This is a genomic window from Paraburkholderia sp. BR10882 (assembly GCF_040948855.1).
Lineage (GTDB): Bacteria > Pseudomonadota > Gammaproteobacteria > Burkholderiales > Burkholderiaceae > Paraburkholderia > Paraburkholderia nodosa_A.
On the sequence record NZ_JBFPKP010000019.1, the window covers coordinates 57672 to 114815 of the forward strand.

The following is a 57144-nucleotide window of genomic DNA, read 5'->3' on the forward strand; positions in this document are numbered from 1 at the left end:
CCCGGCGCCAGGGCGCGCTCTCGATCGTGACGGAACTGGGCGGCGGGGGCGCCGTGCAGCCGCGCTTGCTGCGCGAGGCGCGTCAGGGTTTGCTGCATCTGCTCGGCGCGATCGGCGTGCTTGGCGGCCCACTTGTGCCGGAGGAGGCGCCTGGTCCGACACGCTTCTATCGGGTGTCAGGCGCGCATCACTACGTCTATGCCTACGAACGCGGCGTCTATGAACCGCTCGTCGTACTGGGCGACCAGGTACGGGCCGGGCAAGCCGCGGCACGCATTCACTTTCCCGATACGCCGCTGCGCGAGCCAGTGACGGTGTCATTCGAGGCGGATGGCGAGGTCGTCTGCCAACGTTCGGTCGCGGCGGTTCAGCGTGGCGACTGCCTGTTCCATCTGGCCGAACCCGTCGAATCGTGAATCGGGCAGTCGATTGTGGCAATCAAATTGCGAAAATGACGCATTAAAAGACGGATAGGCAAACACAATAAAGTTATTCGAATTGCTTGGTTTTTAGCGCGGAGGCGAACGGCTAATCTTGCAGACAATTCGATAAGTATTTACCTCGGATTCAACGCCGCAATATCGGAAGCCGCGAGACTCAAGGAACCGATAAGGCGGCTGGCTTTGACGTCCACCTCCAACGCAACGAACATGAGCTACCGCATTATCGATACTTCACCACTCGAAGCCGTCGCGAAGCCGCTGGTTGACGCGCTGCAACTCGAGTACGCGACGCGCTACCGTGAATTTCGCCGTGATAGCGCTTCTTCCGCTGCGGAGGAACTGGCGCGTTACCCGGCGGAGCTGTTTGCGCCGCCGGAGGGCGCCTTCATCGTGGTGGAGCGTGATGGCGAGACGATTGGCGGCGGCGCGTTCAAGCGCTATGACGCCCACACCGCGGAACTCAAGCGCATCTGGACCCACGCGGACCACCGCCGCCAGGGTCTCGCGCGCCGCGTCGTGGAAGAACTGGAGGCGCGCGCGTTGCGGCAGGGCTATCGTCGCGTTTATCTCACGACCGGCTTCAAACAGCCGGAAGCGTGGGGCCTCTATCTCGACTCCGGGTACGCCCCGCTGTTTGATCGCTCGATCGCACCCGAAGTCCACGTGCATCTGCCATTTGCCAAAGACCTGTTGAACCCGCAGTCGATCAAAACGCTCGATGATCTGCGCCCGCGCGAGCCGCTCGGTGCTCATCGGTGATTGCGCTGTACGGCCCTTTTCCACTTCATTCGTAGAGACCACATGACTTTCAAACGTTCTCTTGTCGTGCTTGCGGGCGCGCTCGCATTGACCGCTGCCGGCCTCGCATCCGCGGCCCAGACGTTCGACCTCAGCCCGCAACAGCCGGGCCGCATCCGCGCGACGCCCGATGCCGCAGCCGTCAAGGCTGTCCCGCCGAACTTCGCGTTCGCGGAAAAGGACACTATCACCGTCGGCATCGTGCCGGCGCTGCCGCCCATCAGCAGTTACGCAACAGACGCGAAAACCGTCGTGGGCTTCGATCCGGACCTGTCGCAGCTTGTAGCGGATGGTCTTGGCCGCAAGCTCAAGCTCGTCACCCTGGCCTGGCCGGATTGGCCACTTGCACTGCAATCGGGCAAGGTGGATGCCGTGGTCTCGAACGTGACGGTCACCGAAGAGCGCAAGGAGAAGTTCGACTTCTCGACATACCGCCGCGACGAGCTTGGCTTCTACGTGAAATCGAACAGCGCTATCAAGTCCATTCGTGAGCCGAAGGACATTGCTGGCCTGCGCGTCATCACGGACGCGGGCACCAATCAGGAAAAGGTGCTGCTCGAATGGGACAAGGAAAACGTGGCGCATGGCCTGAAGCCGGTCACGGTGCAGTACTACGACGATGAAGCCGTTCGCATCGTTGCCCTGCAATCGGGCCGCGCCGACGCGGTCTTCAGCGTCAATGCGGTCCTCGCCTATCAGGCCGCGGTGCAGGGCAAGACGCGGCTGGTGGGCACCGTGAGCGGAGGCTGGCCGCGTACGGCGGAAGTGGCGATCACCACCCGCAAGGGCAGCGGGCTTGCTGCACCGCTCACGCAACTGCTCAACGACCTCATTCACGACGGCAAGTATCGGCAAGTGCTGGATCGCTGGAATCTCGACTCGGAAGCGATTGATCGCGCGGCGACCAACCCGCCCGGTTTGCCAAAGACCTGACAGGCAGACGCGGCTCGTCTGGCCGCGTCCAGGCGCAATTGCGGCGACGTTACCGTTATTGTCATTTGCATGACTAAGTAAAAATCAGCTTTGGTGTGGGCGCGATCGAATACATGCGTCACGCCGCAACCTGACGTGTCGTGAAGGAGCATTTCATGTCGGACGGAGTTCTGGAAGCGGCGAAGTGGGCGGCGCGTCCGCGACAGTACGGTGCACGCGCGGGCAGCCCCGTGCGGCGCTATGCGGGCATTGGCTTTGTGCTGCTGCTGCACATCATATTCATCTGGGCACTGATGAACGGGCTCGCCACCAGGGTCGTGCAGATTATCCAGAAGCCTGTGGAGGTGCGAATCATCGAGCAGGTCAAGCCGGTAGTGCCGCCACCCGTGCCTGTCGTCAAGCTCGCGCCGCCCAAGCCGGTGCCACCGCGCCCCCGTCCCTTCGTCCCGCGGCCCGAGGTCGTCGTGACGCCGCCGCCCGCGCCAGTCATTTCGCATCAGGCGGCGCCCATACCCACGCCGGTCGCGCCACCGCCTGCGCCACTCGCGCCCGTGGAAGCGCCGGCGCCCGCGAAGCCGGTCAGCCATGAGGCGGGCGTCGTGTGCCCGAACTCGGACGCAGTGCGCCGTTCGATGGTCTACCCGCAGGAAGCGCAGGACAACAACATTACGGGCGACGTGGTGATTTCGTTCGTGGTGGACACCCAGGGTCACGTGACGGACGAGAAGGTCGAGCAGGCCGCCGATCCCGTCCTCAACCGGGCTGCGTTCAACACCGTGAAGAAGTTCAACTGCGTGTCGCAAGGCGAGGCCGTGCGTGTGCGCGTTCCATTTTCGTTCAACCTCAACTGAGCGCTGCGCGCCCGGTTTGAGGCTGGCCTGATCTTCCTTCCCAGGCGCGGGCGTGGGGAGTCTTATCTGGAGCATCCATGAAGAAGTCTACTTTTGCAGCAATGGCAGCACGTGTGCTGATCCCGGCCGCTACCATCGGGGTTCTTCTTGCGCCGCAAGGCGCATGGGCCGACGCTGGCAATGCGGCCGCGGGAGCAGAGGCCGTCAATCCCTACGGGCTGGGTGCGCTGTGGGCCAACGGCGATTTCGTCGCCCGATTCGTCCTGCTCGTACTCGTGGCGATGTCCATGGGCAGCTGGTACATCATGATCACCAAGTTCGTCGAGCAGGCGCGCGCGAGCCGGCGCGCGAAATCGGCGGACGAGCAGCTCTGGAGTGCGCCGTCGCTCGCCGTCGGCGTTGCCGGGCTCGACGGCAATTCGCCGTTCCGCTTCATTGCCGAAACGGGGATCGAGGCAGCGGATCATCATGACGAGGTGCTGCTTGAACAGGTTGACCGCAATACGTGGATTCAGGTTTCGATCGACCGCTCCACGGCGAATGTATCGAACCGCCTGCAGGACGGGCTCGCATTCCTCGCGACCGTGGGATCGACCGCGCCATTCGTCGGGCTCTTTGGCACCGTCTGGGGCATCTACCACGCGCTGACTGCCATCGGCATTGCAGGTCAGGCATCGATCGACAAGGTGGCGGGGCCGGTAGGCGAAGCGCTCATCATGACGGCGATCGGGCTCGCCGTGGCGGTCCCCGCGGTGCTCGGCTACAACTTTCTCGTGCGTCGCAACAAGTCCCTGATGGAGCGCGTGCGCGCTTTCGGGGCCCAGTTGCACACGGTGCTGCTCTCGGGCCGCAAGCGCCCGGTGCGTGCTGTCGTCAACGCCAACTAAAACCAACTTAGCCAACTAAACGCGGCACGCGCCTGGAGTGAAACCATGGCCATGAATGCAGGGCAGGACGGCCCGGAGGATGAGGTCATCGCGGCGATCAACACCACGCCGCTCGTGGACGTGATGCTGGTGCTGCTGATCATCTTTCTGATCACGATCCCGGTCGTTACACATACGGTGCCGGTCCAGTTGCCGAAAGAAACGGTGAGTCCGCTACAGACGAAACCCGACAGCATTGAAATCGCGGTGGACAAGGAAGGTCGCCTTTTCTGGAACGAGCAGGGCATAGACCGGACAACGCTGCTCGACCGGTTGAAGGTCGTTTCGCAGAAAAATCCCCAGCCCGAAGTTCACGTGCGCGGAGACCAGACGACGCGCTACGAATTCATCGGCCGAGTCGTGACCACGTGCGAGCGTGCGGGCATCGCGAAAATTTCGTTCATCACACAGCCGCCCGCCCGTGGCGGGTAAGAGGAGCCGGTAATGGGCATGAATGTGAGTTCCACGGAGTCAGCGAACGAGCCGGACGTGCTGGTCGATATCAATACGACTCCGCTGATCGACGTGATGCTGGTCTTGCTGATCATGCTGATCATCACGATTCCCATCCAGATGCATGCGGTGAAAATGAATCTGCCCGTGGGCGACCCGCCGCCAACCGCGCCGCCTCCGGTGGTGCAGGTCAATGTGGGCCCCGATGGAGCATTGACCTGGAACGGCGCGCCGATTGCGGGCCGGGACGATCTCGAGCGACATATGGTGCAGGTGGCAGGGCAGGCTGATCAACCGGAGATTCATCTGCTCCCCGACAGGCTCGCGCCGTACAGCGCCGTTGCCGGTGTGCTTGCGGCGGCACAGCGCGAGGGCGCGACCAGGATCGGGCTTATCGGCAACGAGCAGTATGTGCAATGAAGATGGAATGGCTACACGACGCCAGGGGAAAGTCTCGCGGCCATTCTGCAAACGCGTCGAGTTTTCCGGTTATCCAGGCACTGGCCGATCAGGTGGCGTCATTAAAAGTGCAATGACTTCGCTTGCCATATAAATCGCGATTATCGGGAATATCGATGCGTGAAATGATTAGTTAATTATGGTAAGCCAACGCTGTTATTGTTCCAGTCACGCGCAGACAATGCGAAGCGCATAGAAATTCAGCCTTGGCGACATGGGAAGCTGGAAAGCCCGGATCGGGATTGCCCCTCCAGCGATAATCGATGTGCTGTGGTGCGGCTGAAATAGAAATCGAAATATTAGTTAGCAATACAAATGAAAGAAATTATAAATTGCCATATTTGCGTCTTCGATTCACACCCTGTTCTCGTGTCCAGCCTGTTCGCCACGCCGACTGCGGCGGCAATGACCACCTCCTTCGATGGCGCTGCACTGTCGCCGCCGCGACCACGCGCGGCAGGGCGATAGGCAACCGGGCCGGCGGCTGACACCGCCACACATCAGGCCGTATTTCCACCCGTACTACTCGATGGCCAAACGTCAGCCAGGGGATGTCGCACGCCTCGACCGGCGTGACGGCATTCCTCCAGATAGATCTGCTACCGATTGGAATAATGATGCACGTAACCAGAATCAAAAGGCCCGGTGAGGGCCATCACGGGGTACGCATGAAGGTGCTGTCGTTCGCGGTGCTGGCCGTCGCGTGCAACGGTGCAGCTCTCGCGCAGGACGCCGCAGCGACGGCGGGTCCGGCCGCTGCGGCCAGCGCGCCGACGAACGCGGCGGCTCCGGGGGCTGAAAGTGCAGCGTCACAGCGTTCCGGCGCGGCACAAACCGTGCAGCAGGACACGGTCGTCGTGACGGGCACGCGCACGGACACGAAAGCGAGCAAGAGCCTGACGCCAGTCGACGTCATCACCGGCGAGCGTTTGCGCTCCACCGGGCAGAGCAATCTGCGCGACGCGCTCGTCCAGCTGTCGCCCTCCATTGTGCGCGAGACCTACGCCGGGGACGCGGCCGTGCTCACGGACGCGCTCTCGCTGCACGGCTTGAGCCCCGATCACGTGCTCGTGCTCGTGAACGGCAAGCGCCGTCATTCGACGGCGAACATTGCGCTCGACGGCGGGCTCAACCAGGGCTCGACGGGCGTTGACGTGTCCATGATCCCGGTCGCGCTTGTCGACCACATCGAGATCCTGCGCGACGGCGCGGCGGCGCAATATGGCTCTGACGCAATCGCCGGTGTCATCAACATCATTCTGCGGCGCGCGTCGAGCGGCGGGGAGATCGAGTCCACGACGGGGCAGACCTACGCAGGCGATGGCCTCCAGAACACCACGTCGGCCAATCTCGGGCTGAATCTTGGTGATAAAGGGTTTCTCAACCTGAGCGCGGAATACGCGCGCCAGAACCACACCGTGCGCACGGGACCCGACGACTACTTCGGCACGTTCCCGCCGGGGCACGGTTACTACAATCCGATCGAAGGCGACCCGTCGAGCACCCGCGAACTGGTTGGCTTCAACTCGGGCTACTACCTCAACGACAACGTCCAGCTCTACGGCTTCGGTACGTACGGACACCGGAACGCCAGCGCCTATCAGAACTTTCGCCCGCCTTTCGTGCTGCCGGAGATCTATCCGAACGGGTTCGTGCCGCAGGAGACGATCAACGAGAACGATTTCTCGGTCACGGCCGGCGCCAAGGGCGAAAACCTGTTCGGCTGGTCGTGGGATCTCAGCACGACCTATGGCGGCGACCATAGCAGGCTGGGCATGGTCGATTCGGCCAATACCGGATTGTTCGCGGCGCAGGGTTATACGCCGACGTCGTTCCACCTCGCTACGATCAGCAACACGCAGTTGACGAACAACCTTGACTTCTCGCGCGCATTCGAGCTGCCGCTGCTTCCGGCGCCGGTGCAGTTCTCATTCGGTTTCGAGCAGCGCCGCGAGACTTACACGGTGGGCGCAGGCGACCCGGCCTCTTATGTTTATGGCGGCGCGCAGGCGTTGCCCGGTCTCGCGCCTGTGAGCGCCAGCGACAACTCGCGCAACGTGATCGGTACATACATCGATCTCCTGACGCATATTACGCCGAAGTGGCAGATCGATCTAGCGGGGCGCTACGAACATTACAACGACGTAGGCGACACCACCAACGGCAAGATCTCGACGCGGTACGACTTCACGCCGGCCGTGGCGGTGCGCGGCAGCGTAAGCACGGGTTTCCGTGCACCGTCGCTCGCGGAGGAGTACTACACGAACATTAACGTGTCGCCGGCTTCGGCGAGCGGCCTGCTCGCAGCGAATTCGGGGGCCGCGAAGCTGATTGGCGCGCAGGCGTTGAAGCCCGAAGAATCGACGAACTTTAACGTGGGTTTCGTGCTCACTCCGACGAGCAACATCCACCTCGCGCTCGACGTCTATCAGATCGACATCCGCAACCGCATCGTGCTCGGCGGCACAGCCTCCGGTGCCGAGGCGATCGCGGCGATGGAGGCGGCCGGGCTGTCGGTCCCGAGCTCGATTCCGGCCTCCGCGGTATCGGCAAGCTACTTCACCAACGGGGCCAGCACGCGCACACGCGGCCTCGATCTCACGGGCACCTGGCACATGGGGCTGGGCCATTACGGGCAGGTCGACTGGGATCTCGGTGTGAACCTGAACACGACGTCCGTCACGCATGTCGCAACGGGCGCAAACGGTGCACCGGCACTCAATGCACAGCAGATCGGCTGGCTCACGACTTCGACGCCGAAGAACAAGATCATCATCGGCGGTACGTGGCGGCGCGACAAGTGGACAGTAACCCTGCACGAGACACGCTTTGGCGAAACTTCGAGCCAGGGGACCTACTTTTCCGGGCCCAATGCATTCTCGACCACGCAGTTTATTCACGTCGAGAACGCGGCGCGCTATGTCACGGATGTCGAGGTTCGCTACGACGTCACGAAGAAATTCCAGATCGCTGTAGGCGCAAACAACCTGTTCGATGTCTACCCGACGAAGCTGCCGTACCAGGCGCAGCTCGAAGGCGCGCAGTACGACGCGTTCGCTTCGACGATCGGCGTGAATGGCGGCTTCTATTACCTGCGCGCGCGCTATCAGTTCTGACGTCGATGACTATGCATAGAAGAATTCGCTCGTACGTTTCTTCGTGGTCCGTGGACATAATGACCAGAAGATACTCGAGCGGATTAACTGAAACCGTTTCCTCCATGCGCCGTGTGTGCATGGAAAGGGAGTGACATGAGCTGGTCCCTTTCAATTCTCGACAAAAGCCCAATCGCGGAAGGCGGAAGCGCGCACGAGGCATTGCAGTTCACGGTGCAGCTCGCCCAACGCGCGGAGGCGCTGGGCTACCGGCGCTACTGGATCGCCGAGCACCACGGCGCGCCTGGTCTCGCCAGTTCCGCGCCCGAGATCGTCGTCTCGCATCTGCTCGCGCACACGTCACGCATTCGCGTGGGCTCCGGCGGCGTGATGCTCCAGCACTACAGCCCATTCAAGGTCGCAGAGACGTTCCGCGTACTCGCTTCGCTTGCGCCAGGCCGCGTGGATCTCGGGATAGGCAAGGCGCCCGGCGGGCTGCCGCTCACGACGCGCGCGCTCCAGTGGTTCCACGACAAGGCGAAGAAGCCCGATTTCCCGCATCAGCTCGCGGAACTCGATGCGTTCCTGAAGTGGGGGGTGGCGGAAGACCATCCGCTCGCGGGTGCGGTGGCGTTGCCGGCGCCGCCCGAAGCACCTGAGCGCATCCTGCTCGGCGGAAGTCCGGACAGTGCGCGACTCGCCGCGCAGCACGGCTGGCAGTTCTGCTATGCGGGCCACTTCAACGGTGACGAAGCCAACATCGGCCGTTCGCTCGATGCTTACCGGAGCGCGAGCGGTCGCGCTCCGTTGCTCGCGCTCTTTGCGTTTGCGGCGGCGACGCGCACGGAGGCACGCAAGCACGTTGGCGCACTGCGCATCTTCAAGCTGCAGCTGGCCACGGGCCAGAGCGTCAACCTGCCGAGCCCGGAGGCCGCGGCGGAGTTCGCACGGCAGACCGGCGTCTCGGACTACCGCCTCGATGAGCTGCATCCGCACGTGATCGCCGGCACCGCCGACGAGGTGCGCGCGGAACTGGACGCACTGCACACACGCTTTGGCGTGGAGGAATTCGTCATCGATACACCGGTGGCCGACTACGCATTGCGGCTGGCCTCGGTCGAACGTCTCGCGGGCGCAGCAGTCGCGGCTCGCGCGTGATCTCTCCTTTCAATCCTGCTCGACGGACCCGAACATGACTCAGCGTAACCTCACTTTCGGCATCATGCTGCACGGCCCCGGCGGCCACATGAACGCGTGGAAGCATCCGGGCGGCCCCGCTGATGCAAGCGTCAATCTCGACTTCATCACCGGCATCGCACAGAAGGCCGAGGAAAATGGCGTGGCATTCGCCTTCGTGGCAGACGGTCTCTACATCAACGAGAAGTCGATACCGCACTTCCTGAACCGCTTCGAGCCGATTTCCATTCTGTCCGCGCTCGCTGCGTCCACGTCGAAGATCGGGCTTGCGGGCACGCTGTCCACGTCTTACAGCCATCCGTACACGGTGGCGCGGCAGTTCGCGTCGCTCGATCTCATCAGCGGGGGGCGCGCTGGGTGGAACGTGGTGACGTCGCCGCTCGAAGGCTCCGCGAAGAACTACGGCGGCGAGCATCCGAACCACGCGCTGCGCTATGAGATCGCCGACGAGTATCTCGACGTCGTGCAGGGACTCTGGGACAGCTGGGACGACGACGCATTCGTGCGCGACCGCGCAACGGGCCGCTTCTTCGAGCGCGACAAGCTTCATACGCTCGACCACAAGGGGCGTTTCTTCGAAGTCGCGGGGCCGCTCAACATCCAGCGCTCGCCACAGGGCCAGCCCGTGATCTTCCAGGCTGGCTCGTCGGATGCAGGCATCGATCTGGCCGGAAAGTACGCGGATGCCGTGTTCACGCATTCGCCATCGCTCGAAGAGACGCGCGAGTTTTCGGAGCGCGTGCGCGAGAGTGCGGTCAGGCACGGCCGCGCGCCGACCGATGTGAAGATTTTTCCGGGCATCGGCCCGATCGTGGGCGCCACGCAGGCCGCAGCCGAAGCGAAGTACGAGGCAATCCGAGACCTGCTGGATATCGACGAGGCACTGGCCTATCTCGGCCGGTTCTTCGAGCATCACGACTTCTCGCAGTACCCGCTCGATGAACCGTTCCCGGATCTGGGCGAACTCGGCACCAACAGCTTCCGCTCGACCACTGACCGCATCAAGGCGGAAGCGCGTCGCGATGGCAGTACGTTGCGCGAAGTTGCGCTGGCTGTGGCGACGCCGAAGACGCAGTTTCTCGGCACGGGCGAACAGATCGCCGACGAACTGATCCGCTGGATCGACGCGGGTGCCGCGGACGGCTTCATTCTGGGCTTCCCCGTGCAGGCAGAGGGCCTCGACGACTTTGTCAGGCACGTGATTCCCGTGCTCGAAGCCCGCGGGCGCTATAGCCGCCGTCTGGATGGCAAGACGCTGCGCGATCACCTGGGCCTGCCGCGGCGCGAGAGCCGCTACGCGCTCGCCGACGCGCAATGACCGACTGACCCGCCGCGCAGGAAGCCCAGATCATGAGCGATACCACCCAGATTGCTTCAACCGCGCCGCTGCATGGCGGCCACACGGGTGCGGACGTACCCGACTATGCCCACTACCGCGTCGTGCCGGCGCGTCATCGCGCCCGCACGGCGGGCACGGTGCTGGCGATCGTGCTGATCGGCATCGTCCTCAACTCGGTGCTGGGCAATCCGCGCTGGGGCTGGCATGTGTTCGCGCAGTGGTTCTTCGCGGAGCCGGTGCTGGAGGGGCTCGGACGCACGCTCGTGCTGACCGCGCTTGCCGCCGCTATCGGCTTCGCGCTTGCCGTGCCGCTCGCGCTCGCGCGGCTCTCGCATTCGCCGCTGCTCGCCGCTTGTGCCTGGGCCTTCATCTGGCTCTTCCGCTCGATCCCGCCGATCGTGCTGCTGCTGTTGCTGAACAACCTCGGCTACCTGTACGAGACGGTGTGGATCGGTGTGCCGTTCACGCACATCACGCTGCTGAGCGCGCCGACGACCGACCTGATCGGACCGTTCCTGGCCGCTGTGCTTGGCCTCTCGCTCAATCACGCGGCGTTCGCCGCCGAAGCGATTCGCGGCGGCATCCTCTCGGTCGATCACGGCCAGCGCGAGGCCGCGGCGGCGCTGGGCTTGCCGCGCACGCGCCAGACGTTGCGCATCGTGCTGCCGCAGGCCATGCGCGCCGTGCTGCCCACCGCGTTCAACGACGTGATCGGGCTGGCGAAGGGCACATCGGTCGTCTATATCCTCGCGATGCCGGATCTGTTCTATACGGTGCAGATCATCTACCACCGCAATCTGGAGGTGATTCCGCTGCTGATGGTGGCGACGATCTGGTACCTCGTCATCCTGACCGCGCTTTCAGCGATCCAGGTGCACGTCGAGCGTCACTATGCGCGCGGCGCGACGCGCACGCAGGTCAGGCGCTCGACGCTAGGCGCGTGGCTCGCCCGTTTGCGCGATGCGCGCCGGGCGCATTCCAACGCTGCACCTGAAGCTGACGCGGCCGAATCCCGCGCTGCCGACGCAGGCTGGGCGCAGCGGCGCGTGGGCGGCAGGGTGGGCATTCATAACGTTTCGAAGAGCTTCGGGACGTTGAAGGTGCTCGACAACGTCTCGCTCACGGTTCCCTCGGGCAGTGTGACGGTGATCCTCGGCCAGTCGGGATCGGGCAAGTCGACGCTGCTGCGCTCGATCAATCACCTCGAAAGCGTGGACGACGGCTTCATCGACATCGACAGCGAACTCGTCGGTTACCGGCGCGAGGGCCGCACGCTCTACGAGCTGAAGGAAAAGGACATTCTGCGGCGGCGCGCCGAAGTGGGGATGGTGTTCCAGAGCTTCAACCTTTTCCCGCATCTGACCGTGCTCGAAAACGTGGTCGAAGCCCAACTCGCCGCTGGCGTGCCGCGCGCCGAGGCCGAAGCGCAGGCGCGTGCGCTGCTCACGCGTGTAGGCCTGGCCGGTAAGGCGGACGCGTGGCCGCGCCAGCTTTCCGGCGGGCAGCAGCAGCGCGTGGCGATTGCGCGCGCGCTCGCACTCAAGCCCAAGGTGCTGTTGTTTGACGAGCCGACCTCCGCGCTCGATCCCGAACTCGTGAACGAAGTGCTCGACGTGATCCGGCAACTGGCGCGCTCGGGGACGACGCTCATCATCGTTACGCACGAAATCGGCTTTGCGCGCGAAGTGGCGGACACGATCGTGTTCATGGACGGCGGGCGGGTCGTGGAGTCGGGTCCGCCCGCGCAGGTGCTCGGCAGTCCGGCGCATCCCCGCACGCGCGAATTTCTCTCGAAGGTGCTGTGATGGAGCCGCTCAATGCACGTGCGAATCTCGTGACGCGACGCCGCTTCGTTGCCGCGCTGAGTGCGGTTGCGGCGGCGCCGCTGGTGTGGCGCGCGCGCGGTGCTCGCGCTGCGACGCCATCATTCGATTTCAGTCCGCAGCAGGCGGGACGCGTGCGCGCACCGAAAGATCCGCAGGCCGCGAGCGCGCTCGGCGGCTTGCGGCTCGTCGAGCCCGGTGCGTTCACCGTGGCCATCGCACCGTTCGGCGCGCCCATCGCGAGCTACGCGACCGACGCGCGCACGGTGGTCGGCTCCGATGCCGACTACGCGAGGCTCGTGGCCGACGCGCTCGGCCTCACGCTCCAGCTCGTGCCGATTGCGTGGGCCGACTGGCCGCTCGGGCTCAGCAGCGGCAAGTACGACGCGGTGATCTCGAACGTCGGCGTGACCGAGCAGCGCAAGCGCAAGTTCGACTTCACGACCTACCGGCTCGGCCTGCACGCGTTCTATGTCGCAAACGAAAGCGCGATTCGTTCGATCCGAGAGCCGCATGATATTGCCGGCCTGCGCATCGCCACCGATACGGGGACGATCCAGGAGCGCATCCTGCTCGAGTGGAACCGGCAAAACGAAGCAAAGGGGCTCAAGGGCGCCGAACTTTCGTACTACGACGATTTCGCCTCGATCCGTCTCGCGCTGCTGGCGAAGCGCGTGGATGCCGTCTTTAACCCGGACGCCCCGCTGCTGTACGCGGCGGCCACACAAGGCGGCATCCGCCTTGTCGGGACGATCAACGCGGGCTGGCCGTACAAGGCGGACGTGGGGATCGCCACGCGCAAGGACAGCGGCCTCGCGTCCGTGCTCACCGCGGCGACGAACGGCCTGATACGCGGCGGCCAGTATCGCGCGTCGCTCGCGCGCTGGGGGCTGGAGACCGAAGCGGTGGCTCGGTCCGAAACCAACCCGCCCGGGCTGCGCGACGCCTGAACACGAATAGAACCTGAGACACCTCGGATGGCTGCAGTCAAGATCGATCACATTGCATTTCTGACGCCGGGAAACTACGACGGCGAAGCGCCGCGTGCGAGCTTCGAGCATTCGCTGGAGCTGTTCCGCTTCGGCGAGTCGGCGGGCTACGACAGCGCCTGGGTGAGGCAGCGCCACCTCGAGCACGCGGTTTCGTCGGCGGCGACGTTTCTAGCGGCGGCGAGCCAGCGCACGACGCGCATCGGGCTCGGCGCGGCGGTCATCCAGATGGGCTACGAGAATCCGTTCCGCCTTGCCGAAGACCTCGCGACCGTCGACGTGCTCTCGCACGGGCGGCTGCTCGTGGGGCTCAGCGCGGGTGCGCCGGCGCACGGCCCACTGCTGGGCGAACGGCTCTTCGACGTCGATCCCGGACAGATCGACTTTTCCTATGCGCGGGTCGCCCGCTTGCGCCGCAATCTGGCGGGCGAGTGGCTCGGCGACGAGAGCAGCTTTGTCGAATCGGCAGCCGGCCGCGTGCGCCCGCGCGTGACGCCTTACGCGCCGGGCCTCACTGAGCGGCTCTGGTACGGCGGCGGCTCACGCCGTTCCGTGGAGTGGGCAGCCCGCAACGGTTTCAACCTGCTCATCGGCAACATCACGACGGGCGAGGGCACCGACGATTACCGCGAGGCGCAGTTGCGGCAACTCGAAATATTCCGTTCCCACTGGAGCGAGAGCCGGCCGCCCCGCATCGCACTCGGTCGCGTGATTGTCCCGATAGACGGCGCGGATAGGCAGACGCGCAAGCACTACCGTGCGTTTGCCGAGAGTCGTCACGCGCGCACGCTCGCGCCGCACGGCGAGCGCCGTACGCTGTTCGTGCCGGATCTGGTGGGCACGGCAGACCAGATCCTGACGCAACTCAGTGCCGACCCGGTGCTCGCCCAAGTCAACGAGTTGAGACTTGAATTGCCCTATGACCTCCCTTTCACGTTCTACCGCCAGATTCTCGACGATTTCGCCACACGCATCGCGCCCGAACTCGGCTGGCAACGCGCGGAAAGCCGCAGGGCGGTCGCAGCTTAGCAGCAGCGCAGAAATGGTTGGCGCAATTTGTTCGTAGCCGGTTTCAGGGTAGAGCGCGACAATCGTTTGCTCTACTGAACTACGAGACGGAGTATTCGTTCAACATGACTCGAGATCTGCTGTTGTTGCTGGAACCTGGTTTTACTGACCCTGCTCATCCGGGTGAGCGGTTCGTCTGTCCGCATTGTGCGCTTATCGAAGGGCTGCTGGCGAGCGATCCTGTGCGAGTCGCGCGGCTTGACGTGAAGCGCGTGGCGTTTCCTCGCCCGCGGGCGGAAGTCGTCGCCGTGCTCGACGAAGCGCATCAGGGACTGCCGGTACTCGTACTGGGTGACGAGCATCCGTTGCCTGAGGATGCACAAACGCTCGGCGAGCGGCACTTCGTGAATGACCCGAAGCGCATCCTTGCGCTGCTCGCGCAACGCCACGGCTTTCCCAGGGTGCACTGAGTTCCCCCCGCTTCTGGCGCCGGTGAGGCGCTGTCGTCTGCATCCGTTTTCCGTCTTCACTATCCGCAGGGATCTTTCATGTCCGTTCACGCAGCCGCGCGTATGCACGCGGCGAACGCGCCTTCGCAGGCGACCCTCGATTGGGTCCGCACACTCGTCGCGATCGATACCACCAGCCATGTGCCAAACCTGGGGCTAATCGAGACCGTGAGGGACGCGCTGGCGCGCGAGGGCGTCGAAGCGACGCTGATCCACGACCGGCGGGAAGGATGGGCGAACCTCTTCGCCACCGTGCCCGCACATGACGGCGCGCTCGACGGCGGCATCGTGCTTTCGGGGCACACCGATGTCGTGCCCGTGGCCGGCCAGCAGTGGGAGAGCGACCCGTTTCAGCCAGTCGTGCGCGACGATCGTCTGTACGGACGCGGCACCTGCGACATGAAGGGCTTCATCGGCACGGCGCTCGCCCTGTTGCCGCAGATCCGCGCGGCGCGGCTCTCGCAGCCCGTGCACTTCGCGCTCTCGTATGACGAAGAACTCGGCTGCGTGGGCGCGCCGCACATGATCGCCGAGCTTGGGCGCAGAGGGCTGCGTCCCGCCGGCTGCATCGTCGGCGAACCGACGGGAATGCGGCCCGTCATCGCGCACAAGGGCATCCACACCTATCAGTGCTGCGTGCGCGGTCACGCAGCACATTCCTCGCTGACACCGAATGGTCTGAACGCCATCGAGTATGCGGCGCGGCTCATCTGCCACATCCGCGATCTTGCCGACCAGTTTCGCGCGCAGGGCCCCTTCGACGGTCTCTTCGACGTGCCGTACACGACCGCGCAGACGAGTCTCATCGAAGGCGGCAATGCGATCAACACCGTGCCCGCCGAATGCCGCTTCTCGTTCGAATTCCGCAATCTGCCGAGTGTGGCGCCTGAGGCGGTCTTCGATCGCATCGAAAACTGGGCGCGCGAAAACGTGCTGCCAAAGATGCGCGCCGAGCATCCGGACGCGGCCATCGAGTTCAGGCGGATGTCGTCGTCTCCGGGGCTCGACGCGGCCGAAGAGGCGGCCATCACGCAACTCGTGCGGGCGCTGACCGGCGACCCGCAGCGGCGCAAGGTGGCCTATGGCACTGAAGCGGGGCTGTTCGCGCAGGCGGGTATTCCGACGGTGGTCTGCGGGCCCGGTCATATCGAACAGGCGCATCGCGCCAACGAATATGTTTCGCTCGAACAGCTTGCGAGCGGCGAGCGTTTTCTCCAGCGGCTCATTCAGGGACTGGAGTCCCGCACGGGCGAAACCGCATGAAGGCGGTAAGCGCAGTGCCCGATGCCACACGCCTGAGCACGCTTTCTTCCTGACCATCCCATGACACAACTCCTGTTTGCGCAGGCCGCGCCGTGGCTGCGTTCATGCGCGGGACGTTTCCTGCTGCCCCGTCCTGCGCGCGTGGAGGGCTGACACATGGCTGCTGTTTTGCCTTCCACTGGCGTGGCCGAGCGCTTTGTCTACGTGTCGGTGCACGATCCGCGTGCGCGTCCGCTTTTCGACGAACTGACCTACGAATACGGCTCGCGCTATGCCGATGTGATTCCGGCCGAAGCGTTGCGAGCGGAAATGACGCGCTATCCCGACGATGCGTTCGCGTCTCCGCATGGCGCGTTCGTGCTGCTGTTGCGCGACGGCGTGGCCGTGGCGGGTGGGGCGTTCATGCGCCACGCCGATCCCGGCACCGCCGAATTCAAGCGCATCTGGGCGAGCCGGCACTGCCGCCGTCAGGGGCTCGCACGGCGCGTGCTCGTCGAACTGGAGGCACAGGCGGCGCGTCAGGGCTATACGCGCGTGTACCTCGGCACAGGACCACGGCAGCCGGAAGCCATCGCGCTTTATCGCGCGAGCGGCTACACCTTGCTTTCGGCGCATGACTTTGGCGAAGACGCGCCGCCGGGCTTTCTGTTCGAGAAGCTTTTGCCGAGCACGGAGCGAGCGGATGGGGTTTGAAGCGCGTGGGGCCGGCCGGATGCTGACAAGCGGCCCGCCGGGCAGGAATGTTGCGCACTCGCGCGAGCGGACCTGACATGCCGGATTCGTCGAGGACTACGCCGGGCCGGCTGCTGCCTCTGCGCAAGCGCCGCTCCACGGTCGCGCCGCGCCGCGAGACCGGCCGTGTCGTGAACGATCCACCGAATACGCAGGCGCGTCTCGTTCTTGGCATCTGCGTGGCCGTGGGCTTCACGACGCTGCTGGACCAGAGCATTTTCACCATGGCCGTTCCGCGGCTGCGCGACACGCTGCACGCGTCGGCCGCGCAGCTGCAGCTCATCGTTTCGGTGTACTCGATGGCGTTCGGCATAGCGCTCGTGCCTGCGGGCCGGCTCGGCGACATCATAGGGCGGCGGTTGCTCTTTCTTGTAGGCCTGGCGATCTTCACGAGCTGCAGCGTGCTCGGAGGCCTCGCGAACTACGCATCGACCGTGATTGCCGCGCGACTGCTTCAGGGCATCGGAGCGGGCATGCTCAATACGCAGGTGCTCGGTCTGATCCAGGATCAGTTTCATGGGTTGACCCGCGCTCGGGCGCTCGGCCGCTATGCGTCGGCGGGTGGTCTCGCGGCGGCGGCCGGGCCGGTGCTCGGCGGCTTGTTGCTTGCGTGGGCGCCGCATTCGAGCGGCTGGCGTCTGCTCTTCCTCGCAAACGTACCGTTCGGTGTGGCCGCCTTCGTGCTTGCCTGGCGGCATTTGCCGCGCAGTCGCCCAGCCGGTCGGCGCTTTTCGCTCGATGTGCCCGGGCTTTTCCTGCTGAGCGGCGCTACGTTTGCGCTGATGGGCGCAACGCTCGTCACGCCGCGCGCGGCTTCCGGTTCGTCACAGGCCTGGCTTTGTGCGGCGGTGGCCGCACCGTTGCTCTTTTCGGGCTGGGAATGGTTTTACGGACGCCACGGCGGCACGCCGATCCTCTCGCGAGGGCTAGTGCGTTCTCCCGGCTACGTGCTCGGCACACTGGTCGCGATGGGGCAGTTCGCGTCGGGTCTCACGATTGGCGTGATTACAACTTTGTATTTCCTCGACAACCTTCGCATCGGCCCCACGGTGTTTGCCGCGCTAACGGTGCCGGGCGCACTCGGCATGATGACGGCCTCGAGGTACAGCTGGCGATTTATGGAGCGTTGCGGGAGAGCGGGCGTGACGTGCGCGATCGGATTTTATGCCGTGTTCACCGCGCTGCAAGGTGCGGCGATGCTGTGGTTGCCGCGCGAAGCGATTTTCATCGCATATCCGTTGCTCGGCCTGTTGCAAGGCGCAGCAAGCGGGCTGGTTCACGCGCCAAACCAGGCGATGAGCCTCGCTGTGACGGGCGAAGGCGAAGGCCGCGGCGTGGCCGCCGGGTTCTACCAGTTGTCGCAACGCCTTGCCAGTGCAGTCGCGATGTCGTGGGGGAGCGGAATTCTGATCGGTGCGGCGGCCCGCACGGGCACGACGTCGTCCCGGATGGGCCTTGCAGGGGCGTTGGGGCTCGCGCTTGCGTTTTCGGCTGGTGCGGGACTCGCTTCCGTTGCCGATCTGCTTCGCCGACGGCGCGAGGAGTCCCGCGTGTGCTGAACATGGTAACGTGGCGCGAGCGAGAATGGGCTCACGTGATCCACAGATTTAAGATAGGGGAGCAAATATTCGCTTCATGCTGCCCATAGCGTCCGACAAACTCAAGGGAAAGGAGGATCGCGGGTCGAATCTCCATTTCGACGCAGCTGTTGCAGTTGTTGTCCTTGCCGGTAAGCATGTCCCGGACCGCAAGCCGTTTCGAAGGATTATTGAAATAGCGTCATCGATGGTGCGGGCTAGGCAATGACGGTGTCCGTGCCTTACGCTTTTGGGACTGCTGCCGAAGTTCGGAGGCCAACGTGAAGCACTCCAGCCAGGGTGACCCATCCCGACCCGGCGCCGTCGTAGCATTTCCTGATAATGCGTCGCTCGCTGCGTTGCGGGCGTGGTACGAGGGATAACCGCGCGCGGCGGTAACCCGCTACTTGCCTCACGCCCGAGCCTACGCTCAGTCTTCCCGCGGAATCTTCGGCCACATCAAACAACGTCTGATACGGATCGCTGAGGCATACGGACGCGATGACATTGCTTCGGTGTTCATAATTCACGGCATGGATCGCACCCGCCACGCGATGGCGGTACACCGGGCGATTGAAGCATTGCGGAGGCTGGTTGCCCGCGAACCGCAGATCAACGGCGACATTGGTCTCTGGTTGCCGACACGCGCAATCCGGTCCTTTAACAGGTTGCTGAAGTACCGGTGAAACATGTCATCGCGCAGAGTTCGTGAAGCGTTGATAGATGAACAATCACTTACCCACTGGAGATCACGCGCGGCGCCGACACTTTCACCGAGAGTTTGTTTTCCGTGCGCAAGCTGGACGACTTCGTCCCCAAGTCGCATCCGTTGCGTTCGATCCGCGTAATGGCGAACGAAGCGCTGGCGAAGATGGATCGACTGTTCGCCGAGATGTACGAAGCGGACATAAAAGGTGGACGGCCGAGCATCGCGCCGGAGAAGTTGCTGCGAGCCATGCTAATCCAGGTGCTCTACAGCATTCGCTCGGAGCGCCAACTGATGGAGCAGGTGCAATACAACCTCTTGTTTCGCTGGTTCATCGGCCTGGCAATGGATGACGAGGTGTGGGTGCCCACGGTCTTTACGAAGAACCGCGAGCGTCTGATCAGACACGATGCGGTGATCGCATTTTTCAACGAGGTGGTGGCCATCGCCCAGAAGAAGTGCCTGCTCTCGGGTGAGCATTTCAGCGTGGACGGAACGTTGATCCAGGCGTGGGCCGGGCACAAGAGTTTTGTACACAAGAACGGCGACGATCGGGACGGCGACGGTGGCGGCGCGGGCGGCTTCAAGGGCGACAAACGCAGCAACGAGACACATCAGTCCAGGACCGATCCCGATGCAAGGCTCTATCGCAAAGGCAAAACGGCCAGTGAATTGCGGTACATGGGCCATACGCTGACCGATAACCGGCACGGCCTGGTGGTCAATGCGCGCGTGACACACGCCGACGGGCATGCCGAGCGTGAAGCAGCCAAGATCATGATCCACGACGCACGGCAAGCGGCAGAGGATCCGGACGTAGAAATTACGTTGGGTGCGGACAAGGGTTACGACGCACTGGAATTCATTGAGGCGTGCCAACAGATGAAGGTCACACCGCACGTTGCGCAAAACACCTCGGGGCGACGTTCAGCAGTGCCCGACACGATTGCATCGAGCGCGGGCTACGCCGTTTCTCAGCAAAAGCGCAAGTTGATCGAACAAGGCTTCGGCTGGGCCAAGACCGTGGGGCGCATGCGCCAGGTGATGGTGCGTGGCTTGAAGAAGGTGGACCAGATGTTCGTGTTGAACCTGGCGGCATACAACCTCGTGCGCATGCGATCCCTGGCACAAATCCGCTCATAAATGGCGGAAAGCGTGGCAAGGAGGCCAGAAGTCGGCCTCAAGCCGCCGAAAGAACGTTGAATTCGCGTTGAGATTGCACAATGCGAAAGTTTGCGACTGGCGGGCGCGTACATCGAGGCGCGCCGCTTCCGCCGGGGGTGTATTTCCGCAACCTGTTAAGGCTCAGGGGATTGCCACCATCGCGCGACTGACGTTACAGGTTCCCCGGCGCCGCCTCAGGTGGGCAAACATTCCTGGCATCGGGCCGGCGTCGGCACGCGATATCGAGGCATTCTTCTCGCACCATCCAGCACTCACAGAATCCACACGCCAGTTCGTGGAACGCTTTGAATCGCACGACCACGTCGCTTGGCGGCAGCTTTTGTGTGTGCGCAGCCTCGACGGTTCTCGCGGAAGGTACTGTGCGCCTAAGGCCAGATGCTTGCTAGACGCCGTTTCTGACCGGGAAGCAATCGAGGACTGGCTTGCCTTGCGCGAGACGGATGCTACGTCGAGGGGCATACCGCAAGGAGGTGGAGCGTCTGCTCCTTTGGGCCAATCTGGAACGCAAGCGAGCGCTCTCGTCGCTGGACACCGAAGATGCGATCGCCTTTAGGACATTCCTGCGTCGTCCGGAACCGAGTGATCGATGGGTGGGGCCACGCGGAGTCGTCAATCGGAAGGCTGAACCCTTCTTCAGCCGGTTGCGCCCGTCGTCTGCGGCGTATGACTCAGCGCTTACGCGCTGCGCGATAGCAAGCGTGGACCCGCGAAATATTTTTGACATACTTGCAGGTTGAGAATTAAAAGTCTATTGTGGACGCATAAGTCCAAAAGGAGACTACCTATGGTGCTCACATGAAAGGAGCGCGCGACGCGAATTCGGCTACGACCGGTGACTCGCGCGCCCGTCTTCATGCGCGGGGTGCGCGCAAACCAGCTAGCCGGTCCGTTCTATAACTCGATAACTACGGGAGCAGTGACGAAATGAAGCGTTTTATCCAAGCTTTGGCGTTGGCCGTGACGGTGATGTGCAATGGTGCACATGCCGATACCGCCCAAGTCGTCAAATTCGGTACCGAACCGAACTATTTCCCATTTGAGTACAAGACGCCAGAGGGCAAGCTGGCTGGCTTCGACTACGATATTGGAACTGCGTTGTGTACCGCTGCCAAAGTCCAGTGCTCGTGGGTGGAGGTACCATTTGATGGACTCATTCCCGCGCTGGAGGCGCGAAAATTTGACATCATCAACTCAGACTTCAGCGCGACCGAGGCTCGCGCACGTGTGATCGGCTTTTCTGACATGCTGTATGACGTCACGCGACGTCTGGTGGCCAGGAAAGGATCCAATTTGCAGCCGACGGTGGCGTCGCTCGCGGGTAAAACGATCGGAGTCGTGCAAGGCACGATCGAGGAAGTCTATGTCAGGAAGAATTGGGTTCCTGGTGGCGTCAACATCGCGACCTATCAAACCGCTGACCTGGCGTACGCAGATCTGGCCGCTGGCCGGGTCGACGCGACTTTCCAGAACGTGATGGCCGCAAAGAAGGGGTTCCTGAGCAAGCCGCAAGGTGCCGGGTTCGATTATTCGGGGTCCCCGATCATCGACAAGGAGACTCTCGGCGTGGGTGTCGCATTGGGTTTTCGCAAAAATGATAACGAATTGCGCGAGCGCTTCAACGCCGCACTGGCGAAGATCAAGGCGGACGGCACGCTCGATAGCCTGGTCGAAAAATACTTCCCGCCGGGCTTCATCTCGTTGAAGTAACGTCGAGTACGGTCGGTCCGGTACGCCGGCCGGATAAACTATTTAGTTCCGTTCCACTCCCTGAGCGAGCTCATGGATTCCAAATCCTTTCAAGATATCGTTGCGCTCAGCGAACGGCTTGCCGACGTCGCGCGTGCGACCTCGATGAAGTATTTTAGAACGCCTTTGTCAATCGAGTCGAAGGACGATCATTCTCCGGTTACGCTTGCCGATCGAGAGGTCGAACAGCAGATGCGGGCGTTGATCACATCGACCTTTCCGACTCATGCAATATGCGGCGAGGAATTCGGCTCGAGTCAATCGGCTGAATTGACTTGGCTGCTCGATCCGATAGATGGAACCAAGCCGTTTGTGCTCGGCTTTCCGATATTCGGCTCGCTGATCTGCCTGTTGGAGCGGGATCGGCCCGTGATCGGAATTATCGAAATCCCGGCGACGAAAGAACGCTGGACCGGAACTGCCGACGGCGCGGCACTGAACGGCCGAAAAGTGCGTACGGGGTCGTGCACGAAGTTGTCAGAGGCCAAGTTGGCGGGGACATCACCCTACGATTTCAGCGAGGATGACCGCCCGCAATTGCACCGGCTCATATGGCAGGCCGCGATGCACCGGTTTGGCGGCGGCTGCTATTCGTTCGGACTTTTGGCAAATGGCGGGGTCGATCTGGTGGTCGAGGCGGGGCTTGAACCCTGGGATTACATGGCGCTCGTGCCGGTCGTCGAAGGTGCCGGCGGCATCGTCACGGACTGGAACGGAGATCCGCTGAGCATGTCGTCCGATGGCCGGGTTGTGGCCTCCTGCACGCGGGCCCTTCACGAGGAAGTGTTACGTAGTTTGCGAAGCTGATCGCGCAGGTCGCGAACACAATCGCCACCAGGCCGGAAGGAAATGGGCGGAGGGGAGCTTCCGCGCGCCAAGCCACTTAATCCCATCATGGAGAAAATGGATGATAACAAATGGCGAATTGTTGTTGCGATTGGTACTGGCTGCGATCCTTGGGGCTGCAATCGGTATCGAGCGAGAACGGATGAGTTGGGCTGCGGGCTTACGCACACACATGCTTGTTTGCGTCGGGTCCTCGCTAATCATGCTCGTCTCCGCATACGGATTCGAGGAGGTTGCCGCTCAAACACACATAGCGCTTGATCCGTCGCGAGTTGCGGCGCAGGTGGTTTCCGGTATCGGTTTTCTCGGTGCCGGTGCTATCTTGCTGCGAGGTGAAGTCGTGCGAGGCCTGACGACGGCTGCCAGTGTCTGGTGCGTTGCAGGTGTCGGCCTTGCCGTGGGGGGCGGCATGTACATCGGGTCGATTGGAGGCACGGTGATCATTCTGTTGATTCTCGCCGGAGTGAAGCCACTGGAAAAGCGCTTTTTTGTGCCAAAGCGGCTTCATAATCTTGATTTGCTCGCCGAAAGCGGCACGTTGTCGCTGAACAAACTGCATGACATGCCTGATTTGCGCAGTGTCCGCGTGAAACAGTTCGTGTCCCGGGCGGCAGAGCATGACCCCACGCTAGATCAAGTATCGATCACGTTGTCCAAGATTACGGACGACCAGTGCGAAGCGATCGTTCGGCGGTTGGAATGCTGGCCCGGAGTCCGCCATTGCCTGCGTTCTCACTGACAATCGGATAAAAGCTCTGCGGTATCCGCAGTGCTTCAGCGTCAGCGGAACGCGTTGCTGATTTTGAGAAAACCTGGCGACTTGTGTCGTTGCTCACAGTACGCAAGGTGGTTTGCTGCAAGTGCATCAAGGAGTCTTGACCTTCGCTAGTTATAAATGATTAGAATTACTATCTATTATTTGGAGATCTTTGCATGAAAGTTCGAATTGCGGCGGTGGCCGCAACGGCCCTGCTGAGCGCCCCTGTTTTGGCGCAAAACAGCGTTACCCTTTACGGACTCGTCGACGAAGGCGTCGACTATACGAACAACGTTGGCGGTAAGCGCGTCTACGAGCTTCAGAGCGGCTATGCACAGGGTAGCCGCTGGGGGCTGCGCGGCACTGAAGATCTTGGCGGTGGCCTTTCGGCGGTGTTCACTCTCGAGAGCGGCTTCAATGTGAATAACGGCAAGCTCGGGCAAGGGGGGCTTATGTTCGGGCGTCAGGCCTACGTCGGCGTGGCGAGCGACCGCTACGGCACGCTGACGTTTGGGCGTCAGTATGACTCTGTTGTCGACTACCTTGCGCAGACTACCGCGAACGGCAACTGGGCGGGCTACCTGTTTTCCCATCCCTACGACAACGACAACACGGACAACACATTCCGTGTGAACAACACTATCAAGTACGCAAGTCCGAAGGTTGGTGGCTTCAATGTCGGTGGCACATACAGCTTCAGTAATGACACGAATTTTGCGAATAACCGCCAATACAGCGTCGGTGCACAATACGCGAACGGCGGCCTGCTCGTAGCGGCAGCATACCTCCAGGCAGACAACCCGTCCGCGACGTCCAGCGGCGCAATTAACAATGGGGGTGACGAAAATTTCCTCGCGAAGCGCCTGCGTGTATTCGGCGGCGGGATCAACTACACGTTCGGTTCGGCGACGGCCGGCTTCGCGTACACGAACTCGTACCTGAACCAGCCGCAATCGACGACGTATATCTCTGGCTCGATTCTGCCGGCAGAGGGGACGCTGAACGCGCTGAGGTTCCAGAACTTCGAAGTGAACTTCAAGTACCAGTTCACGCCCGCGCTGTATGCGGGTGTCGCCTACACGTTCACGACTGAGAATTTCGAGGCGTCGTCCGGTGACGCGAAGCCGAAGATTCACTCGGTCGGGCTGATGGCGGATTACAATCTGTCGAAGCGCACGGACCTCTACGTTCAGGGCGCTTACCAGCACGTCGCGGGCGACAAGACGGGTACCGCGCTGGATCTCGCGTACGTGCCGGGTGCAGCTGATGCGTCATCGACCGCGAATCAGTTCGTGATTCGTGCCGCAATTCGGCACAAGTTTTGAGTTGAGAACGTGCCGGGGGGCATCAATGGATTGCCACCCAGTTTCAGAGATGTGAGGCGGTTCTCCACGCTCATGGGCCAATCGGTAAGTAACGGTTGGCTTTTTTGTGCTGTAGTGGCGGCAGGTTGCGGAGTCGCGTCGAGGCCGGCGAAGTAATATCATGTGTGTTTCGCTACGAGAGACCGACGATCGATGCCTTCCCGAAAACAGAAAAAAGCCACCGCCGATCAACTGCTGCTCAGTCGATACCGGAGTATTGCCGACGGCGTCGCTGCACTGTTTTTTCCTTATGCAGAAGTGGTTATCCACGACTTGACGAGCCAGTCAATCGCGTACATTGCCAACAACCTGTCAAAGCGTGCGATTGGCGACGATTCTGCTCTGGAGGAAATCGAAGGAACCGCAGACGACGAGGTGATGGGGCCGTATGAGAAGATGAACTGGGACGGCCGCCGGATGCGATGTGTGAGTATGCTGCTGCCCAGTGAGTCGTCGGAAGCCGTCGGCGTTATGTGCATCAACTTCAATGTCGCGGCGTTCGATGACGTCAAAAAGGTACTCGACTTGTTCATCACGGGCGCCGGACTGGTGCGACCGCCGGAGGAACTGTTCAAGGACGATTGGCAGGAGCGGATCAACTCATTCCTGCATGGTTGGTTGCGCGAGCGGCAGCTCGCACTCAATTCGCTTTCGCGTGACCACAAGCGCGAGCTCGTGGAAGCGTTGTATGCAGAAGGTGCATTCAACGGAAAGAGTGCGGCGAACTATATCGCCAACGTCCTGGATATGGGGCGGGCGACTGTTTACAAGCACCTGAAGCAAATGCGCGAGGATGTGTGACGCACTTTGTGCAAGCGGCACCGCGGGTCGGACCCAAGCGTCACGACACCCCCGCGGTGTGGGAGGTCGATTCGGGCGGCGGTCGGGCCTGCCCGAACGATCCGTTGAATCAAATCAGCTAACTTTGCGGCGCAGGAAGTCGGACACGCGCGCGAGACCTTCCTCCAGGACCGTCCGGTTGTTCGCATACCCGATGCGCACATAGCCTTCCATATCGAGTGCGCTACCCGGCGTAAACATCACACCCGTTGCGTCGAGCAACTCCGTGCAGAATTCGCGCGACGGCATGTCGAACGCGTATTTGAGCAGCGCCGTCGTACCGGACTTCGGCTTGATCCACGAAATCATTGGCTCGCCCTCGACCCACGCTTCCACAAGGGCGAGGTTGGTGCGCACGATGTCGTGATTGCGCTTCAGGATCGCATCGCGATGCTCGAGCGCGAGCGTCGCGAAGTAATCGTCAATCATGCCGACGCTGATTGTGTTGTAATCGCGATGCACGCTAACCGCGTGAATCAGCTCGACCGGGCCGGCGATCCAACCCAGACGCAGTCCGGCGAGCGAATAAGTCTTCGACATGCTTGCGGTGCTGATCCCGCGCTCGTAGAGGTCGGCGATAGACGCACTGTAGCCGCTGCCAACCTGGTCGGTCCCGCGATAGACTTCGTCGCAGAGCACGTATGCGCCGCAGCGCCGCGCGATCTCGACGATCTTTCCGAGGAACGCTTCGTCCATCAGCGATCCGGTCGGATTGTTCGGGTTGTTGATCGCGATCAGGCGCGTCTTGTCGTCGACCAGCGACTCAAGTTCGTTGAGATCCGGCAGGAACGCGTTTTCCTCCCGAAGCTTCAGGATCTTCACGTTTGCGCCGTAGCTTTCCGGAATCGAATAGTGTTGCTGATAGGTCGGCAGAACCGAGATCACGGTATCGCCAGGTTCGACCAGCGTCTCGTAGATGAGAGCGTTACCGCCGATCGCGCCGTGCGTCACGATTATGTTGGTAGCAGATTGTCGGGCGTAAGTGGCGGCAATGGCTTCGCGCAGGCGTTGTGTGCCCTCGATCGCGCCGTAGGTCAGCTTCATCGGACGCAATTCGTCGATCACGGATGTCTGGCGGCCCGTCATGCTGAGAAGTTGATCGACCGTCAGAGATTCGACGCAGGTCTCTGCGAGGTTATACGTACAGTGGTTCTCGTATTGATCCATCCAGCGCTCGACGCCGAATTCCTTGATCTTCATGACTGTTCCCTCTTGAATTTGGGTTGAGCGGCCGGACTGCGGCCGCTGGCAGAGTAAAGCAACGTGTTCTGTGTAGACTTCGCCGTGGATGTTACTTGGTGGTGATATCCCGGTTGAAGTACTTGTTTGACAGGCTGCTCAGCGTCCCATCTGCTTTGAGTTGAGCCAAGGCGTTGGAAACACGGCTGCGCAGCGCTGCGTCCTGCTTTCTGAATGCCCAACCAACGCCCTTCCCGAGAGTCACGGGGTCTTCCAGTGGCGCGCCGACAATCGCATAGTCATGCCCCTCTGGCTTGTCGAGAAAGCCCTCCCGTGCGGTCTGATACTCCTGAACCGAGCCGTCGAGACGGCCCGCCGCCAGGTCAGCGTAAACCTGATTCTGGTCCGAATACTCCGCGATCTCTACGCCGTGTGGTTTCCAGTTGCGCTGGACAAAATCATCCTGAACTGCTCCCTGCAGCACGCCGATGCGCTTACCCTTCAGCGAGTCAGCCTGAGGAAGGAGCCCGGAGTTCTTTCGCGCGATGAGGACCATCGGGACGACATAAATCGCCGGCGTGAAGTCGACGATCTGCTCCCGTTTTGCCGTGATGTTCATTGCCGAATTGACGAGATCGAACTTGCGTGCCTGCAGGGCTGGCAACAGACCGTCAAAGGCATTTTCTACCCAGATGCACTTGACCTGCATCTTTGCGCAAACCGCGTTGCCGACGTCGATATCAAAACCCTGTAGCTGACCGGCCGCTGTTTTGCTTTCAAATGGGGGGTAGGCGGCTTCGATGCCGATTCTGAGTGCTGCGTTACCTTCTGCAAACGCGAATCCTGCCGTCCCCAACGCCAGGGCGACGGCGCAAACAAGATGCTTCATATTCATACCAACTCCGGTGATGATCGAGTACGGGGCCGTAACCTGATATTGGTCCGCGGACCTCGGCGGACTACCTCGCGTTACGAGAAGAGGTAGACGAATTGTCCATGAGAGACAACTCCGACAAGTATCCGCTTCCAAAAACACAATGTCCATAGTAGACTAAAAAATCTATTTTATTGGATGGAGCGGGTGCGACCCGGAATCACTAGATGAGCGCTCAACTGAACAATTTGCCCTGCGTGTTGGATGAGGCGCGGGTTCGTGCTGCATTGCCGGAACTGGATACTCGCGGCGCCTTGGCTCGGATGTTTCATTCCCTGGCGAACGGTCGTGCGGTGCAGCCACCGCAGACGCTAACGCTTTTTCCCGAAAACGCCGGCGATTTCATTACCTATCTGGGCACCCTGGCGGATGAGCGGGTGTTCGGCGCGAAACTGTCCCCCTATGTGCCGACTAGCACTGGTCCCATCGTCACGGCATGGACTGCGCTGATGTCGATGGAAACCGGGCGTCCGCTCATGTGGTGCGACTCCGGCCTGCTGACGGCTGAACGGACCGCGGGCGCGACTGCACTGGCGGTTGAGCATCTTGCTCCTCGCGATGCACGCCGCCTTGCACTGATCGGGACCGGGGCATTAGGACTGGCTCATCTGCGCCATCTCAAGGGGACGCGCGCATGGCAAACCATTCAGGTGTATTCGCCGGAACTCGCCACGGCCGGGGGTAAGCGCGATCTGGTGAAATCGATCGACTCGCGAGTCGTCGTTATTGACAGTCTCGACGCATGCGTGCGCGATGCGGACGTCGTTTCGCTCTGCACATCTTCCGGCAAGCCCGTGTTGACGGACGGCATGCTGACACGCCCGGCACTCGTAACTTCGATCAGCACAAACGTTGCGAACGCCCACGAAATTCCGCCCGCATGGTTGCCGGGCATGGATGTCTATTGCGACTATCGCGCAACAACGCCTGCAAGTGCTGGTGAAATGAAGATTGCAGCGGCCGAATTCGACTGGAGCGCAAACGCCATCGTCGCAGACCTGCCTGAGCTGGTTGCCGGCCGCGCCCATTTGCCATCGTATGAGCGGAACGTTTTCTTCCGCTCGATCGGGCTCGGACTGGAGGACATCGCCATCGCAGCGGAGCTCTATCGGATCGTCGCCGGTACAGCTGGACATTAATTCACAAGTCGGGCAACCGGTGGCGCGGACGTTCGTCGTCGGGATTCGTTTGAGGAGACAACACGTGACCTATCAATGCATCGAGATTCCTCTGCCATCACCAGCACCGGGCGTCGCACTCCATCTGACGGCGCATCGGTTCGGCGGAGCCGATAGCGGGCGCAGCCTGTATCTGCATGCGGGCATGCATGCCGACGAGCATCCCGGTCTGCTGGTCCTGCAACACCTGCTCGATTTGCTGCACGTACTCGATAGCGCCGGCCGGATCCATGGCCGTATCACTGTCGTGCCGTATGCCAACCCGATCGGTCTGTCACAAAGACTGTTCGGCCCGGTGGTTGGGCGATTCGATTTTGAGAATGGGGAAAATTTCAACCGCAATTTCCCGTTACTGGATCAAGCCGTTGCGAAGCGTTTACGCGAAGCGGATGCGCGCAGCCTCAATCGATCCGGGTGGAAGCACTATTTCCGCGGTTTGCTGGGCGAGCGTGACGATCTGAGCCCCACTGCGGCGATGAAGCTTGAACTGGCAAGGCTGGCAATAGAACACGACATCGTTCTCGATCTGCATTGCGACACCGACGCAATCGCTCATGTGTATGCGTCAGCGCTGCAGCGTGAGCGGGCTGTGAAATTGGCCCGCCAAATCGGAGCACCGGTCGTGCTTCTCGAGCCGTCCCAGAGCGGGGGAGGCGCATTCGATCAGACGCACTCGAGCGCGTGGGGGGCATTGCAGCAGGCCGGCGTGTTCGGTGTGAACGAGAGCGGCTTCTCGGCAACGATCGAGTTGCGTGGCCAGACCGACGTCGACGATGAACTCGCGCTCGACGATGCGCGGCGTCTGCTGCATTTCGCCGAATCAGAAGGCATCTTGTCCTTGCCAGAGACGGATGATGCCCGACGTTTGAAGGCGTCGCCCGACGTATTTCCACTCCAGGGGGCTGCCCACGTACGGTGCCCGTGCGCTGGCGTGATCGTTTATCGACGCGCGCCCGGCGAGCGTGTCGTGGCTGGAGAGACGTTCGCGGAGATCGTTCGTCTCGATGGCGAAGGAATCAATTCGCGCATGCCAGTCGTTAGCCCGATTGATGGAGTGATGGTCGTGCGTCAATTGCAAAAGCTCGTGAGGCCTGGCCAGCGTGCGGCTTTGATCGCTGGAGATATGGCGCTCGAGGGGCGAGATCCCGGCAATTTGCTGCTCGATTTCTAGGCGCTTTCTCACGCAGTTCTAACCGATCGCGGGTAAAGACCGAGTCATGGAAATAGAGGATATACCGCTGCCTGGAACTGCGCCGGGGATGAGCTTGACGCTGCGTGAATATGCATTCGGGCCGAAAGACGCCGGCTGTTCTCTTTACGTTCAAGCCGCATTGCATGCTGGCGAGGTGCCTGGCCTGCTTCTGCTCCAGCATCTGCTCAAACGTCTCGTGACGCTGGAGCGCCTGGGGGCTCTGACTGGTCGTATTGCCGTCATGACCTGGGCGAATCCCATCGGCATGCAGCAGGTCATTGGCGGAACGCTCACCGGGCGCTTTGATTGCGCGGGAAGCGGCAACTTCGATCGGCGCTTTCCGGATATCCGTTTGGAGGTTCTGCGGCGGATTGAGGCTGGCGATCGCCCCCAAACGCTTCACGAAGTAAAGGCGCGGCTGATGGAGATTGCGGCGCCTGACCCCAAAGGTGCAGACCCGGTCGAGTACCTTAAAGCGATGCTTCTATGTCGCGCATTTGCGCACGACATGGCGCTCGACCTGCATTGCGACAAGACGGCGATCATGCATGTGTACAGCAATTGGGCACAGGAAGAACGCGCTACTGCGCTGGCGCGCTGCCTGAAATCTCCGGTGCTGCTGCTTGAGGAACATGCCGGCGGTGGCACTTTCGACCAGGCATTCCACGACACATGGCTCGCATTGCGACGAGGCGGTCTGCCGTGTGAATCGCGGCAGGGGTTTTCGGCCGTTATCGAGTTGCGCGGACAACGCGATGTATCTGATGAACTGGCGATTGGCGATGCCGACGCGTTGCTCGACTTCCTGCGCACCGAGGGCCTGGTCGGTGACCGGGAGCCAGTTGCGCAACGATCTGCACCGGTTATCGCTGCGCTCGAAGCGGTCGATCACGTGAAGGCGACGCAGTCAGGGATCGTTAGTTGGCAGGTCGCCATAGGGGAGTACGTCGAGCGCGATACCGTGATCGCGGAAATTGTTGGGGTAACGCCATGTCACGCTACGCGCCGCCTGGAAGTCCGAGCGCGGACGAACGGCATTCTCGTCGCACGGATGCATGTCCATTTCGTGCTCGCCGGGCAGCGAATCGCCATGATTGCAGGGAGCGAGACGGTTCCCGGTCGCGTTGCAGGTGCACTACTACCCGACTAGTGGTTGGACTGGCTCATTCAACGAGCCGTCCTGTTCTCTCGTCGATGATTGGAGGAATCAGATCGTGGATCTGGGATTGAGGGGAAAGCGCGCACTGGTCCTGGGCGGCAGTACGGGGCTCGGATTTGGTGCAGGGAAAGCCCTGGCAGGCGAAGGTGCAACGGTCGCATTGGTCGCTCGAACGGGGCAGCGACTGGATGCCGCCGCCAAAAGCCTCGGTGCCCACGCGATGGCATGTGACCTGTCCAGTCCGCCAGAGGTCGAAGCGCTCCCCCATGCAGCGGTGTCTGCAATGGGCCACGTTGACGTGGTGGTTTTGAATGGAGGGGGGCCGCCCCCCCTGGACGCATCAGATTTTTCAGCGGCGGTATGGCGCTCGCAGTTCGAGACGATGCTCGTGTCGTCGATCAGCATCGCCGGTGCGTTGATCCCGTCAATGCGTGACCGCAGATTTGGCCGCATCATTCTTATCGCTTCCACCAGTATCGTCGAGCCGATTCCTGGCCTTGTGTTGTCAAACGCGCTGCGAGCGGGCCTTCATGGCTGGGCGAAAACCCTCGCGGGCGAAGTTGCGTGCGACGGCATAACGGTCAATACAGTCATGCCTGGAAGAATTGCGACGGACCGTACACACGGGCTGGACGAGGCCGAAGCGAAGCGGACGGGGCGCAATGTCGAGCGGATCGCTGCTGCGTCTCAGGCAGAGATTCCGGTGAGGCGCTACGGCACGGCGGACGAGTTGGGCGCCGTCGTTGCATTTCTTGCCAGTGAGCGGGCCAGTTACGTCAATGGCGCACGAATCGCTGTCGACGGTGGCTTGTTACGCAACTGAAGCGATGCAACGTCGAGATTTGCAGAGTTCCATGATGTCTGAAAAACTGCTCGCTTGTTCTTCAAGGCCGGTGACATCAACGCCCCCGGTGGTCCCGGTAAGAGATACGTCGGGCAGCGCAATGTTGCTTACGTTGTTGTCGATGTCGTGCATACAGTTCGGTGCTGCCCTTTCCGGGCAAGCAATAGATGCCTACGGCTCGCTCAGCGTCACCGCGTGGCGCCTTGTGTGGGCTGCCCTGGTCATGACTTTGGTCGTCCGCCCGGCATTTAGCCGATTTTCACGCGCGCATTGGCTTGCCGCCGGCGGGCTTGGACTTGCGATGGCTGGCATGACATTGTGCTTCTTCGGAGCGATCGAGCGAATTCCGCTCGGCCTTGACGTTGCCATCGAGTTTCTCGGTCCGCTTACCGTGGCGACTTTCGGTGCGCGACGTGGGCGCGCGCTCGTTTGGCCGTTCGTCGCGGCAGCGGGTGTGCTGATGTTATCGCGCAATGGTGCCGGCTGGATCGGCGAGCCGCTCGGAATGGCACTCGCGTTCGGCGCGGGAATAGGCTGGGGTAGTTACATTCTGCTGATGAAAAAAGTCGGTGCGATGTTTGCGGGGCTCGAAGGATTGTCTGTTTCGCTGATTTTTGCGGCCGCTGTCGCCGTACCATTCGGATTCGCGCAAAGCGGTATGCATGTAGCACCGCAGGAACTGGTCTTGACTGCCGGTCTTGCGCTGCTCGTTCCGTTGCTGCCGTATGCATTGGAAATGACTACGCTGCGCCGTCTGCCTGCGTCGTCTTTCGGCCTCTTGATGAGTGTCGAGCCGGCAATCGGTGCACTGGCCGGGTTCATTGTGTTAGGCCAGCCATTGGGTGTCCTCCAGTTGGGTGGAATGTTCCTGGTCGTCTCAGCGAGCATAGGAAATGTTCTGACATCCTAATGAAATGTAACGGCGATGTGGAAGTGCAGTCATACGTGCGAACAGTGAGGGCTGCGGAGGCTTCACGTGTATATCCGGTCCGCCAGAAATTATGGATCCGGAGCGCGCGAAGCTGTGCGACACGCAGCGCAGGAAGTGGGGGCAATCAACAACCGGCTCGCAGAGCTCGGGGGCGGAAATTTTGTTCTGATGGGAGACTCGATCGAGTTGCGGCAGGTGTGGCAATGCCGCGATCGCGGGCGAGTCTATTGTTCCGATAGAGCGTCCTGTCACTAGGGGCCGAGTTTCGTCCTGAACAAAGCGGAGCTCCCCGGCAACTCGCGGCACCAACATCCATTTGCAGCGGATTTTGACGTTCATTTATCAGGCACTTTCACATCAGTTTCGACGACGGCGCCTTTGATGCAACGTACAAACCGCGATCTCAACGGACGTTCTGCATGTGCTGGGGCGGTCCCACGATGTGGGCTGTTGTTGGCGTTTGGATGAAGAGTGAACCAGGAATGATCTTCAAGGATTTTATCTGTGTCAACGGCTTTATCGGAGCCATCGACGGCTTGTTTCGGGCCGCCAAGCGCAAGACTCGTGGCTACACGCGCATCGCAATCATGGGCACGGTGTTGTTTCTTATCGCTGGCAAACTCGACTTCTCTGCATTGAACTCATATGCCCGCCGAGAGCCATTTACCCACTTCATTTTGAAAAGAGCCTTCAAAGTAGCAGAACCGCGCCACGCGGTGACTGTGATGCCGACCGCATCGCCTTTAGCCGAGGCATAAACACCCCGAACGTTAGGCGCTGTTTTCCTTCGACCAGTTTGAGTACCACTTACGGAACGTGTGGTACTGCTCGTCAGCATAGCGTCGTTGGGAATCGCTCAAGGCGTCAGATTCATTGAAGTGCAGCGTGTATTCCTTATCGCCATTCAGCACCATCAGATGCTTATAGTAGAGCACGAGGTCAGCACCTTCATCAAATGACGATAGCACACCCAGCGCTGCCTCCAATTCCTTCGCTTGGCGCCGTGCGGTGACATCGCCACCGCGAGCTTTATTGCACAACGCGACCAATTGCAAAACCTCCCGGGGCAGTGCATTGCCGATGCCGGTAATCGCACCTGTCGCGCCGCAGTTTACGAAACCGTGAAATACCTGCGTGTCCACGCCTGCCATCAGCGTAACATTCTCGTCTTGTGACGTGATGTGTTCGGCTGCGTAGCGCATATCGCCGGCGCCCCCAAACTCCTTAAAACCTATCAGGTTCGGATATCGACGGCGCAGTTCAAAAAACAGGTCCGCGCGCGTAGCGAATCCATAGTACGGGCTGTTGTAAATAACGGACGGGAGCTTCGGCGCGGCTTCAAGAACGGCGGAAAAGTGGGCTTTCTGCGCATCGGGCGATGATCCACGGGAAAGAACGCGCGGAATCACCATCAAGCCTTGAGCGCCTACCTTGGCGGCATGCGCTGCATGCGAAACGGCTTCCTTCGAGTTGACCGCACCAGTGCCCACGATTGTCGGGATTCCCACACCGACCAAACGAGCCACTCCATCTTGACGTTGGGCTTCGGTCAGGAGGGGCCAGTCACCCATTGAGCCGCAGTAAACGACAGCACTCATTCCAATTTCGATCAACTCCTGACCCTTAGCCACAAGAGCGTCGAAGTCTGGCGTCCGGTCGGCTTTGCAGGGGGTCATAAGTGCGGGAATGGTGCCCGTAAAAATGTTTTCGCTCATTGCGCTTCCTTCGAGTGTTCGTTGAATATCAGAAGAACTGCGAGATCGGACGAAGCAACTGTCTTGTGCTGGCGTCGAAGAACCGCGAATAGAAGTCGCGCTTCATTAAATTTCAGTCAGTTTGCACGTCAATACTTGAAAGTCTTTGGATTCGAATTGCCCCACCCAATGTACAGTTCAGAAAGTGCATCGCCATAATTGATCGCCTCCGATTCCGCCTGAGTAATTTCCTCGTCGCCCTGCCTTCCGAATAAGACAACTTCGTCACCTGGATTGACGTGCGGGCAATCCGTTACATCAACCGTAAGGCTGTTCATGGAAACCTTTCCGATTACAGGTACTCGCTGTCCAGACACGAGTACGAAACCTTTGTTCGAAAAAACCCTTCTGTAACCATTAAAATAACCCACGGCAACGTAAGCCAACTTCGAGTCGCGCCTTAACGTAATCGTCTTGTCATACCCGACGGTGTTCCCTGCAGGGAAACTGTTGACCGATACCACGCGCGACTTGAATTGCATCACGCGCAAATATTCCGTATGCGCACCCATTGAATCTCCGAATAGAACTGCGCCGGGTCTCACCATATCCATTCTGGACTCGGGCACGTTGAGGGCCGGAAAGGAGCTCGCGCTGTGCAAGATCACCGCATTTTGCTCCACCTTACTATTCTTGAAGAACCAATCCAAATCCGTTTTGAATACCTCCAACGCACGCCTGATCTCCTCTTCTTCTTCAACGGCGAAATGTGTCATTACTCCGACGATCGTCAGATAAGCGTCCTTGCTAAGTGCGAGCGAATCCGATCTGCCCTGCTGAGTCGACATTTCAATGCCATTCCCACTCATCCCACCTGAATTGAACGCAAGATGAACTCTTAGCGTGCGCCCATAGCTCTGAGCCAATCTTCCCGCAGCGTGAGCGATTTCTGCGTTGCCCACGAGCTCCTCAACTCCGAGGTTTTCATCGAGCGCAGCGTCGATCTCTTGCAACGTTGCTGCACGTACCCGGATAAGCGCGCCGCCAAACCCGGAGGCGCGCGCAACACGGGCCTCGCGATTGTCCGCGATACCAATATAAGCCAAGCCAGTTTTGATAATAGTAGGCATCAAATGACGGATGCCATGTCCGAAAGCATCGGCCTTCAAGACTGCGCAAATCTTGGATTGTCCTCCGATTGCACGTTGAAACGTCCGAATGTTGCGCTCAAACGCCGCGAGGTCGATTTCCACCCATGAATTGCATTCTGCCATGTTAAACCCTGGCTCCGGCGAACAGGGAAGCGCTTTATCTGAGATGGCGTGCTCGTGCGAATTCATATAAGTTGCAGCGAACCCTTTCACGACATTATCGGTCAATTTATAAAGCTCCTTGTTTCGCAGCGCGCTTCCGCGCGACGTCGATTTTCGAATCGCTCAAAACGGATTCCCTGCTCCCCACTGTGCACTGCAAGTCATAGAGGATTGAATCTGTTCAGCTGCCAGCGTCGAAATATGGGATGTTAAGATTGCTGCGATGTCGTCGGACAACAACAATGAGTTAACGTTGATCTCAGAGCTTCTTCAAGAAAACCTCTGAACACTGAACGGCGACGGATTTGTGAACGTTTTCGAATCTGTCATCTGTTCAGCCAACAGCCGTCCGCTAACAGGCCCAAGTGTCAGTCCATGATGAGCATGTCCGAAATTGAACCAGACACCGGGATGATTAGGAGCCGGACCGATAACTGGTCGCATATCAGGCAAGCACGGTCGACGGCCCATCCACGGCGCATCTTCCACATGCCCCCCCAACGAGAAGACCTTTCTCGCAAGCGCTTCAGCACGCCGAATTTGGATCAGGCCAGGAGGAGTGCCGGGCCGAGAGAACTCAATTCCCGTAGTCAATCGAATTCCCGCGGTCATGGGCGCCAAAACAAACCCACCTGCACTATCACAAAGCGGATGATTCGGCATTCCCAGCGACGTCGGGTCAAAATGTAAATGATAGCCACGCTTGGTAGCTAACGGCACCTTGTACCCCAGAGACCGACCAATGACGTCCGAATCAGCGCCGAGCGCAATCACAAAATCCTTCGCGGTAAGCTGTCCTACATCTGACTCAACCGCCCAGTTCGAACCGTCACGGCGAAAACTCCGCGCGTCCCCACGAACGACCTTCCCCCCTCCTTTTTGGAAAAGCTGGGTGTAGGCGTTTAACATTGCACGCGGATCGCGGACCGTCTTCGGATCGTTCCAACGTATCCCACCAACAACCGAATCGCTGATACCTGGCTCTAACTGGAGGAGGTCACCCTTGCTCAAAAAATCACACGAAAGCTTGTAACATTTTAGCTCGTTGGCCTCGCCGCAAGCAGATCTGAGCTTTTCGGAGTCGCGATAAATTTCAATCCATCCCTTTGTAGAAACCAACTTTTCTATTCCAGATCGCTCAATCAGCTTGTCGTGCTCTTCTACACACCGCTCAATCAGAGGCAGCATGGCTTCTGCGGCTCGACGGAGATTGCTCGAACTCGACTGCATCCAATACGCAAACATCCACCCCGCAATTCCGGGCAAAGCATCCAAGTCGTACCTCACATCCGGCTCTCGATTCAAGGCATAACGAAGGAGCCGGCTGAACTGGCGAGGAAACGCATACGGGATCACGCTCGATCGCTCGATTAGGCCCGCGTTTCCGACGCTTGCTCCTGCAGCGGGAAGACGCCTGTCAATCACACAAACGTGCCGCCCTCGATCCTGGAGCTGCAGAGCAGTAGAGATTCCAATTATCCCGGCACCCATCACCACGCAGTCAAATCTCAACTCCCACTCCTTTGTACAAGTATTCTGAATCTTTAGCCCGCGTTAGGACAACGCGCTCGCCGTAACAACTGCTCATCAACCAGAAACCAAGTTTGCGGCCACCAATGTGCAGGGTAGCGGAGGCTGTTTTCGGATCGCGCACCCACATTCGAATTAGCTGTCGGTGTTTGGTGATTCAATCTGTCGTTCAGCCGACTATATTCTCAACGCCCGCCATATAATATAAAGACACCGATTATTTTTCTATCACCCCAAAGGAGGATAAATGTCTAGCCGCTCCACCTAGGCAGCAAGCTCCAGGCGCGCACGCCTCTACAAACGGCCTAAGCGAGCCACTTACAGACCAGTCGTTTTGGTCGGCTGCGCGCAATCACGCAAGCAGCACCTCGTGCAACTGGTCCCATATACCAGCGGCCTGCCAGTCACGCAAACGATGACAGCAACTCATGCCGCTGCGGCGCCCCGTCTCGCGATGCAGTAGGTCCCACCGCAGGTCCGTCTGTAAGACAAAGAGGATTCAGGACGGCAGCTTGTTGAGTGGCTTGCGTCCATAACAAACTCGCCGAAGCGTTGGAGGAGGCAGCAACGGTTTTCTGAGTTCCCAAAGGTCATCGTCGAGTATTGGCTTGGCCATATCCTTTTTCATCGTCTAAAGAATGAAAAGCTAAACATAATTCAGCGAACGTAAGCTGCTCCTTTTAGAGGTTCTTAGCCCGATCAATGAATACGGCGAAAGTTGTTATTTACCATTCAAAGTAATTTTTTCAACTCTGCTCGACTGAAGAGCCCACTTTGTCGCGATTTTCGAATATGTTCCGTTCTCGATCAGTTTATCGAGTGCGCCGTGTACCGCATCGCGCAAGGCTGTATTATTCTTAGCAAAGGCGATCCCCATGGGGCTAATTGCGAACGGCCCGCCAAGCGGCTTAAAAGTGTTGGGTTCGAGCTTCATGTTGTACGGAAGCGTTTCGCTGCCTTGGACGCCGCCGGCTATGCGCTTTTGCTTGAGTTGCAAGCGTGCAGCCGACGTATCCTCCGTACCGATGACATCAATCGGTGCTTTACCGACGCAATTCTTCTCGCTCCAAGCTTTAATGTCGGCAGGAAACGAAGTACTGCGACTCGTACCTACTGATTTTCCGCACAGGTCAGTTGGCTTTTTGAACTCGTTTTCAGTCGAGCTCAGAACATAAAATTGGGCGCCCGAGCTGAAGTAGTCAAGGAAGTCGACGGAGGCGTGGCGGGCGGGCAGATCGCTCACCCCGCTCAACACCATATCGACCCGCCCTGAAGTGAGCGACGGCAAAAGTTGTTCGAACGCCGATTCATGCCAATCCAGCTTAACGTTCAGTTCCTTTGCGATGGCATTTCCCAGGTCGATGTCAAAACCTACCAAATCTCCGCTTTCCGGATCCTTGTATTCCATAGGAGGGTAGATTGCGTTCACCGCCACCTTGATCGTTCTCGACTTCGCGATCGCGTCTGGCAAGGCTTGCGAATGAGCCACTGTTGCCGAGAGCATCGTCAGACATGCAATCAGTGCCTGAGAACCAATGGACAGTCGTTGGGATTTATACATAACACCGACCTCAAGAGATGGTCAATCAAGAATGCACGTTTGGTGTGCGTGAGCTGAAGCTACTTGAACTTTCTTTACTCTGATTTCCGTTGACCTCCACCAAGTAATCCTAATCGACTATTTTTATCTATTTCCGCCCCCCCGAGACTGCATAGTACAGCTATCTTGGTATCGACAACTTTCGTTTCCAGCCAGCTTTGCTGCTCTTTTCCTTGTTGCGTGCGCCTTGGCAGAACTGGTCTTGAAGCGCCGAGGTTCATTGCCAGTCTCGACGACGTGGCAGGGATGCATAGGCCCGGTACACCAGCGCCGTCGTCGTCTTTGCATCCCTGAACACCGCCGCCCACTCGCAGAAGCTGAGATCGACGGTGATCGCGATACTGATATGCACGTAGCCGTGACGTTGCGCGGCGAATGGGACAATCATCGTGGTGCTGCCGCACGCAGCGGACACGCTCGCCGAATATCAGTCGTCGGCGCCCTTGATGTTTATGCCGCGGCGCTGCTCGACATGGTAATGCGTGTCGATCCGGCCGGGCAGCACGTATTTGCCGTCGCATCGATATCGCGCTTGGCCCGCGGGCAGACCGTGTTCCACGGCGACGTCGTGGTCGCCTGCAATGCCCACGCCCGCCTCGAACACCTCTTTGTCCAATGCGACGAGGCCGTTGCGTTTCGTCAGGTCGAATTGATGCACAGTCGTGTTCATCCGCTTGAGATTCAGAAATGCGTTTCGAGGGGCTCGCGTTCGTTGCGTGCATCGAACCACCAGCCGACGCACGCGCGCGCGAGCGCGTCGGTCGGATCGATGGCGGTGGCGTCGAGTGAAACGCCCACGAGCGCCACGGGAATTTCCGTGCAAGCGAGCAGCAGCGCATCCGCGCCCCGTGCGATCAACGCGCCCGCCGCGTGCGTGAGGAGCATGCGGGCGTCGTCGATGCGACCGGCTTTCACCGCGCCGATCGCGGCGGAGACATGCGTGGCCTGCAACGCGTCATCGGGCGTAATGGCATCGATGCCGTTTGCGGCCAGCTGATCATGATAGATGCGCGCCTGCAACGTCGCATTGGTCGCCAGGATGCCGACCTTGCGTGCGCCGAGCGACTGGCGCAGCAACGCATCGATGGCCGCTTCGCCTATATGCAGCACAGGCAGCGCCGTTTCTTTCGCGAGCCGCGCATGCCAGACGTGGGCGGTATTGCACGGAATGGCGATGGCTGCACATCCGGCGGCCTCAAGCGTGCGCAGTCCGTCAAGCAGATGCGGCCACGGCGCGTCCGACCCCGCAAGAAACGCGGCGCTGCGATCCGGCACTTGTGGCACATTATGTACGATCACGGGCATATGCTCCTGATCTGATGCGGCGGGCGTCGCCTGAATTAGCTTGACGAGGAAATCCGCGGTTGCGAGCGGTCCCATGCCGCCTAGCACGCCGAGCCGTGGCAGCGGCATCATCGGCTCGGTCATTTGATACCCCGCTCACGGCAGACAGAAACCGCCAGCGACGCGGCCGTCCAACACGGATCGATTACGGGCACACCGGGAGCGGCTTCGTTATCGGCGCGCAACGGCGTCATGTCCCCGCAGCCCAGCACGACGACATCCGCACCGTCTTCGACGCGCAGCGCACGCCCGGTCGAGGCGAACTCGTCGCGCGCAAGATCACGATCGCCCGATTCGTCCGCGCCGAGATTCACCGCCTGTGCGCCCGCAATGAGATTGCCTGAGCGCACCGCACGGTACGAGTGCAAGTGGCGCGGCATCCCGCGCGAGCTCGCCGCGATCACTCCGATGCGCAATGCGCGGGCGAGCGCCACGCCCATGGCCGCCGCCCCGATAGTGATGACGGGCTTCTTCGTGACTTCGCGCGCATGCAGTCCCGGATCGCTGTAGAACGCAATCACGAAGGCCACTGCGTCGGCCGCATGGCGCGCAACATAGTCTGTGACGGCGACGGCGTGGTATGCAATGCGTTGCGTTTCGATGCCGCCCGGCACTGTATGCAGCGTCTCGAATGCGGCAGGTGCGCCCTGTTCGACGCGCAAAGCGCGCACGGTTTTTTCAGTCTCGCGTGTGACGTCGCCGAGACCGTTCGGTTTCGGAAATACGATGGATTGGGACATGGCTCGACGGAGAAATAAGACCTTGATCGAACGATACGCCCGTACGAATGCGCCGTGAAATAGGCCAAATTTCGTATCTCATAGACGGCATGCATGGGTGTGTTGGACACACTCTTGAATATCCATTCTTGAACTGCACTGTCCGGAATTTCACCAACTGCTCACGCTGCCGACGCATCATGAGTACCACCTGTTGCGTCTCGGTTTTTGCCGCGCCTGCGCATACCGGCGTCATTCCACATCGACAATTTCTTTGACGATCTCTTGCCAAACATCACACGTACGTAGGCGCGGGTGAATGGTTTGAAAGTTTGAAATGTCCCGCTGCTTGTGCGGATTAGCTTCGCACGGCTGACGAGGAAGAACTTTAGAAGGTCTTGGCAGGCATTCCTGCGGCGGTGCGCGAACAGCTGTGAAATCGTCGATCGTGCGTCAGGTCTGGCGTCAGATGTAATACCATCACAGTCTCCGGTGTCGACGATTTCTGCCATGCTTGACGCAAGTGCTGCAACGCAGTTGGATCCGATGTGTGTTGCCGCGGTCATCGACTCGCTCGGTGACGTGCGCTCCTTTCAAGCGACATTTGATGCGGTCGGCAGGCACCTGTCTTTCGAGCTGGTATCGATCATGGTCTATCGGGGTCGAGGCCGACCGGTGCTGGCCTATGACACGTTTGATGGAACCCCATACCATCAGGGGCTGCTGAACTATCTGCAGTTCTCGTATGTCCTCAGTCCTTTTTATCAGGCCTACCTTGACGGCATATCACCTGGTGTCTATCGCATGAGGGACCTCGTCCCGGACGAATACCCTGTCTCGGATGCCTTCAAAAGCGTTCCGGCAGCCTTGTGCCACGCAGAAGAGGTGAACTACCTGACGGACGGTTGGCCGGCGCAACAAGAAGAATTGTTGCTGCTAGTGGGGCTTCCTGATGGAGCGATGGCTGAAGTCAGCTTCCTTCGTCCGCAGAGCGAACTCGGGATAAGCAATCAGGAGATCGAGGTCGCAGCGGACCTGGCGCCGTTTGTATCCGCAGTCGTCAGGGCCAACTGGGATCGCCTGAATCGGGAGCGGCATCAAATGCCCGACGCTGGTATAGATGCCGCCTTTGCGACGTTTGGCCGAGATGCTCTCTCCGCGAGAGAGGCAGAAATCGTCCGACTCATCCTACAAGGACACTCCTCAGTGTCCATAAGTCTCCGTTTGAATATCTCGATCACCACGGTCAAGAGCCATCGGAAGAACGCCTATGCCAAGCTGAACATTTCCACGCAGTCTGAACTCATGGCGCTGTTCCTCAAATCGCTTGCGGCCTGACGCGATCGGCCATGATCCCGAGGAACCGGAGGGTCTCATGCCGAATTGCTCGGCATGAGACTCGCCGCCTTTGCTTCTACTTCTTCACGGAATAGGCCTTGCTGAAATCCTGCGTGGATTGTTCGTCGCGAAGCGCCAGCGAACGGAAGAATCGCGGTGCCGCGGACGGCTCATTCGTCTCAATGCAGGGTTCAGGTGTTCCCCGGGCAATAAATCGACCGCTGCCGCGTTCGGCATGAAGTGTTCCGTCCGAAACGATCACGCGACCACGGCTGATCACCGTTTCAGGCCATCCGGTAACGTTCATGCCTTCGTACGGCGTGTAGCCGGTTCTGTCGTGCAGGTCGTCGGCCGTTAGCGTGACCTGCCTTGTCGGGTCCCAGACGGCGATATCCGCGTCGGAGCCGATGCCCAGATGCCCCTTCTGGGGATACATGCCGTAAGTCCGCGCATGATTCGTGGCCGTAAGCGCGACAAACTGCTCCAGCGTGATTTTTCCGGTGCCGACCCCCTCGGAGAACAACACCGGCAGGCGCGCTTCCAGACCGGGCATGCCGTTGGCCATCTGCTTGAAGGTCGTGGCTGCGCCATATGGCAGCTTGCCGGTTTCATCAAACCGGTAAGGTGCATGGTCTGACGAGAGTGTCTGAAGTACGCCCGATTTCATGCCGTCCCACAACGCCGCTTGCGCTTCGGCATCCCGCAGCGGAGGGCTGCAACAGTACTTCGCGCCCTCCATGTCGGGATGATCCATGGCTTCTTCGGTCAAGACCAGATAATGGGTACACGTCTCGCCGAGCACTCGCGCCCCCAAGGCCTGTGCTGCCTGAATCGTCGCCAATGCATCCTTGGCGGAGACGTGCACGATCATGATCGGCACGTCGAACATGCTGGACAGACGGATGATGCGATTGGTGGCCTCGGCCTCCGCCAATGCGACGTGGCTCACACCGTGGAATTTGGGCGCCTTGTAGTTCTTCTCGACGAGCTTCGACGAAACCCACCGAATGACGTCGTTGTTCTCCGCGTGCACCATGACCAACGCCTTCTCGCGGGCCGCGAGTGCAAGGACGTCGAGCAACTGGTAGTCATCGAGCTTGAGCGCGTCGTACGTCATATACACCTTGAACGACGTAATGCCGGCGCGTATCAATTCGACAAGATCGTGCTGGAGCGTCTTGTCGTCCGTCTCAGACAGAATCACGTGATAGCTGTAGTCGATCACTGACTTCTCTGCGGCCAGGCGCGCGTATTCCTTGGCAACTTCCTTCAAAGACGTACCGCGATGCTGGGCAGCGAAGGGAACGATAGTCGTCGTGCCCCCGAATGCGGCGGATACGCTGGCCGAATACCAGTCGTCAGCGCCCATCATGCCCATGCCTGACCGCTGTTCCACATGGCAATGGGTGTCGACACCGCCGGGGAGTACTAGTTTCCCAGTGGCATCGATGTCTGTCTTGCCCGGGGGCAAGCCGAACTCAACCGCAGAGATCACGCCATCGCGAACGCCAAGATCTGCTTTGATGGTGCCGCTCTCCGTCACAACGGTACCGCCTCGTACGGTCAGATCGAACTGCGTCATTTGGCTTCCTTGGTCGCTGCATCGGCAGCAGGCGCTTGCTCGGTCGAGCGAATGGCTTGGATGATTGACACGGCTGCGGCGGTGCAAGGGTCGACGACCGGAACGCCAAGCTCCTTCTCAAGGGCGTCGCGCATCTCGGTCATGCCAGCGCAACCCAGCACGACGACATCGGCGCCGTCCAAATCGCGAAGCATCCCGCCCACTTCGATCAAGCGGCCCATCGCACGGTTTCGGTTTGCGGATTCGGCGACGGTCAAGTCTATCGAACGCTCTCCCGCAATGGTTTGCGCGATGCCCAACGTTCGGTAATAGCGCCAGTGCCGATCGATACCGGCTCCGCTGACGGCGATGACGCCAGGCCTTTTACCCAGGCGCAATGCTGCCACGAGCCCAGCGTCGCCAATGCCGAGCACGGGGACTGATGTGATTTCCCGCGCCGCAAATACTCCCGGGTCGCTATAGCAAGCCACGATGAAGCCCGCGGCATCGTCGATCCCGTCAATGAAATTGGCGACGAGGGGGGCTGCGATGTCGGCGTCGCGCTGGGTCATGATGCCAGGCGGCGCATCTGCCAGTGTCACGAACCTGAATGGGAGCGGGCAGTCCCCGATCGCCGATTTGACTGCGCGGGAGATGGTGTCTGTTACCGCCACCAGTGAGTTCGGGTTGATCACGTACACGCTGTTACTCATGGCCTTTTTCTCGATCCAGAGTTGTTTTTTTACTAATGTATCTGGACGAAATCCATGAGTAAAATAGGCTAAATTTCGTACGCCATAGACACAATGCATATGTCCGTGCGACCGCCAAACCGAGTCATCTGGATCTGAGAGGTCCATTTCTGTGAACTTCGACGAAGAAGGGCAACGGCAGGCGACGATGAGCCTGCGGCAGCTGGAGATTTTCCGGACCGTCATGATAGCCGGGTCGATCAGCGAAGCAGCGCGGCTTCTCTTTATTGCTCAGCCGTCGGTGACCAGAATCCTGCAACTCACGGAGCAGCGTCTGGGTTTTCTCTTGTTCGAGCGTATTCGCGGCCGCCTGCATCCGACGCCAGAAGCGAAGCGCATCTACGAAGAAGTTGAATCTGCCTATTCAGGCGTGCAGCGGGTCAACGATCTGGTGCGAGCATTGGTGGAGGGGCGCAGCGGCAAATTGAACGTCGTTTGCAGCCCGAGCCTAGGCGTGCACTTGATTCCCCGGGCAATCGCGGAATTCAACCGTCGCTTTCCAGGGCTCCAGATTCACTTCGAGCCACTGACACACAACAATCTCATTCCCCGCATTTTGTTCGGCCAGAACTATCTGGCCGTGTCGATGTTCGACATTGCGCATCCGAACCTCGTGGTGGAGCCGCTTGCCAGGGTTCCGATCGTTGTTGCAGCGCCACGGAGTACGTTCGGTCAAAAGAGGTTTGTCGGCCTGGATGACCTGGCCGGTCATGCCTGGATCGACTACCCGCATGACACTCCGCTGGGCAAGGTCGTTGAGGATGCGCTCGATGGTGCTGAGAGGCCGGTGCCAATCGTGGAGGTTCGCTCGGCGATCAGCGCTTGCCAGCTTGCGTTGGAAGGGGTTGGAATCGCGTTGGTGGATCCGTTCTGTGCGAGCGATGCGTTGCGGTCGGGTCTCGACGTCAAGCCGCTCCGGCCGGAGAAGCGATTGCAGGTCAGTGCCGTGTACTCGCACGCAGAGCCGCTGTCCCATTCTGCCCGTGAGTTCTTGGAGATCCTGCGTCAGGTTTTTGCGGACTATCCAGCTTGATCGAGGGCGCCAGCGGGTCGAATTGCAGCCGCTGGCACAAGTCGCGTCGACTTAGATGCTATTGGTGTTGATCGTCACTTTCGGCACCGCGCTACTGGCGGAAAGCCCCCATTTGATCAGCAACGACGCGTAAGAGCCATCGTCAATGGCTCGCTGCATCGCCTTTGCCAGTTCCTGTTGCAGGGCGGCATCGGCCTTGTTCACGCCGATCCCCATCAAGTGAAATTCCAGCGGCTCGCCGACAGTGACGAACTGACCGCCGCTCTGCTTGATAACGAACGGGATCGTCAGGCTGTCCATCAGGACAGCATCGGTCCGGCCTTGCCGCATCTGCATGCGGGCATCGATGCTGTTTTCGGCCGGCATATAGACAGCCGCTGGCAGCCCATTCTTGACGCAGACCGACTCGCTCCAGCGGTGGAAGGTCTCGGGATCGCTGGTCAATCGGCTGATGCCGACCTTCTTGCCGCAAAGGCTGGCGGGCGTCTTGTAGGGGCTCGTCGGAAGCGTGAGAAATTGCGAGCCCGAGCGAAGGTAGTCGACAAACGCAATCTGATCCCTACGCTCCGGCGTGTCGAACATGCCATTGAAGAAAATCTGGATTCGCCCGGTCTTCACCGCCGATATCAGCTCGGCATAACTGGTTTCGGTCCACGACAGTGGACGCCCCATATGCGACGCCAGAATCCCAGCCAGCTCGACGTCAAACCCGGCCAACTGATTGGTTGCGGGGTCACGCATGTCGAGAGGAGGGTAGTTAGGGTAGATGCCGGCCTGTATGGCGTCCTTGGCATGAGCTGTCGTTCCAACCGCGTAGAGCGCCATGGCACAAGCACTGATCAGGCAATTCCATCGAAATCGCTTCGGCATTTGCGGAGTCCAGAGTGGTGGAGGAAAAATGGGCTTTGCGGCACTATTGCGCCGCGATCGTCATGCATCGAGCCACGGCAGTTCCGACTTCGGTTTGACGATGTCCGGGTTCTCGTCAAACATTCGCTGCCAGACCCTGCGAGTCACTGACTCGGCTTCCTGAAGCAGGGCAAGCTCGTCGAACGTTACGACCTTGGCTTCGCGCAACACGTATTCGCCGTCGACGATGACGGTGTCGACAATGCCGGGATGGCCGTAGTGAACGAGGTTGGAGGTGAGTCGGATGAGGGGCCTCATCGCGACGGTGTTCAGGTTGATGAGCACGAGATCGGCCTTCTTTCCGACCTCCAGCGATCCGATTTCGCCGCCAGCCCCGACCGATTGCGCGCCACTCAGAGTCGCGGCATGAAAAATCTCGCCCGGTCCCGGATCGATGCCGCCTTCGGCCATCAATCCGCCCTCGCGGCCGCGGCCAGTACGCCACGTGACGGATCCGAAGGCCATCGCTTGGAACATGTCCTCACTCATGTTATCGGTGCCGAGCGCAAATGCGACGCCGGCTTCACGAATCGGTCCGAGCAGTGCCTTGTGCATACCACGTCGCGAAAAGCTTGCCGGCGTGTGCGCCATACGGACGTGATTCGCTGCCAGCAGCGCAATATCGTCACGGTCGCAGAACGTCCAGTGTGTGGCGACCAGGTCCGGCCCGAGAAACCCTTCGCGGTGGAGATAGCCCGATGAAGAGACGCTATAGTGTTCGCGGACGGATTTCTCCTCAGCCAGACTCTGCGAAAGGTGGATGGTCCGGGTAAGCCCATGCTTATCGGCCAACGCCTTAAGTCGATGCAGCATCTTCGGTGAGCAATTGTCTGGCGCGTGAGCGGCGACCTGACATCGAACCCGATCCCCGTAGGTCCCGTGATAGCTCTCGATCAGTGCTTCGCTGCGCTCGAAAAACTGGTTGCCGAACGCCTCATTGACGGAATAGTCGCCCAAGCGAATTCTCCGGGTGTCGATGTCCGCACAGGCTTCGGACACCCAGAGGCGCAAGCCGGTACGAGCCATGGCGTCGACATACCCCGCGACATGTCGGAATGGATCGACCATGGTGGTCGTGCCACTTCGGATTGCCTCCAGGCAACCGAGTTGGGCGATGACGGAGCGCTCTTCCGGTGTCATCGAATATGACACCGGTGTCATGTACCTATAGATCGAGTCTCCCGTCCAGTCTTCTACGGTACCGCGCAGGGCCATCAGCACGGAATGGGTATGGGCGTTCACGAAGCCCGGAATCACCGCTTTTCCTTTGCCGGATTGCCGCGGCAAATGGGGGTAGCGTTGTTCAAGCTCAGCTGTCGGGCCGATGGCCTCGATGCGATTTCCGACGATGGCAACAGCGGTGTGGTCAGTGATGACTTGTTGCTGCGCATCTTGCAGCACCACCGCGTCGGTAACAAGAAGGTCCATGGCCCGTTCGTCTTATTCAGTGGCGTGGCGTTGTTTGGCTGCGTCGGCAGCTTCGCAGGCGGCAAAATGCGTGGCGATCTCGTGACCAGTAGCGATCCAGACATCCCCATACGTCTTCGTACGTTCGATGAACTCACGCAGGATCTTGAAGCGGATGGGACGGCCGCTGACCTGCGGGTGGAGGATCGTCGTGATCAGACCACCCCATTCGCGCGTGATCTCCATTTCGTCGTTCCAGATCGAGAGCACGTGTTCGCGCGGGAAGAGCGGGCGCGGGCTGAAGCGGTGCGTCAGGCCGTACATCCAGTCGTCAAACGTCATCGTGGCAGGCAGCTCGATGACGCCGGGGGTGCCGTCTGCCAACACATGGCGATACGGGCGCACGTCGTCGCGCCATGAGCTCGAGTACAGGAATCCCTTTTCCTTGAGCAGCACGCGCAGCTCTTCGCAGCTTTCGCCTTCCGGTGCGCGATAGCCCGTCGGGACGACGCCCAGCACGCGCTTCAGCGCATCCAGACCGGCCTCCAGTTCTTCCACGATATTCGGGGAGCCGACGTCCGGCATCAGGTGGTAGTAGCCATGGTGGGCAATCTCGTGCCCGTCACGAAGGACCGCCTCAATCACTGCCGTATGCGCATCGATCGCCCATCCCGCAGTGAAAAAGGTGGCCTTGACCTCCAGATCACGGAACAGCTCGAGCATCTTCGAGATACCGACGCGCGCCTCATAGCCCCCGTACGAGATCGTCACAAGCCGTTCGTAGTTCTTCACGTCCTTGGTCGTCCAGGCCATCTCGGCGTCGATGTCGACCGCCAGGAACATGGCGCTCTTAGACGGGCCGTTCTTCGTGTCGGGCCACGGGTAGATGGGGGACAGCGGGGCACGGTTTGCGGGATGAAGCGGGACGCGAGACATCGTTTTCTGCTCCTGAGGCGTTGCCGAGTTGATTGTGTACGGTAGAGACCAGATCCAGCCCGAATGCGCCGCGGAGGCCGGACTTCACTCACTTTCCGGGCGTATGAGCAACACCTTAGCAATGAAAAGTCATTACGAATAATAGGCCAAAAATGCCTTCCCATAGCTTAAATGCATGGGCTGGATCCGTGGTGCGGCGAATCGGACCACCCATGCATTTCGTCTATATGAAACCAATTTTGGCCTATTTCCCTTATGGCTATTTGGCTTGTTACCTTGAATCCCGGATCGCGACGCATGGCATCTATCGAAAGCACTACGTCACAAGACATGTGCGCCGCGCTGTTGCGCACTTCGAACAGACAAGAGGAAAGGATGAGTCAACATCGCAGGATCGGGCTTGCCGTCGCTCAAATGGGGCCGGTGCATCTGGCGGACAGTCGCGAGGCCGTTGTCGGCCGACTGATCGAAATGTTGCGCGAGGCGAAAAGCCGCAATGCGAATTTCGTGGTGTTCCCCGAGCTCGCATTGACAACGTTCTTCCCGCGCTACTGGATGAGCGAAGCGCAGGCGGTGGAACGCTTTTTCGAGCCGAGCATGCCGAGTGCCGCGACGCTGCCACTCTTCGAACTCGCCAAACAGTACGGCATCGGCTTCTATCTCGGGTATGCCGAACTTACCGAACACGGCCGACGGTTCAACACCGCAGTGCTGGTCGACGCCGACGGCACGATCGTGCGTAAGTACCGGAAGATTCACCTGCCCGGCCATTCGGATCATAAGCCGGATGCACCGTTCCAGCACTTGGAGAAAAAATACTTCGAAGTCGGGGATCTGGGATTCCCTGTCGCCGAGATGCAAGGCGCGAAGATCGGCATGTGCATCTGTAACGACCGTCGCTGGCCTGAAACCTGGCGTGCCATGTCGCTCCAGAGCGCTGAGCTGGGCGTTGTCGGCTACAACACACCGTCACTCAATATCCACTGGAACGAACCGCCGCATCTGCGGATGCACACGCATCTGGTTACGCTCCAGGCCAGCGCCTACCAAAACGCCATGTGGATTGCCGCGGCAGCCAAATGCGGTGCCGAGGACGGATTCCACATGATCGGCGGCTCGGTCATCGTCGCGCCGTCTGGCGAGATCGCCGCGCAGTCGCAAAGCGAAGAAGACGAGGTCATCTTCGTGAACGCGGATTTGGCACTCGGTGACACATTCCGCGAGCACGTCTTCAATTTTGCGAAACATCGCCGCCCGGAGCATTACAAGCTGATCGTGGAGCGCATCGGTGCCGGCGAGCCGCTGCCGGATGCCGAGTGATAGCCCGCGACCGCAACGTCACCGATCAAGCAGACATGGAGAAAGATATGCGCCTCATTCCGACCGATACCGTGGCCGCAAACCCGCTGGGATTGCGTGTTGCCGACGTTGCAGGACTCCAGCGGATCAAGCGTCGGCATTACGGAAGATATGTCGCGTCCATGATGTTGATCGCGATTCTGGCCTACATCGCAGTGGCGTTCGCAAAAGGGCAGATCGAGTGGTCGTACGTCGGCAAGTTCCTCACGGCCCGCACGATCCTCGCCGGTCTGGGCAATACGATCGTCATGACAATACTGGCGATGACGTTAGGCGTCGTCATCGGCGTAGTCGTCGCCGTCATGAGATTGTCGGACAACCCCGTGCTGCAGACGGTTGCCCAGGGGTACGTGTGGTTCTTCCGCGGAACGCCGGTCATCTTGCAGCTGCTGATCTGGTTCAACCTCGCGCTCGTCTTTCCGACCATCGGGCTTCCCGGCCTTGCCGAGTACCGAACGGTGGACGTGATGACGCCGTTCCTTGCAGCGCTGCTCGGTCTGGGAATCAACCAAGGGGCTTACACGTCTGAGGTCGTTCGGGCCGGCCTGCTGTCGGTGGACGTCGGCCAGTACGAAGCGTCGAAGGCCATCGGCATGCCGCGTCTCCAGGCGCTGCGCCGCATCGTGCTTCCTCAGGCCATGCGAGTAATTGTCCCGCCGATCGGCAACGAGCTGATCGGCATGGTCAAGCTGACGTCGCTTGCCAGCGTCATCCAGTTCAGCGAAATCCTCCACAACGCGCAGAACATCTACTACGCCAATGCCCGTGTGATCGAGCTGTTGATCGTGGCTGCCGTCTGGTACCTGGTGGTTGTCTCCGTGCTCTCGCTGGTGCAATCCCGAATCGAGCGCCATTTCTCGCGCGGTAACCTGCGCCCGACCAACAAGTGAGGAGATTTGCGATGACCCGCATCATTCAGGCCAAAGGCGTGCGCAAGTTCTATGGGGACTTCGAGGCATTGAAAGGGATCGACCTGGACGTCTCGTCGGGCGAGGTGCTATGCATCATCGGTCCGTCAGGTTCCGGCAAGAGCACATTTCTTCGATGCATCAATCAGTTGGAAAGCATTGACGACGGCTTGCTCAGCGTAAACGATGAGATCCTTGGCTACCGACAGGTGGGTAACAAGCTTTATCCGCTGTCGGAGCGCCAGGTGTCACGCCAACGCCTGGCGACCGGCATGGTCTTTCAGCGATTCAACCTGTTTCCTCACAAGACCGTGATGGAAAACATCATCGAAGGGCCGACGCAAGTCCTTGGACGTAAGCGAGCCGATGTCGAAGGCGAAGCGATGGGGCTGCTTGAGCGGGTAGGGCTGGCGCACAAGCGTGATGCCTTTCCCGCGATGCTCTCAGGTGGTCAGCAACAGCGGGTGGCCATTGCGCGAGCCTTGGCCATGAAACCGAAGCTGATGCTCTTCGATGAGCCGACATCTGCGCTCGATCCGGAGCTGGTCTCCGATGTGCTCAACGTTATGAAAGATCTTGCGAACAGCGGCATGACCATGATCGTCGTGACCCACGAATTGGGTTTCGCTCGGGAGGTCGCCGACCGTGTCGTGTTCATGGATCAGGGGTGCTTGATCGAATCGGGCTCGCCAGAGCAGGTGCTCTCTTGCCCCCAGCATGCGCGCACCAAAGAATTCATCTCCGCCGTCATCCACTGAAGGCCATAGGTCCACCAAACGTAAGGTCAAATATCATGAAAAGTGCACTGGCTGTTGCTCGCCTGCGATTCGCCGCGACCGCCTTCTCGTTGTGTCTCGGCGTACTCGCGACGACCGCTTCACATGCCCAAGTACCTGCGAACATTCGTATCGCCGTGGTTCCGAACTACCCACCGCTCGAATTCAAGGACACGTCTAGCGGTGCCGTCTCGGGCTTCGACGTTGATCTCGGCGAAGCGATCGCCAAGCGCATGGGGGCAAAGCTCACCTGGCAAGAGACGAGCTTCGACCAGATGGTCGCTGCCTTGCAAACCAATCGAGTGGACATGATTCTGTCTGGCATGACCGATCTGCCGTCGCGCCGGGAAGTCGTGACGTTCGTCGATTATATGAAGTCGGGCCCACAGTTCTACGTTCAGAAGGCTCGCGCGACGGAGTTCGGTTCGATCACCGCGCTCTGCGGCAAACGTGTTGGCGTCAATCGACGCGGCAGTTGGCCGACTGAAGTGGCGCAGTGGAGTGACGCAAACTGCGTGAAGGCTAACAAGCCGGCTATTACGGTTGTCGGCACAGACGGTTCGGCGGACGCTCGCATGCAACTTCGGCAGAATCGTGTTGATGCAGCAGTCCAAGGGGGCGAGACGATTGCCTACGTCAACGGCATCGACAACAATGCTTATGCTGCGGTCGCGCAGCCGTTCAACTGGCAATACAACGGCATTGGTATTTCAAAGAATAACCCGCAGATGGTGAAGGCCGTTTCCGAGGCACTCAATCAGATCATTGCGGATGGGACCTACCAGACAATCCTGAAGAAGTGGAACATCGAGCAGTTCGCCATCAGCAAGGCACTCATCAACTCGCAAGAGTAGATTGACTGCCAATATCGATTCCTAGGGCGAAGTCCTCGAGCGGCGCACTGGGAGGGATCATAGCGACGCATGCGCGGAATAGCAGCTTAAGTCCATTCGATGCATGAAGTGCATGAAGGACGGCGAAGGCCGCGCCAGTCAACTTCGACTGTTGATGCAACGCCGACCTGGCGACCGACATCAGCGCGCACGCACGCCGCTGCGACAGGCCTCGCGCATTCGCGTAGGCAAGCTGCAGGTGGCGAGCGGGCGCGCTCACCACTTTTTTTGCGTTGATTTTCCTCTCACATCGCGTTCGAGGTCAACCGTCACTACCGCGCGACCAATTCGGTCGTTTCGCGGCCAAGTGCTTCCGAGGCCCCGCCCACTGTCCATAGAAGAAAAATCGAAGTGGATATAGAGAAATTGCGCTTCTGAAAATATAGTTAAGTCCTCTCAGACGCGGGGACGACAAAATGACGGGGCAGTTGCGTGTGAACGGCGGTCGCTTATGGGAGCGGCTGATGCAGCTGGGTGAAATCGGTGGGACGGAAAATGGGGGCTCGCGACGTTTGGCTCTGTCTGACCTCGACAAAGAGGGCCGGGAATTGGTCATGCACTGGACGCGGGAAGCCGGCATGAACGTGACCATCGACGAAGTGGGAAACGTTTTCGGCCGTCGCGCGGGTCGAGATAACGCTCAAGCGCCGGTTATGACCGGTAGCCATATCGATACGCAACCGTCCGGGGGAAAGTTCGACGGTTGCTACGGCGTTATCGCGGGACTTGAGGTCATTCAAACCCTCGCAGAGCTCGGAGTCGAGACCAACGCGCCGCTCGAACTCGCAGTCTGGACAAATGAAGAGGGTGCCCGATTTGTACCGACAATGATGGGCTCGGGCGTTTTCGCGGGAAGTATTTCGCTGGAGCACGCATGGTCGGCGCGGGATGCTAATGGCTTTTCCGTAAAACAGGAACTCGAGCGCCTTGGTTACATCGGCAACGAGCGCATTGGCGAGCACGCAGTGGGCGCCTACTTCGAAGCACATATCGAACAAGGACCGGTGCTCGAAGCCGAAAAAATCGTTATCGGCGTTGTAACCGGGGTCCTTGGGATACGCTTGATTAATGTGACTGTAAGCGGCGTTGAGGCGCATGCAGGTCCGACGCCGATGGACATCCGCAAGGATGCGCTGTACGCGGCTGCACCCGTATTCACGAAAATTGTCGACCTGGGGAAGCAGTTCGGAAAGTTTGCCAGAGCGACTGTCGGAGAGGTCATTGTCCTTCCCGGGTCACGGAACACGATTCCGGGAAATGTGCGCTTCAGTGTCGACCTGCGGCATCTGGAAACCGAGTCCCTTCAAGAAATGGTCGAAGCAGTGCGTGCGATCTGCGTTCGCGCTCAATCGGAAACGGGACTCACTTTCGAGTTCGACGAACTGCAATCCGTCGTCCCGACACGCTTTGACTCGGCAATGGTTGATGCAGTGCGACTGGCTGTTTCGAAGACGTCGCACTCGTCCGTGGACATTGTCTCCGGTGCCGGTCACGATGCGTGCAACATGGCCAAAGTGGCTCCGACCGCGATGATTTTCGTTCCGTGCCGCGACGGCATTAGTCACAATGAAATCGCGTGGGCCGCACCGGAGCATCTCGAGGCGGGGGCGAACGTGTTGCTCGGCGCGATGCTTCATCAGGCGGGAGTTTGAAATGGCGGACAAAAAATCGTTAGCGCCGTCTTTGGAGGCTCAGATTTGCGACTCGGTTGATGATGGTTTCGACACTCAGCTGAACATACTGAGTGACCTCGTCCGCATACCTTCGCAGCGCGGCGACGAGGAGGCGCAGCGCTATATGGCAAAGCTATATACCGAACGCAATCTCGAAGTGGACAGCTGGAAGGTCGAAGTCGACGCGATTCGACATCTTCCAGGCTTCTCGCCCGTCGCAGTCAGTTACGACAACGCTGTGAACGTTGTCGGCACTCATCGAAGCCGCACGCGCCGGGGGCGCTCGCTCATCCTTAACGGTCACATTGACGTGGTTCCGGTTGGCCCTCTGGACCAATGGACGAAAGACCCCTACGGCGCACTGATTCAAGACGGTTGGATGTACGGCAGAGGCGCCGGGGATATGAAGGCGGGCCTTATCGCCTGCATTTCGGCGCTTGATGCTCTCTCGCGTTTAGGACTGCAACCGGCGGCGGACGTTTTTCTCCAATCCGTAGTGGAAGAGGAGTGCACCGGCAACGGAGCACTCGCGTGCCTCGCGCGAGGCTACAAGGCCGAGGCGGCGTTCATTCCCGAGCCTCTCGAGCCGAAGCTCATGAGAGCCCAAGTCGGGCCAATGTGGTTCCAAGTGCAGGTCGCTGGCGACCCGCAGCATGCGTCCGCAGCATTTTCGGGTGCAGGTGCAAACGCGATCGAGAAAGCAATTGTGCTCATTCAGGCGCTACGCGAACTCGAGGAACGGTGGAATGCGCGCAAGCGCGAACACAGACATTTCTGCAACCACCCGCATCCCATCCGATTCAATCTCGGGAAAATCGTGGGTGGCGATTGGCCGTCTAGTGTTCCCGCGTGGTGCCACTTCGACATGCGCGTGGCCGTCTATCCGGGGCAAGGTCTTGAGGAGACACGTCGGGAGATTGAAGCATTTATCGCTGACGTTGCTGCGAGCGACCCATTCCTGAAGCATCAGCCGCCGAAAGTTGTGTACCACGGCTTCATGGCCGAAGGCTACGTGCTGGAGAATTCCGAGGAGGTCGAGACGGTGCTTCATGATGCGCATAGGACTGTGTTTGGCGAAGAACTGCAAGAACACGTGACCTCAGCAGCAACTGACGCGCGCTTCTTCGGACTTTATGCGGACACACCAGCCATCGTCTACGGCCCTCATTGCCGAATGCCACATGGTTACGACGAGGCGGTGAGCCTCGAATCACTCAAACAGGTTACGAAGACTCTCGCCCTCTTCATTGCGGGTTGGTGCGGTACCGAGGAGAAAATGTCTTGAAAGCAGAAAGTCACGACCTCTTGAACGATGAGTTGTTCAACGCTCCAACTATCCATTGGACGGTAGTGGAAGCAGAGGCAGTTGTTGAGAAGGTATACGGGAAGCAGGTTCATGCAACGCTCCTCAGCGGCGAGCGCGACCAGAACTTCCTGGTTGAGACAAGAGAGCGAGAGCGCTTTTTGCTCAAAATAACGCATCCCGCCGAGGACCCTGCAGTAACCGTCTTCCAAACGAAGGTGCAAGAACGTCTGCTGTCAGCTGACGATGCACTGCCGGTGCCGAGCATTTTTCCGGCACATAGTGGCGAGTCGATTCATTGGCATGACGGCCAGGACGGCGTCCGTCAGGCCATTCGACTCATGACATTCATGCCCGGGACGCCATTGAATAAGTTGAAACGGAGCAAGACCCAGCGCTTGGCGCTAGGACGTGCACTGGCGCACTTTGACCTTGCTTTGGAAGGGTTCGCCACCGTGTTGCCGAACCAAGACTTGCTCTGGAACACGGCTCGAGCCGACCGCCTTCGAGGTCTCATCGAATTCATCGAAGACAAAGACAGGCATGCTCTGGCACTACGGCAGATGGACCGCTTTGAAGGAGTTGTACTCCCGCGTCTCGATGGGTTACGACGACAGGTCATTCACAACGACCTGAATGCATACAACGTCATGATGGACGAGTCTCGCCCTCATGTGGTGACCGCAATTCTGGACTTTGGCGATATTGTCGAGGCACCGCTGGTCGTCGATGTTGCCGTGGCGAGTGCATACCAACTCGCATCAACCTCGAACCCGCTTGAGACGGCGGCGCAGGTAGTCGCTGGTTACCACTCTGTCAACCCTTTGACCGAAGACGAAA

The 57144-nt window shown here is 60.0% G+C and carries 54 protein-coding genes and 3 pseudogenes (2 of these 57 running past the window's edge); 39 read left to right on the plus strand and 18 right to left on the minus strand.

The features are described 5' to 3' along the window. The 24 genes from AB3X99_RS32825 to AB3X99_RS32940 form a co-directional block, all read left to right on the plus strand. Window positions 1–416, plus strand: the 3' end of a protein-coding gene (locus tag AB3X99_RS32825) for a succinylglutamate desuccinylase/aspartoacylase family protein (RefSeq protein WP_368619283.1). 586 nt of this gene lie to the left of the window's left edge; the window shows 416 of its 1002 coding nt (coding positions 587–1002); its start codon lies off the left edge, out of view; the stop codon is at window positions 414–416. 234 nt (window positions 417–650) lie between these two features. Further along, window positions 651–1202 (plus strand): GNAT family N-acetyltransferase, encoded by a 552-nt coding sequence (locus tag AB3X99_RS32830; RefSeq protein ID WP_368619284.1) that lies wholly within the window; start codon window positions 651–653, stop codon window positions 1200–1202. Window positions 1203–1244: 42 nt separating this feature from the next. Continuing rightward, window positions 1245–2174 (plus strand): ABC transporter substrate-binding protein, encoded by a 930-nt coding sequence (locus AB3X99_RS32835; RefSeq protein ID WP_368619285.1) that lies wholly within the window; start codon window positions 1245–1247, stop codon window positions 2172–2174. A 155-nt stretch (window positions 2175–2329) separates the two neighbouring features. Then, on the plus strand, window positions 2330–3025 hold the full coding sequence (locus tag AB3X99_RS32840; protein WP_368619286.1) for an energy transducer TonB: 696 nt from the start codon (window positions 2330–2332) through the stop codon (window positions 3023–3025). A gap of 77 nt (window positions 3026–3102) precedes the next feature. Next, entirely contained in the window at window positions 3103–3912 is an 810-nt protein-coding gene (locus AB3X99_RS32845) for a MotA/TolQ/ExbB proton channel family protein (protein WP_368619287.1), read from the plus strand. A gap of 45 nt (window positions 3913–3957) precedes the next feature. Next, a complete protein-coding gene (locus AB3X99_RS32850) occupies window positions 3958–4383 on the plus strand; it encodes an ExbD/TolR family protein (protein WP_368619288.1) in 426 nt (141 codons plus the stop codon). A gap of 12 nt (window positions 4384–4395) precedes the next feature. Continuing rightward, on the plus strand, window positions 4396–4824 hold the full coding sequence (locus AB3X99_RS32855; protein ID WP_368619289.1) for an ExbD/TolR family protein: 429 nt from the start codon (window positions 4396–4398) through the stop codon (window positions 4822–4824). 707 nt (window positions 4825–5531) lie between these two features. Further along, entirely contained in the window at window positions 5532–7979 is a 2448-nt protein-coding gene (locus tag AB3X99_RS32860; protein ID WP_368619290.1) for a TonB-dependent receptor plug domain-containing protein, read from the plus strand. A gap of 135 nt (window positions 7980–8114) precedes the next feature. After that, window positions 8115–9116 (plus strand): LLM class flavin-dependent oxidoreductase, encoded by a 1002-nt coding sequence (locus AB3X99_RS32865; RefSeq protein WP_368619291.1) that lies wholly within the window; start codon window positions 8115–8117, stop codon window positions 9114–9116. A 34-nt stretch (window positions 9117–9150) separates the two neighbouring features. Further along, window positions 9151–10473, plus strand: a complete 1323-nt coding sequence (locus AB3X99_RS32870; RefSeq protein WP_368619292.1) for an LLM class flavin-dependent oxidoreductase — start codon at window positions 9151–9153, stop codon at window positions 10471–10473. A gap of 32 nt (window positions 10474–10505) precedes the next feature. Continuing rightward, window positions 10506–12299 carry an amino acid ABC transporter permease/ATP-binding protein gene (locus AB3X99_RS32875; RefSeq protein ID WP_368619293.1) on the plus strand — a complete coding sequence of 598 codons (1794 nt, stop codon included), beginning with the start codon at window positions 10506–10508 and terminating at the stop codon, window positions 12297–12299. After that, a complete protein-coding gene (locus AB3X99_RS32880) occupies window positions 12299–13267 on the plus strand; it encodes an ABC transporter substrate-binding protein (RefSeq protein WP_368619294.1) in 969 nt (322 codons plus the stop codon). The genes AB3X99_RS32875 and AB3X99_RS32880 overlap by 1 nt, the downstream gene beginning before the upstream one ends. 27 nt (window positions 13268–13294) lie before the next feature. After that, complete coding sequence (locus AB3X99_RS32885) at window positions 13295–14335, plus strand: LLM class flavin-dependent oxidoreductase (protein WP_368619295.1); 1041 nt, start codon at window positions 13295–13297, stop codon at window positions 14333–14335. A 104-nt stretch (window positions 14336–14439) separates the two neighbouring features. Next, complete coding sequence (locus tag AB3X99_RS32890) at window positions 14440–14784, plus strand: DUF3088 domain-containing protein (RefSeq protein ID WP_368619296.1); 345 nt, start codon at window positions 14440–14442, stop codon at window positions 14782–14784. Window positions 14785–14862: 78 nt separating this feature from the next. After that, window positions 14863–16086, plus strand: a complete 1224-nt coding sequence (gene argE, locus AB3X99_RS32895; protein WP_368619297.1) for an acetylornithine deacetylase — start codon at window positions 14863–14865, stop codon at window positions 16084–16086. Window positions 16087–16242: 156 nt separating this feature from the next. After that, the gene (locus tag AB3X99_RS32900) at window positions 16243–16779 is read left to right on the plus strand and encodes a GNAT family N-acetyltransferase (protein WP_368619298.1); all 537 of its coding nucleotides are present in this window, start codon (window positions 16243–16245) and stop codon (window positions 16777–16779) included. Between the two features lie 77 nt (window positions 16780–16856). After that, a complete protein-coding gene (locus AB3X99_RS32905; protein ID WP_368619299.1) occupies window positions 16857–18377 on the plus strand; it encodes an MFS transporter in 1521 nt (506 codons plus the stop codon). A 766-nt stretch (window positions 18378–19143) separates the two neighbouring features. Continuing rightward, complete coding sequence (locus tag AB3X99_RS32910) at window positions 19144–20244, plus strand: IS5 family transposase (protein WP_368619349.1); 1101 nt, start codon at window positions 19144–19146, stop codon at window positions 20242–20244. A 73-nt stretch (window positions 20245–20317) separates the two neighbouring features. Continuing rightward, a complete protein-coding gene (locus AB3X99_RS32915) occupies window positions 20318–20839 on the plus strand; it encodes a phage integrase family protein (protein WP_368619300.1) in 522 nt (173 codons plus the stop codon). A 371-nt stretch (window positions 20840–21210) separates the two neighbouring features. After that, the gene (locus AB3X99_RS32920) at window positions 21211–21993 is read left to right on the plus strand and encodes a transporter substrate-binding domain-containing protein (protein ID WP_368619301.1); all 783 of its coding nucleotides are present in this window, start codon (window positions 21211–21213) and stop codon (window positions 21991–21993) included. 72 nt (window positions 21994–22065) lie between these two features. Continuing rightward, on the plus strand, window positions 22066–22839 hold the full coding sequence (locus AB3X99_RS32925) for an inositol monophosphatase family protein (protein WP_368619302.1): 774 nt from the start codon (window positions 22066–22068) through the stop codon (window positions 22837–22839). 100 nt (window positions 22840–22939) lie between these two features. Next, window positions 22940–23617 carry an MgtC/SapB family protein gene (locus AB3X99_RS32930; protein ID WP_368619303.1) on the plus strand — a complete coding sequence of 226 codons (678 nt, stop codon included), beginning with the start codon at window positions 22940–22942 and terminating at the stop codon, window positions 23615–23617. A 194-nt stretch (window positions 23618–23811) separates the two neighbouring features. Then, window positions 23812–24960 carry a porin gene (locus AB3X99_RS32935; protein WP_368619304.1) on the plus strand — a complete coding sequence of 383 codons (1149 nt, stop codon included), beginning with the start codon at window positions 23812–23814 and terminating at the stop codon, window positions 24958–24960. A gap of 192 nt (window positions 24961–25152) precedes the next feature. Beyond that, window positions 25153–25800: a transcriptional regulator gene (locus tag AB3X99_RS32940; protein ID WP_368619305.1), complete on the plus strand. Its 648-nt coding sequence runs from the start codon at window positions 25153–25155 to the stop codon at window positions 25798–25800. A 114-nt stretch (window positions 25801–25914) separates the two neighbouring features. Here AB3X99_RS32940 and AB3X99_RS32945 read toward each other — a convergent pair whose 3' ends face one another. Together AB3X99_RS32945 and AB3X99_RS32950 are read right to left on the minus strand one after the other, a co-directional pair. Continuing rightward, the gene (locus AB3X99_RS32945) at window positions 25915–27039 is read right to left on the minus strand and encodes an aminotransferase (RefSeq protein WP_368619306.1); all 1125 of its coding nucleotides are present in this window, start codon (window positions 27037–27039) and stop codon (window positions 25915–25917) included. Between the two features lie 91 nt (window positions 27040–27130). Further along, window positions 27131–27913: a transporter substrate-binding domain-containing protein gene (locus tag AB3X99_RS32950; protein ID WP_368619307.1), complete on the minus strand. Its 783-nt coding sequence runs from the start codon at window positions 27911–27913 to the stop codon at window positions 27131–27133. Between the two features lie 206 nt (window positions 27914–28119). On the opposite strand from AB3X99_RS32950, the gene AB3X99_RS32955 reads away from it, so the two are divergent. The 6 genes and pseudogenes from AB3X99_RS32955 to AB3X99_RS32980 form a co-directional block, all read left to right on the plus strand. Next, a complete protein-coding gene (locus AB3X99_RS32955) occupies window positions 28120–29091 on the plus strand; it encodes an ornithine cyclodeaminase family protein (protein ID WP_368619308.1) in 972 nt (323 codons plus the stop codon). 64 nt (window positions 29092–29155) lie between these two features. Then, the gene (locus AB3X99_RS32960; RefSeq protein ID WP_368619309.1) at window positions 29156–30301 is read left to right on the plus strand and encodes a succinylglutamate desuccinylase/aspartoacylase family protein; all 1146 of its coding nucleotides are present in this window, start codon (window positions 29156–29158) and stop codon (window positions 30299–30301) included. A gap of 88 nt (window positions 30302–30389) precedes the next feature. Continuing rightward, window positions 30390–31472 carry a succinylglutamate desuccinylase gene (locus AB3X99_RS32965; RefSeq protein ID WP_368619310.1) on the plus strand — a complete coding sequence of 361 codons (1083 nt, stop codon included), beginning with the start codon at window positions 30390–30392 and terminating at the stop codon, window positions 31470–31472. 64 nt (window positions 31473–31536) lie between these two features. After that, the gene (locus AB3X99_RS32970) at window positions 31537–32304 is read left to right on the plus strand and encodes an SDR family oxidoreductase (RefSeq protein WP_368619311.1); all 768 of its coding nucleotides are present in this window, start codon (window positions 31537–31539) and stop codon (window positions 32302–32304) included. A gap of 34 nt (window positions 32305–32338) precedes the next feature. Beyond that, window positions 32339–33235: a DMT family transporter gene (locus AB3X99_RS32975; protein ID WP_368619350.1), complete on the plus strand. Its 897-nt coding sequence runs from the start codon at window positions 32339–32341 to the stop codon at window positions 33233–33235. A 530-nt stretch (window positions 33236–33765) separates the two neighbouring features. Next, window positions 33766–33906, plus strand: a pseudogene (locus AB3X99_RS32980) (ISL3 family transposase); the annotation flags it as partial. Between the two features lie 120 nt (window positions 33907–34026). Here the strand turns inward: AB3X99_RS32980 and AB3X99_RS32985 are convergent. The 10 genes and pseudogenes from AB3X99_RS32985 to AB3X99_RS33030 all read right to left on the minus strand — a co-directional run bounded on the left by AB3X99_RS32985 (window position 34027) and on the right by AB3X99_RS33030 (window position 41968). Next, window positions 34027–34971, minus strand: a complete 945-nt coding sequence (locus AB3X99_RS32985; RefSeq protein WP_368619312.1) for a dihydrodipicolinate synthase family protein — start codon at window positions 34969–34971, stop codon at window positions 34027–34029. Between the two features lie 128 nt (window positions 34972–35099). Next, entirely contained in the window at window positions 35100–36329 is a 1230-nt protein-coding gene (gene alr / locus AB3X99_RS32990) for an alanine racemase (protein WP_368619313.1), read from the minus strand. A gap of 204 nt (window positions 36330–36533) precedes the next feature. Continuing rightward, window positions 36534–37754, minus strand: coding sequence for an NAD(P)/FAD-dependent oxidoreductase (locus AB3X99_RS32995; RefSeq protein ID WP_368619351.1), 1221 nt, complete (start codon window positions 37752–37754; stop codon window positions 36534–36536). Between the two features lie 394 nt (window positions 37755–38148). Next, a pseudogene (locus AB3X99_RS33000) lies at window positions 38149–38409 on the minus strand (transposase); the annotation flags it as partial. Window positions 38410–38514: 105 nt separating this feature from the next. Further along, window positions 38515–39354: an ABC transporter substrate-binding protein gene (locus AB3X99_RS33005; RefSeq protein WP_368619314.1), complete on the minus strand. Its 840-nt coding sequence runs from the start codon at window positions 39352–39354 to the stop codon at window positions 38515–38517. Between the two features lie 256 nt (window positions 39355–39610). After that, a complete protein-coding gene (locus AB3X99_RS33010; RefSeq protein ID WP_368619315.1) occupies window positions 39611–39781 on the minus strand; it encodes a hypothetical protein in 171 nt (56 codons plus the stop codon). A gap of 39 nt (window positions 39782–39820) precedes the next feature. Then, window positions 39821–40063, minus strand: a complete 243-nt coding sequence (locus AB3X99_RS33015) for a hypothetical protein (RefSeq protein ID WP_368619316.1) — start codon at window positions 40061–40063, stop codon at window positions 39821–39823. Between the two features lie 11 nt (window positions 40064–40074). Continuing rightward, a complete protein-coding gene (locus tag AB3X99_RS33020; protein ID WP_368619317.1) occupies window positions 40075–40821 on the minus strand; it encodes an aspartate/glutamate racemase family protein in 747 nt (248 codons plus the stop codon). Continuing rightward, entirely contained in the window at window positions 40818–41477 is a 660-nt protein-coding gene (locus AB3X99_RS33025) for an aspartate/glutamate racemase family protein (protein ID WP_368619318.1), read from the minus strand. The genes AB3X99_RS33020 and AB3X99_RS33025 overlap by 4 nt, the downstream gene beginning before the upstream one ends. Window positions 41478–41638: 161 nt before the next feature. Next, on the minus strand, window positions 41639–41968 hold the full coding sequence (locus AB3X99_RS33030; RefSeq protein WP_368619319.1) for a hypothetical protein: 330 nt from the start codon (window positions 41966–41968) through the stop codon (window positions 41639–41641). Between AB3X99_RS33030 and AB3X99_RS33035 the strand changes: the two genes are divergently transcribed. After that, window positions 41967–42794 (plus strand): response regulator transcription factor, encoded by an 828-nt coding sequence (locus AB3X99_RS33035; RefSeq protein ID WP_368619320.1) that lies wholly within the window; start codon window positions 41967–41969, stop codon window positions 42792–42794. The genes AB3X99_RS33030 and AB3X99_RS33035 overlap by 2 nt on opposite strands. Window positions 42795–42870: 76 nt before the next feature. On the opposite strand, the gene hydA is transcribed toward AB3X99_RS33035, so the two are convergent. Next, complete coding sequence (gene hydA, locus AB3X99_RS33040) at window positions 42871–44376, minus strand: dihydropyrimidinase (RefSeq protein WP_368619321.1); 1506 nt, start codon at window positions 44374–44376, stop codon at window positions 42871–42873. Next, on the minus strand, window positions 44373–45068 hold the full coding sequence (locus tag AB3X99_RS33045; protein ID WP_368619322.1) for an aspartate/glutamate racemase family protein: 696 nt from the start codon (window positions 45066–45068) through the stop codon (window positions 44373–44375). The genes hydA and AB3X99_RS33045 overlap by 4 nt, the downstream gene beginning before the upstream one ends. 151 nt (window positions 45069–45219) lie before the next feature. Here AB3X99_RS33045 and AB3X99_RS33050 point away from each other — a divergent pair, with 151 nt between their 5' ends. Beyond that, on the plus strand, window positions 45220–46140 hold the full coding sequence (locus tag AB3X99_RS33050; RefSeq protein WP_368619323.1) for a LysR family transcriptional regulator: 921 nt from the start codon (window positions 45220–45222) through the stop codon (window positions 46138–46140). A gap of 51 nt (window positions 46141–46191) precedes the next feature. Here the strand turns inward: AB3X99_RS33050 and AB3X99_RS33055 are convergent, their stop codons facing one another. Genes AB3X99_RS33055 through AB3X99_RS33065 form a run of 3 tightly spaced genes read right to left on the minus strand, consistent with a single transcriptional unit; the run spans window position 46192 to window position 49392 of the window. Then, entirely contained in the window at window positions 46192–47010 is an 819-nt protein-coding gene (locus AB3X99_RS33055) for an ABC transporter substrate-binding protein (protein ID WP_368619324.1), read from the minus strand. A gap of 60 nt (window positions 47011–47070) precedes the next feature. Continuing rightward, complete coding sequence (locus AB3X99_RS33060) at window positions 47071–48477, minus strand: amidohydrolase family protein (RefSeq protein ID WP_368619325.1); 1407 nt, start codon at window positions 48475–48477, stop codon at window positions 47071–47073. Between the two features lie 12 nt (window positions 48478–48489). Continuing rightward, on the minus strand, window positions 48490–49392 hold the full coding sequence (locus tag AB3X99_RS33065) for a polysaccharide deacetylase (protein ID WP_368619326.1): 903 nt from the start codon (window positions 49390–49392) through the stop codon (window positions 48490–48492). Window positions 49393–49767: 375 nt separating this feature from the next. Between AB3X99_RS33065 and AB3X99_RS33070 the strand changes: the two genes are divergently transcribed. The 4 genes from AB3X99_RS33070 to AB3X99_RS33085 are packed head-to-tail and all read left to right on the plus strand — an operon-like array spanning window position 49768 to window position 53289. Then, window positions 49768–50712, plus strand: coding sequence for an N-carbamoyl-D-amino-acid hydrolase (locus AB3X99_RS33070; RefSeq protein WP_368619352.1), 945 nt, complete (start codon window positions 49768–49770; stop codon window positions 50710–50712). 47 nt (window positions 50713–50759) lie between these two features. After that, window positions 50760–51641 carry an amino acid ABC transporter permease gene (locus AB3X99_RS33075; RefSeq protein WP_368619353.1) on the plus strand — a complete coding sequence of 294 codons (882 nt, stop codon included), beginning with the start codon at window positions 50760–50762 and terminating at the stop codon, window positions 51639–51641. A gap of 11 nt (window positions 51642–51652) precedes the next feature. Then, window positions 51653–52417 carry an amino acid ABC transporter ATP-binding protein gene (locus AB3X99_RS33080; protein WP_368619327.1) on the plus strand — a complete coding sequence of 255 codons (765 nt, stop codon included), beginning with the start codon at window positions 51653–51655 and terminating at the stop codon, window positions 52415–52417. 35 nt (window positions 52418–52452) lie between these two features. After that, window positions 52453–53289: an ABC transporter substrate-binding protein gene (locus AB3X99_RS33085; RefSeq protein ID WP_368619328.1), complete on the plus strand. Its 837-nt coding sequence runs from the start codon at window positions 52453–52455 to the stop codon at window positions 53287–53289. A 139-nt stretch (window positions 53290–53428) separates the two neighbouring features. Here the strand turns inward: AB3X99_RS33085 and AB3X99_RS33090 are convergent. Beyond that, a pseudogene (locus tag AB3X99_RS33090) lies at window positions 53429–53592 on the minus strand (IS3 family transposase); the annotation flags it as partial. 152 nt (window positions 53593–53744) lie between these two features. Between AB3X99_RS33090 and AB3X99_RS33095 the strand changes: the two are divergent. The 3 genes in view from AB3X99_RS33095 to AB3X99_RS33105 are tightly spaced (at most 1 nt apart) and all read left to right on the plus strand, a layout consistent with a single transcriptional unit that may run on beyond the window. Beyond that, complete coding sequence (locus tag AB3X99_RS33095) at window positions 53745–54980, plus strand: Zn-dependent hydrolase (RefSeq protein ID WP_368619329.1); 1236 nt, start codon at window positions 53745–53747, stop codon at window positions 54978–54980. Window position 54981: 1 nt separating this feature from the next. Then, the gene (locus AB3X99_RS33100) at window positions 54982–56286 is read left to right on the plus strand and encodes an ArgE/DapE family deacylase (protein ID WP_368619330.1); all 1305 of its coding nucleotides are present in this window, start codon (window positions 54982–54984) and stop codon (window positions 56284–56286) included. After that, window positions 56283–57144 carry the 5' portion of a phosphotransferase gene (locus AB3X99_RS33105; protein ID WP_368619331.1) on the plus strand. Its footprint extends 209 nt past the window's final position, so only the first 862 of its 1071 coding nucleotides appear in the window; its start codon is at window positions 56283–56285; its stop codon lies beyond the right edge, outside the window. The genes AB3X99_RS33100 and AB3X99_RS33105 overlap by 4 nt, the downstream gene beginning before the upstream one ends.

Coding starts and splice junctions, on each gene's coding strand:
- AB3X99_RS32890 (WP_368619296.1), top strand. CDS start 14,440: ATGACTCGAGATCTGCTGTTGTTGCTGGAACCTGGTTTTACTGACCCT.
- AB3X99_RS33060 (WP_368619325.1), bottom strand. CDS start 48,477: ATGGACCTTCTTGTTACCGACGCGGTGGTGCTGCAAGATGCGCAGCAA.
- AB3X99_RS32875 (WP_368619293.1), top strand. CDS start 10,506: ATGAGCGATACCACCCAGATTGCTTCAACCGCGCCGCTGCATGGCGGC.
- AB3X99_RS32965 (WP_368619310.1), top strand. CDS start 30,390: ATGAGCTTGACGCTGCGTGAATATGCATTCGGGCCGAAAGACGCCGGC.
- argE (WP_368619297.1), top strand. CDS start 14,863: ATGTCCGTTCACGCAGCCGCGCGTATGCACGCGGCGAACGCGCCTTCG.
- AB3X99_RS32855 (WP_368619289.1), top strand. CDS start 4,396: ATGGGCATGAATGTGAGTTCCACGGAGTCAGCGAACGAGCCGGACGTG.
- AB3X99_RS33010 (WP_368619315.1), bottom strand. CDS start 39,781: ATGATTGTCCCATTCGCCGCGCAACGTCACGGCTACGTGCATATCAGT.
- AB3X99_RS32945 (WP_368619306.1), bottom strand. CDS start 27,039: ATGAAGATCAAGGAATTCGGCGTCGAGCGCTGGATGGATCAATACGAG.
- AB3X99_RS32885 (WP_368619295.1), top strand. CDS start 13,295: ATGGCTGCAGTCAAGATCGATCACATTGCATTTCTGACGCCGGGAAAC.
- AB3X99_RS32975 (WP_368619350.1), top strand. CDS start 32,339: ATGTCTGAAAAACTGCTCGCTTGTTCTTCAAGGCCGGTGACATCAACG.
- AB3X99_RS32905 (WP_368619299.1), top strand. CDS start 16,857: ATGCCGGATTCGTCGAGGACTACGCCGGGCCGGCTGCTGCCTCTGCGC.
- AB3X99_RS33030 (WP_368619319.1), bottom strand. CDS start 41,968: ATGGCAGAAATCGTCGACACCGGAGACTGTGATGGTATTACATCTGAC.
- AB3X99_RS33005 (WP_368619314.1), bottom strand. CDS start 39,354: ATGTATAAATCCCAACGACTGTCCATTGGTTCTCAGGCACTGATTGCA.
- AB3X99_RS33100 (WP_368619330.1), top strand. CDS start 54,982: ATGGCGGACAAAAAATCGTTAGCGCCGTCTTTGGAGGCTCAGATTTGC.
- AB3X99_RS32860 (WP_368619290.1), top strand. CDS start 5,532: ATGAAGGTGCTGTCGTTCGCGGTGCTGGCCGTCGCGTGCAACGGTGCA.
- AB3X99_RS32985 (WP_368619312.1), bottom strand. CDS start 34,971: ATGAGCGAAAACATTTTTACGGGCACCATTCCCGCACTTATGACCCCC.
- AB3X99_RS32900 (WP_368619298.1), top strand. CDS start 16,243: ATGGCTGCTGTTTTGCCTTCCACTGGCGTGGCCGAGCGCTTTGTCTAC.
- AB3X99_RS32935 (WP_368619304.1), top strand. CDS start 23,812: ATGAAAGTTCGAATTGCGGCGGTGGCCGCAACGGCCCTGCTGAGCGCC.
- AB3X99_RS32850 (WP_368619288.1), top strand. CDS start 3,958: ATGGCCATGAATGCAGGGCAGGACGGCCCGGAGGATGAGGTCATCGCG.
- AB3X99_RS32830 (WP_368619284.1), top strand. CDS start 651: ATGAGCTACCGCATTATCGATACTTCACCACTCGAAGCCGTCGCGAAG.
- AB3X99_RS32995 (WP_368619351.1), bottom strand. CDS start 37,754: ATGGGTGCCGGGATAATTGGAATCTCTACTGCTCTGCAGCTCCAGGAT.
- AB3X99_RS32940 (WP_368619305.1), top strand. CDS start 25,153: ATGCCTTCCCGAAAACAGAAAAAAGCCACCGCCGATCAACTGCTGCTC.
- AB3X99_RS32840 (WP_368619286.1), top strand. CDS start 2,330: ATGTCGGACGGAGTTCTGGAAGCGGCGAAGTGGGCGGCGCGTCCGCGA.
- AB3X99_RS33095 (WP_368619329.1), top strand. CDS start 53,745: ATGACGGGGCAGTTGCGTGTGAACGGCGGTCGCTTATGGGAGCGGCTG.
- AB3X99_RS32865 (WP_368619291.1), top strand. CDS start 8,115: ATGAGCTGGTCCCTTTCAATTCTCGACAAAAGCCCAATCGCGGAAGGC.
- AB3X99_RS33055 (WP_368619324.1), bottom strand. CDS start 47,010: ATGCCGAAGCGATTTCGATGGAATTGCCTGATCAGTGCTTGTGCCATG.
- AB3X99_RS33075 (WP_368619353.1), top strand. CDS start 50,760: ATGCGCCTCATTCCGACCGATACCGTGGCCGCAAACCCGCTGGGATTG.
- AB3X99_RS32925 (WP_368619302.1), top strand. CDS start 22,066: ATGGATTCCAAATCCTTTCAAGATATCGTTGCGCTCAGCGAACGGCTT.
- hydA (WP_368619321.1), bottom strand. CDS start 44,376: ATGACGCAGTTCGATCTGACCGTACGAGGCGGTACCGTTGTGACGGAG.
- AB3X99_RS33065 (WP_368619326.1), bottom strand. CDS start 49,392: ATGTCTCGCGTCCCGCTTCATCCCGCAAACCGTGCCCCGCTGTCCCCC.
- AB3X99_RS32870 (WP_368619292.1), top strand. CDS start 9,151: ATGACTCAGCGTAACCTCACTTTCGGCATCATGCTGCACGGCCCCGGC.
- AB3X99_RS32845 (WP_368619287.1), top strand. CDS start 3,103: ATGAAGAAGTCTACTTTTGCAGCAATGGCAGCACGTGTGCTGATCCCG.
- AB3X99_RS33020 (WP_368619317.1), bottom strand. CDS start 40,821: ATGACCGAGCCGATGATGCCGCTGCCACGGCTCGGCGTGCTAGGCGGC.
- AB3X99_RS33015 (WP_368619316.1), bottom strand. CDS start 40,063: ATGAACACGACTGTGCATCAATTCGACCTGACGAAACGCAACGGCCTC.
- AB3X99_RS33080 (WP_368619327.1), top strand. CDS start 51,653: ATGACCCGCATCATTCAGGCCAAAGGCGTGCGCAAGTTCTATGGGGAC.
- AB3X99_RS33035 (WP_368619320.1), top strand. CDS start 41,967: ATGCTTGACGCAAGTGCTGCAACGCAGTTGGATCCGATGTGTGTTGCC.
- AB3X99_RS32950 (WP_368619307.1), bottom strand. CDS start 27,913: ATGAATATGAAGCATCTTGTTTGCGCCGTCGCCCTGGCGTTGGGGACG.
- AB3X99_RS33045 (WP_368619322.1), bottom strand. CDS start 45,068: ATGAGTAACAGCGTGTACGTGATCAACCCGAACTCACTGGTGGCGGTA.
- AB3X99_RS32920 (WP_368619301.1), top strand. CDS start 21,211: ATGAAGCGTTTTATCCAAGCTTTGGCGTTGGCCGTGACGGTGATGTGC.
- AB3X99_RS32880 (WP_368619294.1), top strand. CDS start 12,299: ATGGAGCCGCTCAATGCACGTGCGAATCTCGTGACGCGACGCCGCTTC.
- AB3X99_RS32835 (WP_368619285.1), top strand. CDS start 1,245: ATGACTTTCAAACGTTCTCTTGTCGTGCTTGCGGGCGCGCTCGCATTG.
- AB3X99_RS32930 (WP_368619303.1), top strand. CDS start 22,940: ATGATAACAAATGGCGAATTGTTGTTGCGATTGGTACTGGCTGCGATC.
- AB3X99_RS33085 (WP_368619328.1), top strand. CDS start 52,453: ATGAAAAGTGCACTGGCTGTTGCTCGCCTGCGATTCGCCGCGACCGCC.
- AB3X99_RS33070 (WP_368619352.1), top strand. CDS start 49,768: ATGAGTCAACATCGCAGGATCGGGCTTGCCGTCGCTCAAATGGGGCCG.
- AB3X99_RS32955 (WP_368619308.1), top strand. CDS start 28,120: ATGAGCGCTCAACTGAACAATTTGCCCTGCGTGTTGGATGAGGCGCGG.
- AB3X99_RS33025 (WP_368619318.1), bottom strand. CDS start 41,477: ATGTCCCAATCCATCGTATTTCCGAAACCGAACGGTCTCGGCGACGTC.